Raw genomic sequence first — 55,566 nt, forward strand, 5'->3', positions numbered from 1 at the left:
CGCGCTCGCGAGCGGCTTTCTCGTCTGGGTGCTCGTCTGGCGCACCCGCTTCGGCTACGAGATCCGCACCATCGGCGCCAATCCGACCGCCGCCGCCTATGCCGGCATCCGTTATGGCCGCACCGTCGTCATCACCATGCTGATCTCCGGCGGCCTCGCCGGACTGATGGCGCTCAACGTGCTGCTCGGCGACCATGGCAAGCTGCAGATCGAATTCCCGTCCGGTGCCGGCTTCGTCGGCATCGCCGTCGCACTGATGGGCCGGTCGCATCCGGTCGGCATCGTGCTGGCGGCGATCCTCTTCGGCATTCTCTATCAGGGCGGTGCCGAGCTCGCCTTCTGGGTGCCCAACATCACCCGCGAGATGATCGTGCTGATCCAGGGCCTCGTCATCCTCTTCGCCGGGGCGCTCGAATACATGTTCCGGCCGGCGCTCGTCCGTCTGTTCGCCCCGCGCGGCGCCGCCGTGCTGCGGCCGGCGTGAGGGGCGGACATGGACCTTTTCGACACCCTCCTCATCCCGGTCCTCGCCTCGACGCTCAGGCTCTCCGTGCCGCTGATCTTCACAGCGCTCGCCGGCCTCTATGCCGAACGGTCCGGCGTGTTCGACATCGGCCTCGAGGGCAAGATGCTGTTCGGCGCCTTCGCCGCCGCGACGGCTGCCGCCTATACCGGCTCGGCCTGGGCCGGGCTCGGCGCGGCGATCCTCACCTCGGTCCTGATCAGCCTCTTGCACGGCTTCGCCTCGATCACCCAGCGCGGCAACCAGATCATCTCGGGCGTCGCGATCAATTTCATCGCCTCCGGCCTCACCGTGCTGCTCGGCAATGCCTGGTTCGGCCAAGGCGGCCGCACGCCGCAACTGCCGAACACCGCGCGCTTCACCGAGATCACGCTGCCCTTCGTCGATCAGATCCGGCCGATCCCGGTGATCGGGCCGATCTATGCCTCGGTGATCTCGGGCCACAATCTGCTCGTCTATCTGGCGCTGCTCGCCGTACCCTTCACCTGGTGGGTGCTCTTCCGCACCCGCTTCGGCCTCCGGCTGCGCGCCGTCGGCGAGAATCCCGGCGCGGTCGATACCGCCGGTGTCTCGGTCGCCTGGCTGCGCTATCGTGCGCTGATCTGCGGCGGCATCTTGGGCGGCTTCGCCGGCACCTATCTGTCGATCGCCCAGTCGGCCGCCTTCATCCGCGAGATGTCGGCCGGCAAGGGCTATATCGCGCTCGCCGCGCTCGTCTTTGCGAAATGGAAGCCGGTCAACGTGCTCGGCGCCTGCCTGCTCTTCGGTCTCCTCGACGCGGTGTCGATCCAGATGCAGGGCAAGCGCCTGCCGGTGATCGGCGAGGTTCCGGTGCAGTTCATCCAGGCGCTTCCCTATGTGCTGACGGTGATCCTGCTCGCCGGGTTCATCGGCAAGGCGATTCCGCCGAAGGCCGGCGGCGTGCCCTATGTGAAGGAGCGGTGATGAACGAGCTTCTCTTCGACCGTGCGCTCGTCGCGCGCGAGCGGGCCCATGCCCCCTATTCGGGCTTCAAGGTCGGTGCGGCGCTCCGCACCGAAAGCGGCGAGGTCTATTTCGGCGCCAATGTCGAGAACGTCGCCTTCCCGAACGGCTGGTGCGCCGAGACCTCGGCGATCGCCCAGATGATCGCCGGGGCGAGCAGTGCGCCCGGCCGGCGGATCGCCATGGTCTGCGTCGTCGCCGACCGGGTCGATGGCGGGATCGTCTGCACGCCCTGCGGCGGCTGCCGGCAGCGGCTGAAGGAGTTCGCAGGGCCGGACCTCGTCGTCCACTGCATGGACCCGGAGGGCAAGGGCGAGAGCTTCACCCTCGGCGAATTGCTGCCCGCCGCCTTCGCGGTCGAGCGGTTCTGATGACGCGCGACGACGGCCGCACCGCGGCCGCGCTCGTGCGTTCCCGCAAGGATCTCCCCTTCCGGCTCGGTCTCGTGCTCGGCTCCGGCCTCGGCGGTCTCGCCGATGCGGTGGAGGATGCCGCGGTGCTGCCCTATGAGACGCTGCCCGGCATGCCGGTGTCGCGCGTCTCCTCGCATCGCGGCGCGGTGGTCGCCGGCCGGCTCGAGGGCGTGCCGGTCGTCGTGCTCGCCGGCCGGGCGCATTACTATGAGAGCGGCGACGCCGCCGTGATGCGCGACGCGATCGGCATGCTGAAGGCGCTCGGCTGCGAGGGCGTGGTGCTCACCAATGCGGCGGGGTCGCTGCGCGAGGACCTGCCGCCGGCGACGCCGATGCTCGTCACCGACCACATCGCGCTGTCGGGGCGCAACCCGCTGATCGGCGAGGAGACCGACGCCCGCTTCGTCGGCCTGTCGGCGGCCTATGACGCGGGCTGGCGGAGCGGCCTCGCCGGCGCCGCTGCAGCGGAGGGCGAGCCGCTCGGCGAGGGCGTCTATATGTGGTTCTCCGGCCCCTCCTTCGAGACGCCGGCCGAGATCCGCATGGCGCGGCTGCTCGGGGCCGATGCGGTCGGCATGTCGACCGTCCCGGAGGTGATCCTCGCCCGCTTCTTCGGCCTGAAGGTCGCGGCCGTCTCGATCCTGACGAATTACGGCGCCGGCATGCGGGTGGGCGAGCTGTCGCACGACGAGACGAAGGAGGTCGCGCCGCGCGGCGCGGCGAAGCTCGAGCGCATCCTGCGCCGCTTCCTGCGCGACCGGTTCGCGGCGCCGTCCGCTTCATGACGGCACCGGTCGGCCGCGCCGCCGGCAGGAACCGTGCGGCGCGGGCATCTCACCCCGAAAACGGGCGCACCGGGTGTTCGCGGCTCGGCCCGGCTCAGGCCGCCTTGCCCGGCTGCGGCACGACGCGCAGATAAGGCTTCAGCGTCTTCCAGCCGCCGGGGAATTTCGCCTTCGCCGCCTCGTCGGACACCGAGGGGACGATGATCACGTCCTCGCCGTCCTTCCAGTTCGCCGGCGTCGCCACCGAGAACTTGGCGGTCAGCTGCAGGCTGTCGATCACCCGCAGGATCTCGTCGAAGTTCCGGCCGGTCGAGGCCGGATAGGTGAGCGAGAGCTTGAGCTTCTTGTCCGGCCCGATGACGAAGACCGAGCGCACCGTCGTGGTGTCGGAGGCGTTCGGGTGGATCATGCCGTAGAGATCGGCGACCGTCTTGTCCTGGTCGGCGATCAGCGGGAAGTTGAGCTCCGCGCCCTGCGTCTCGGCGATGTCCGCCGACCAGCGCTCATGCGCCTCGAGCGGGTCGACCGAAAGGCCGATCACCTTGACGTTCCGCTTGTCGAATTCCGGCTTCAGCTTCGCCACCGAGCCGAGCTCGGTGGTGCAGACCGGGGTGAAGTTCTTCGGGTGGGAGAACAGAACGCCCCAGCTGTCGCCGAGCCATTCGTGAAACGACACCTTGCCCTCGGTGGTGTCGGCGGTGAAGTCGGGAACCGTGTCGCCGAGATTGAGCGCCATCGCGAAATCCTCTCGTCCTGATGCGGCCATGCGGCCGTCTCGCGCCGTTTTCCGGCGGTCGGCGGCACTATCGGCACTCGCGGCGGCCGGGTCAATCGCGGCTTTCCGGCCGTTCCGAGCATGGTTTTCCGCTGCAGCGGCGTGGCACGGAACGGAGATTGCGCCGGGTCCGGCGGGCCGGCATCATGGCGTCCGAAGCGGCGCCGGGCGGGGCGGGCGGCGGCCGCGCAGTGTCATCGGGTGTCCTTCATGCCGGCCGTTCGGATCCTCCTCGCCCTCCTCCTCGCCGTCGCTTCCCTGCCGGCCCTGGCGCGCGACGCGCTCGAGGAGACGCCGGCCAAGATCCTGTTCGGCGCGGCGCGGGAGCCCGCGCCGCTCGAGGCGCGGTCGATCGGCTCCTATGCCAAGGGCTGCATGGCCGGCGCGGTCGCCCTCCCCGTCGACGGCCCCTACTGGCAGGCGATGCGCCTGTCGCGCAACCGCAACTGGGGCACGCCCCTCCTCGTCGACTTCCTCGAGAAGCTCGCCGCCGACGGCGCGAAGAAGGACGGCTGGCCCGGCCTTCTCGTCGGCGACATGGCGCAGCCGCGCGGCGGGCCGATGCTGACCGGTCATGCCAGCCACCAGATCGGCCTCGACGCCGACATCTGGCTGACGCCGATGCCCGACCGCCGTTTGTCGGCCAAGGAGCGCGAGGACCTTTCCGCCGTCTCGATGGTCGACGCCAGGCGCCGCCGCGTCGATCCGAGCGTCTGGACGCCGGCCCGCACCCGGATCATCCGCCGCGCCGCGCTCGACCCGCGCGTCAGCCGCATCTTCGTCAATCCGGCGATCAAGAAGCAGCTCTGCGCCGAGGCGGGCGCCGACCGCGCCTGGCTCTCCAAGGTGCGGCCCTGGTGGGGCCACGACTTCCATTTCCACGTCCGGCTCGATTGCCCGCGCGGCTGGACCGGCTGTGTGCCGCAGAAGGCGCCGGAGCCGGGCGACGGCTGCGGCGCCGAGCTCGACAGCTGGCTCGCCCCGCCCAAGCCGCCGAAGCCGGGCGCGAAGCCCCCCGTCGTGCGGCCGCCGCGGCCGGTGACGCTCGCCGATCTGCCGGCCGCCTGCCGCACCGTGCTCCTCGCCGGAGAGGCGGATGCGAGGGCGACCGCGCCCGGCGCGCCGCCGGTCGAGGCCGGGGCCGCAGGCCCGCTGCCGCGCAAGAAGCCGGCCGACTGAGGGGGAAGGCGCGCCCGGCCGGCGGGCGCTGGCGCCCTCAGATCCGCTCGGAGGTGATCGACATCGCCTGTTTCTCGCGCCGGCGCTGCACGGAGGACGGAATGCGCAGCGCCTCGCGATATTTCGCCACCGTCCGGCGGGCGATGTCGACGCCGGAATCGCGCAGCATCTTGACGATCGTGTCGTCGGACAGCACCGCATCGACCGGCTCGGCGTCGATCATCGTCTTGATGCGGTGGCGCACCGCCTCGGCGGAATGCGCCTCGCCGCCCTCGGAGGAGGCGATCGCCGAGGTGAAGAAGTATTTCAGCTCGAAGATGCCGCGCGGCGTCGCCATGTACTTGTTCGAGGTGACGCGCGACACGGTCGATTCGTGCATGCCGATCGCCTCGGCGACGGTCTTCAGGTTGAGCGGCCGCAGATGCTCGACGCCGAGCGCCAGGAAGGCGTCCTGCTGGCGGACGATCTCGGTCGACACCTTGAGGATCGTCTTCGCCCGCTGGTCGAGGCTCTTGACCAGCCAGTTGGCGGTCTGCAGGCATTCGGCGAGATAGGCGCGGTCGCCGTCCCGCTTCGAGCCGCGCGCCACCGAGGCGTAATAGCTCTGGTTGACGAGCACGCGCGGCAGCGTCTCGGAATTGAGCTCGATCAGCCAGCTGCCGTCCGGCGCCGCGCGCACCATCACATCCGGCACCACCGGCTGGACGGGGGCGGAATCGAAGGCGCTGCCGGGCTTGGGGTTGAGCGCCTTCAGCTCGGCGAGCATCTCGGCGAGATCCTCGTCGTCGACGCCGCAGATCCGGCGGAGCTGCGCATAATCGCGCCGCGCGACGAGATCGAGCCGGCCGAGCAGCGCCGCCATCGCCGGATCGTAGCGGTCGCGCTCCTTCAGCTGCAGGGCGAGGCATTCGGCGAGATCGCGGGCGCAGACGCCGGCCGGGTCGAAGCTCTGCAGGAGGTCGAGCACCTCCGCGACGAGGCCGCGCGAGGCGCCGAGCCGGTCGGCGAGCGCATCGAGATCGGCGCGCAGATAGCCCGCCTCGTCGACCTCGTCGATCAGCGCCAGGCCGACGAGCCGGCGGGTCGGATCGTCGACGGCGAGGCCGAGCTGGTCGGTGAGATGGTCGGCGAGCGAGCGCGTCTCGGCGACGAAGGCCTCGAGATTGTAATCCTCGGTGGAGAGCGCCTGCCGGGTCGGCGTGCTGTTCCAGGGGTCGAGCGGCGGGGCGGGCGCCGCTTCGCCGGCCGCCGCGCCGTGATCGTCGGGGAAGACATTGGCGAGATCGGTGTCGAGCCGCGCGGCGATCGCATCGGGGCTCGTCTCGAGCCTGGTCTCCAGCCAGTCCGGCTGGTCGCCCTCGGCCGCGCCGCCGCCCTCCGCCCCCTCGCCGTCCCGGTCGGGCTCCGGCGCGGCGAGCGGCGCGTCGCCGTTCTCGTCACGGTCGTCGCGTTCGAGCAGCGGATTGCGTTCGAGCTCGGCGTCGACATAGGCGACGAGGTCGAGATTGGAGAGCTGGAGCAGCTTGATGGCCTGCATCAGCTGCGGCGTCATCACCAGGGACTGGCTCTGCCGCAGCTCGAGTTTCGGAGAGAGGGCCATGGATGCTCGGCGACGCGGGGAACAGTGGTCTAAAAATTGCTTGACCCTGATTTGGTAGCCGATATGCCGGCCGCGTCAAAGGGTAAACTGTTCTCCCAGATAGATCCGTCGCACATCGGCGCTGGCGACGATGTCCTCCGGCCGGCCTTCCATCAGCACCTCGCCGGCATGGATGATATAGGCGCGGTCGATCAGGCCGAGCGTCTCGCGCACATTGTGGTCGGTGATCAGCACGCCGATGCCGCGCGCCGTCAGGTGGCGGACGAGCATCTGGATGTCGCCGATGGCGATCGGGTCGATGCCGGCGAAGGGCTCGTCGAGCAGCATGAAGGCCGGCCGCGAGGCGAGCGCACGGGCGATCTCGCAGCGCCGCCGCTCGCCGCCCGACAGCGCGATCGCGGGCGATTTGCGCAGATGCTCGATGTGGAATTCGGCGAGCAGCGAATCGAGCTCCGCCTCGCGCTTCCGCCGGCTCGGCTCGACCACTTCGAGCACCGCGCGGATGTTCTGCTCGACGGTCAGGCCGCGGAAGATCGAGGCTTCCTGCGGCAGATAGCCGATGCCGAGCCGCGCCCGCCGATACATCGGCAGGCGGGTGACGTCATGGCCGTCGAGCTCGATCGTGCCCTCGTCGGCGCGAACGAGGCCGGTGATCATGTAGAAGATGGTCGTCTTGCCGGCGCCGTTCGGGCCGAGCAGGCCGATCGCCTCGCCGCGCGCGACCGCGAGGCTCGCCGAGTGGACGACATGGCGCCGTCGATAGGTCTTGCCGAGGCCGCGGGCGACGAGCCAGCCCGGCCCGCCAATGCCGGAGGCCATGCGCGCGACATGTGGACGGGCCGGCCTGGAGCCGGCGCTCGGGCGGGTGCGGGAGAAGAGGGACAAGCGGGTTTCCGGACGGCGGGCGGACGGAGTTACCGGCCGGAGCCGCTGCCGGGCGTGAAGACGCCGCGGATTCGGTTGCCCGCCGCCTGCTCGATCCGCGCCCGGCCGGTGTTCATGTCGTAGACGAGCTGCTGGCCGGTGATGACGTTCTTGCCCTGGCTGAGCGTGACATTGCCGGTCAGCGTGATCAGCCGGGTCTTCAGGTCGACGCTGCCCTCGTCGCCGGTCGCGGTCTGGTCCTTCGAATTGATGTAGACCTTGCCCGACGCCACGATGCGGCTGAAATCGCCGCCGCCCGGCACCGCCGGCGCCGCGGCGGCATTCGCCTCGGCGGGCTTCGCATCACCGGTCGCGGCGTCGGCCGCCGGCTTGGCGTCGCCGGTCGAGTAGATGACGATCTTGCCGGCCTTCAGCACCGTGTCGCCGCGCGTCACCGTCACATTGCCGCTGAAGGTCGAGATCCGCTGGCCGTCCTGCTCGACCACGTCGAGCGCGTCCGCCTCGACATTGACAGGGCCTTCGGAATTCGAGGAGAGCCCGCCGAAAAGCTTCGGTGCGGGCTGCTGTGCCCCGGCGGCCGATGCGGCGCCGATCACGAGGGCGGTGACGAGGACGAAGCGGCGCAGGATCGGGGACATCATTCTCTCACGGCGGGTGCGGCGACGCTGGTTCCGGGATCGTCCGGCAGGACGAAGCTCATCTTTACCCCATTTGTGAACCGGATGCGCTGCCCACCTTCGGCGACGACCATCCGTTTCGCATGGAGCACGCCGTCGGAGGAGCGCAGCTCCACCGGGCTGTTGGTGGAGGCGCCGCCGCCGCGCAGATCGATCATCACCGCCGAGGCCTTGCCGGAATAGCCCATGGTCGTCTCGAGCGTGACGCTGTCGCGCAGATCGAGCGTCTGTTGGTTGCCGTTATAGATGCCGCGCTGCGCGGTGATCATCGCCTGGCCGTCGCCGCCGAGCCCCACCGTCGCCGACAGCTCCTCGAGCGTCACGAGCTTGGTGTCCTTGAGCGACTGGATGGCGCGCGCGGCATGCAGCGAATAGGAGCGGCCGCCGCTCTGGAAGCCGGAGACCTTCGGGTTCTCCATCACGATGGCGTCCGAGCGCACGTCGTAGGAATCGACCGAGATGCCGTTCGGCAGGCCGGGCAGGAGATAGGCATAGGCGACGAACACCGCGGTGCCGACGAGGCCGGCCGCCGGCAGCATCACCTTCAGCAGCCGGACGAAGGTCGAGTGCCGGCGGGCCGCGCGATAGCGCTCCTCGACGCCCGCCCGCCGCTCTCCGACGAAGCGGTGCGCCCCGCTGTCGGCCACCCGGTCGCTCACGGATGCCATCTCGTCTCCAAGTTGCGCCGCACCCGACGCCGCTGCAGAATGAAGAGGCTCACTCTCCTTATCAATATGTAATTTCTGCGGCGCGGCATAGCAGGGCGCGGAATGCCGCGGTGCTCAGGAATGCGCGAAGATATCCTCCTCCGGCCAGCCGGCGAGATCGAGCGCCGCGCGGGTCGGCAGGAAGTCGAAACAGGCGCGGGCGAGCGCGGTGCGCCCCTCGCGCGCCAGCCGCTGCTCGAGCTTCGTCTTCAGCGCATGGAGGTGCAGCACGTCCGACGCCGCATAGGCGAGCTGCGCGTCGGTCAGCGTCTCGGCCGCCCAGTCCGAGCTCTGCTGGTGCTTCGACAGGTCGATGTCGAGCAGATCCTTGACGAGATCCTTGAGCCCGTGCCGGTCGGTATAGGTGCGGGTGAGCCGCGAGGCGATCTTGGTGCAGAAGAGCGGCGCCACCGTGATGCCGAAGGCGTGCCCGAGCACGGCGATGTCGAAGCGGGCGTAGTGGAACACCTTGACGCGCCGGGTATCGGTGAGGAGCCGCACCAGATTGGGCGCCGCCGTCTGCCCCGGCTCGATCTGCACGACATCGGCACTGCCGTCGCCGGGCGAGAGCTGGACGACGCAGAGCCGGTCGCGATGCGGGTTGAGGCCGAGGGTCTCGGTGTCGATCGCCACGACGTCGCCATAGGGCGAGAGATCGGCGAGATCGCCGCGATGCAGGCGGATGGTCATGCTCGGGTCCCCGGACGGCGGAAGCTCCCGGTGGTAGCGGAGCGGAAGCACCGCGGCAACCATGTCGCGGCGGCGGGCGCGGCGGATCCCTTTCGGGCGCCGCCGAAGCGCGCTAGTTTCCCCCTCTCCGCCCCACGTGCCAAACGCACCGGCGGACCGCGGACGAGGCGACGGACGAGCGACAGGTGAAAGAGGACTCGAGCCGGCAGAAGGCGAAGACCGCGGGTCTCGAGGACACGATGAGCCGGCCGGGCCTCGCCGCGCGGCTCGTCCAGCGTCTGGTCGATGCCGCCGAGGCGCTCAATCTGCGCCATTCCGCGGTCGGCAATCCACCCGTCTTCCCGACCGAGGCCTTTCCCTGGGCGAAGGCGATCGAGGCGGAGTGGCGGCTGATCCGCGCCGAGCTCGACCGCGTTCTGGTGCGCAAGGGCGACCTGCCGGCCTTCCACGAGATCGCGTCCGAGGTCCGCTCGATCTCCGCCGACCGCAACTGGAAGACCTTCCTCCTCTATGGCTACGGCATCCGCTCGGAGGAGGCGATCCGCCAGTGCCCGGAGACCTGGCGGATTCTCCAGGGCATTCCCGGCCTCAAATCGGCGATGTTCTCGATCTTCGAGCCGGGCAAGCACCTGCCGCCGCATCGCGGCCCCTATAACGGCGTGCTGCGCTTCCATCTCGGCCTGATCGTGCCGGACGAGCCCGACAAGATCGGCATCCGCGTCGCCGACCGGGTGTGCCACTGGCGCGAGGGCGAGGCGCTGATCTTCGACGACGCCTATGAGCACGAGGCGTGGAACCATTCCGACCGGGTGCGGGTGGTGCTGTTCGTCGATTTCGAGAAGCCGACCCGCTTTCCCGCCCGCCTCGTCAACCGCGCCGTGCTGCGGCTCGCCGTCTTCACGCCCTTCATCCGCGAGGGCTACAAGGCCCAGAAGGCCTGGGAGCGGATGTTCTACGGCGCCGGCCGCCTGCACCGCTGAGACGCCGCCCGCGGCGACGCCCCGGGCGGCACGCCCGTCCTTCCGCCGGCCTCAGCCGCGCTGCGCCCAGCCCGCCATCACCGGCAGGCTGCGGCGGTATTGCGGCACCACCTCGAGCGCGGCGCCGAGTTCGGCCGCGGCGCGCCACGGCCAGCGTGGATCGGCGAGCACGGCGCGCGCGAAGGCGACGAGATCCGCCCGGCCCTCGGCGACGATCGCCTCGGCCTGCTCGGGCCGGTCGATCAGGCCGACGGCGCGGGTGATCATGCCGGTCTCGCGCCTGACCTTCTCGGCAAAGGGCACCTGATAGAGCGGCGCGTTCGGCACCGGCGCCTTCGGCAGGTTGCCGCCCGAGGAGATGCAGGCATAGGCGACGCCGCGCGCCTTCAGCGCCTTCACGACGGCGACCGTCTCGTCCGGATCGAAGCCGCCCTCGACCCATTCGCTCGCCGACAGGCGGACGCCGACCACCATCCGTTCGGGGAGCGCGGCGCGCAGCCGCTCGGCGATCGCGAGGATCAGCCGCATCCGGTTCTCGAGCGGACCGCCCCATTCGTCCGTCCGCCGGTTCGAGAAGGGCGACAGGAACTGGTGCAGCAGATAGCCGTGCGCGCCGTGGATCTCGACGAAGTCGAAGCCCGCCCGCTCGGCCCGCAGGCCCGCCGCGACGAAGGCCTCGACGATGCCCTCGATCTCGTCCGCTTCGAGCGCGTGCGGCACGTGCCAGCCGGGCGCGAAGGGCACGGCCGAGGGCGCCACCGTCTGCCAGGCGCCGTCCGCGGCGGCGAGCGGCCCGCCGCCCTGCCAGGGCACGTTGGTCGAGGCCTTGCGGCCGGCATGGGCGAGCTGGATGCCGAACACCGCGCCCTCGGCCGCGACGGCGCGCGCCGAAGCCAGCCGGTCGCGGATCGCCGCCTCGTTCTCGTCCGAATAGAGGCCGAGGCAGGACGGCGTGATGCGGCCGCGCGCCTCGACGCCGGTCGCCTCGACGGTGATCATCGCGGCGCCGGAAACGGCGAGGCTCGTCCAATGGGCGAGGTGCCAGTCGCCCGGCGTGCCGTCGAGCGCGGAATACATGCACATCGGCGCGATCGCGATGCGGTTCGGCAGGGTGAACGGGCCGAGCGCGAGCGGCGAGAAGAGCGTGGCAGCCATGGAGGACCTCGGGAAAAGAGGGAGAGCGGGCCGGCGGCGGCGTGCGGGAAAAAAGTAAGGCCGCCGAAATATAAGCGGCGGCCCCGTCTTCGCAATCGTGATCCGGCGTGCCGCGCCGGGGCGGCGGCTCAGGCGGCCGCGACGCCGGTGCCGACCGGGCAGGCGACGCCGGTGCCGCCGAGGCCGCAATAGCCGTTCGGCACCTTGGCGAGATATTGCTGGTGATAGTCCTCGGCGAAGTAGAAGGCCGGCCGGTCGACGATCTCCGTGGTGATGCGGCCGAACCCCTTCTCGCTCAGCGCCGCCTGATAGGCGTCGCGCACCGCCTCGGCCGTCGCCCGCTCGGCCGCATCGCCGACATAGATGCCGGAGCGATACTGCGTGCCGACATCATTGCCCTGCCGCATGCCCTGGGTCGGATCGTGGCTCTCGAAGAACAGCCGGACGAGCTCGGCGAAGGAGACCACCGCCGGGTCATAGGCGACGAGCACGACCTCGTTATGGCCGGTCATGCCGGAGCAGACCTCCTCATAGGTCGGGTTGGGCGTCGCCCCGCCGGCATAGCCGACCGCGGTGACGAAGACGCCGTCGCGTCGCCAGAAGGCGCGCTCGGCGCCCCAGAAGCAGCCGAGGCCGAACAGCGCGGTGCGGATGCCCTCCGGATAGGGTCCGGCGAGCGGCCGGCCCGAGACGGCGTGCGTGCCGGGCACGGTGATCGGCATCGGCCGTCCGGGAAGCGCCTCGCCCGCCGCGGGCAGGCGGGTCTTGCGGGCGAGGAGGTCGAGAAGGAACATCGGAAACCCTCCTTGGGTCATACCCCGCAAAGCGGGGGCGGTCGGATCATGCCCCGCAAGGCGGGGCGGTTCGGAGCCGTGCCCCGCAAAGCGGGGTCGAGGACGGGCGGGCGCGGCCTCCCGGAGGACACCCGTCACCCCGGCCTCCGTGCCGGGGTCCATCATCGTGCCGCGGGGCGGCCGGCAGAGCTGCGGCGAAACCCGTGCCATGGTGCCGGGGCGGCCCCGTCGCGCGGGCGTCCTCCTCAGGCGAAGGCGGCGCGCCGGCGGCGGCGCCCGGCGAGGATCAGCAGCGCGCCGAGCGCGGCGAACACCGCGAAGGTCGGCAGGGTCAGAAGAAACTGGACGACCGGGTCCCACACCCAGGCGCCGACATGCGGCTCGACATGGCCCGCGACGAAGCCCTGCGCCGCGGCGAGGCTGTCGCGCGACAGCGAGAACCAGGTCTGGCCGAGCGAGGCGAGCGTCAGGCTCGAGGTTGCGATCGAGCGCGTGCCGTCGACGACGAGGGCGACCACGCCGATCGACAGCGCGAAGAGGCCGAGGAGACGCGACAGGAAGGAGAACATGGACGGCCCGCGCTCGCGACACCGGGCGGCAAGCCCGCGACCGCTCCTAGATAATGCGCCCCGCCCCGCGCGGCAACGCCGCGCCGGACAGGGAGACGGCGGCGCGCCGGGCGCCGCGCCCGACATCCTCGGGCGGCTGGGCCGCGGGCGGCGTGAAGACGCAACGCCGGCACAGCGGGTAGTGTCCTAGTAGGACACTACCGCACAGCGGATCGTCCTCGCCGGCACAGCGGATCGTCTTGCGTCGCGCCCGCTCTTCGTGATAGTGCGCCCGCTCCGGCAGGCGAGGCATCGCCCGAACCGCTGCGGCCCGCCGCAGCAGGGCCTGCACCGGGACGGAGGGGTGGCCGAGTGGTTGAAGGCGCACGCCTGGAAAGTGTGTATACGGGAAACCGTATCGCGGGTTCGAATCCCGCTCCCTCCGCCATTGCGTTCAATTGAAGCGTCTCCCCGAACGCTGCGCGGCAACAGATCGCGCCACCTTTCAAAGGCTTTGCTGGTGCGGCCTCTGCACAGCGCAGCCCGCTAACTCTGGGTCGCATTCTCCGAATCGCCAGTCCCATACGAACAGAAAGCTTCGCCTCTTCATGCGGTTAGACGATCCGACCGGTTCGGAATTTCGAATTTTTTCGGCTAACGAAGCCCCAATCGCTCCCAAATAGGCTGTTCAATCGAAGCAGCATTTTCCTGTTTGAAGACCGCGCGTTCCTTCTATGTTCTGAGATGAGCCTAGGATAGGGTGAAGTCCAATAACGAGGCAGCTCCGTGGCGCAAACGTCGGAAATCGAATGGACTGACGCAACCTGGAACCCGGTGACGGGCTGCATCAAGGTCGGTCCCGGCTGCGACAACTGCTACGCGGAACGCTTTGCCGAACGTTGGCGGGGGGTTGCTGGACACCCCTACGAACAAGGCTTCGACCTGACGCTCTGGCCATCACGGCTGATGCAGCCCGCGCAGTGGAAAAAGCCGCGGATGATCTTCGTGAACTCGATGAGTGACCTCTTCCACAAGGACATAGACCGCACGTTCATCGACAAAGTGTTCGATGCCATGGAGCAGGCGAACTGGCATGTCTATCAGGTGCTGACCAAGCGCAGCTCGCTTATGCGCAACTATGTCCGGAAGCGGTATGATGGCAGACCGGTTCCGCGCCATATATGGCTTGGCGTATCGGTTGAGGACGCCGCTCACACGAGCCGGATCGGGCATCTGAAGCAGATTAACTCCGATGCACGCTTCATTTCGTTCGAGCCACTCCTGGGACCGATCGGCGAAGTCGATCTACGTGGCATCGCATGGGCCATCGTTGGCGGCGAGAGCGGGCCGCGGGCTCGCCCCATGGACGAAAGCTGGGCAAGACAGATCCGGGACATCTGCGACCGTGACGAGGTAGCCTTCTTCTTCAAGCAATGGGGTGGTGCACGTCCGAAGTCGGGCGGGCGGCTGCTCGATGGGGAGGAATGGAACGGCTTTCCGTGGCAGATCGTGCCTGAGCCAATCATGCGCGCTTTGCAGCCCAAGGATGCTTGATGCCGCCTCGGATCGGAGACTACCGGGGACGCGAGCAGTCCTTTATCAAGCATCTGTTTCTTAACAAATATCTTGAGGCCGCGGCCTACAAGCTTTTCCAAGGCAGATCGCCGGTCTTCAACTTCGTCGACGCATTTGCAGGCCCTTGGCGGGTATCGGACACCAACATGTACTCCGATGCCTCGTTTTCACAGGCGATCGAAACACTCGAAACTGTACGCAGCTCGCTCATTGGCATGGGTCGCACCGGTCTCAAGGTGCGGTTCCGCTTCTGTGAGCGGAACCCGGCTTCGGTCGCCAAGCTGAAAACGTTCGCGGCCCAGAAGCCAGAATTCGACATCCAGGTCTTTTCGGGCGCCTTCGAGGACAACCTTGATGGCATCCGGTCAACCTGTCGCGATGGCTTCACGTTCACGTTCATCGACCCGACCGGATGGAATGTTGAGTCCAGCAAGGTTTTCGATTTCCTCAGAGCCTTGAGTGGCGAGTTTCTGTTCAACTTCATGGCCGAGGAAGTGAACCGCCATGCCGGTTGGGATGGTGTTGCCGAGTCTGTCGGCCGGTTCTTGGCCGACCCAGCCTGGAAGACGTCATTTGAGGCGATGACCGAAGGATCAAATGAGACGAAGATCCTGCAGCTTTTGAAAGCAAAGATGAAGGAAGCAAGGGTCGCGACTTATCTCCCGGATATGGCCATCCGGAAACCTCGCGAAGATCGGATCAAGATGCGTCTGATCCTCGGCACCCACAGCGGTTTTGGTGTTGAGGTGTTCCGGACCGTTCAAGAGAAGGTGGAAAAGGAGGCGGTTCGCACCCGTCACAACATTCGGACCGAGGAAAGCGGGCAGCCCCAGCTCTTTCCTGAGGATCAGATCATTGCTTTCGAGACTGATCGCGACGGGGTGGGCTGTTGGGCCCATGTCGACTGGGCCAAGGAACTGTTGCGGCGAGCGGTGTCAGAGAGGCCAGGGATCGCGTTCGGAGCAGTCGCCAGCCAGGTCATGGAGCAGGTTCCGGTGCGCACGACCCATCTGAACAAGATCGCAGCGGCATGCCGGAAGGCTGGCTTGCTGCGTTACGACCTGCCCGACGGGAAACGGACTCCGGTGCCTGAGACAAGGTTCTGGTCTGGCGGGCAATAAGAAGGCTGGGCGTCGCCTCGGCATATGGAAATCATGCACGGCGCTGGCGCGAATGGCATTAATGCTTCGGATCTTGGGCAACTTCGGTTCGTGGTCGCTTTTAGTTAACCTACCTCGGTGTCCCCAAACTGGCACCGGAGGCGGGCCAGCGTCGCGGTCTCCGCGATCGCCTCCCCCGATGTAGCTCGGACGATCCTGCGAACCGCCTTCGGGCAGGCGAAGATCGGAACTCTCTCACTCCAGCCCTACGCCGGCTCTGGCCGCTGGCCGCGTGTCCTGCCCCCGCGTCTGTCACGCAGGCCGTGGCGGCCTTTTCGGCGGCGTCTCTGCTCCCCCGAGCGCCAAAGGGACCGCTTGAAAGGACCTGTTTAGAGTGCCATATTTCGTACTCTCAAGGAGGCTCCACATGGCGCACCGGATTCTCGCGGCGACCACGGCCAGCGTGTCTGAACTGAAGAAGAACCCGATGGGCACTGTCGCGGCGGGCGAGGGGTTCGCCGTTGCGATCCTCAACCGGAACGAGCCGGCCTTCTATTGCGTGCCGGCCAAAGCCTACGAGGCGATGCTGGACCAGATCGAGGATCTGGAACTGAACGCCATCGCGGATGCCCGGGAGGGCCAGGCCGTCCACAAGGTCACGCTGGATGACCTATGAGCTCGCCTTTCTGGATGAGGCCCTGAAGGAATGGCGCAAGCTCGACAGCGCGACGCGCGAGCAGTTCAAGGCCAAGCTCGCGGAGCGTCTGCAGAATCCGAAAGTCCCGTCTGCGCGTCTGCATGGCATCAAGGAACGCTACAAGATCAAGCTGCGTAACGCCGGCTACCGCCTTGTCTATCAGGTGAAGGATCGGGAATTGCTGGTCGTCGTCGTCGCGGTCGGCAGGCGAGAGCGGAACGAAGTCTACAAGGCCGCGGAACGCCGCCGGTCCGATTGACGCCTTGCCCGGCGCGGCCGGGCACCGGACGGAACGCCGCCCGTCCCTCACGCCAGGTCCCGCCCGGCGGCGAGGGCCTGCGCCATCGTGACGAAGGCCCGCAGCGCGGCCGAGGGGTTGCGGCGGCCGGGGTAATAGAGGCAGAGGCCCGGAAAGGGCGGCGTCCAGTCCTCGAGCAGGCGGACGAGACGGCCGGCCGCGATGTCGGCGTCGACCTCCTGCTCGAAGAAATAGCCGATCCCCACCCCGTCGAGCACGGCGGCGCGGGCGACCGTGCCTTCGTCGAGGGTGATCGGCCCGCGCACCTCGATCGAGAGGGTCTCGCCCGCCTTCTCGAAGCGCCAGCGATAGAGCGCGCCGTTCGGCAGCCGCACCGCGACCGCGCGATGGGCGGGGAGATCGGCGGGCACCGCGGGCGCGCCGTGCGCCGCCAGATAGGCGGGCGCCGCGACCACCGCATGGCGCTGCGGCCGGCCGAGCGAGACGGCGATCATGTCGCTCGGCACCAGATGGGCGACCCGCACGCCGAGATCGAAGCCCTCCGCGACGATGTCGACGAGCCGCCCTTCGGTGACGAGATCGACATGCACGTCCGGATAGCGGCGCAGGAAGGGCAGGACGAGCGGTGCCATGATCTCGCGCGCGGCGAAGGGCGCGGCATTGATGCGCAGCCTGCCCGAGGGCGTCGCGCGCTGCGCCGTCACCCGCTCGAGCGCGCCGTGCACGTCGCCGAGCGCCGGGCCGACCTCCGCGACGAACAGCCGGCCCGCCTCGGTGAGCGAGACGCTGCGCGTCGTGCGGTTGAAGAGCCGGACGCCGAGCCCGGTTTCGAGCCGGCCGATCGCCTGGCTGAGCGCGGTCGCCGACAGGCCGAGTTCGATCGCGGCGGCGCGGAACGAGCCGCGCCGCGCGATCGCCATCACCGCGTCGAGATCGGCGAGCGTCGGGCGGATCATTGTCCCGTTTTTCCGGATACCGCATGCCGTGTTGTGCGTCTTATCCGTACAATCCCGCATCGCCAGATGGAAGGGGCGAACGAACCCCTCAGAACGAAACCCTCCTGGAGTGATGGCGATGAACCTTCCTGCCCCTGTTGCGGCCTATTTCGAGGCCGATGGCCGCGCGGACGAGGCGGCGCTGATTGCGGCCTTCGCCGAACGGGCCGTCGTCGCCGACGAAGGCGCGACGATGCACGGCCGCGCGGCGATCGGCGCCTGGTGGCGCGCGGCGAAGGCGAAGTATGGCGCGGTCGCCGTGCCGGTGGCGCAGGCCGCGACGGCCGAAGGCGTGCGCGTCGAGGCCCGCGTCAGTGGCCGCTTTCCCGGCAGCCCGGTGACGCTCGCCTTCTCCTTCCGGCTCGACGGCGCGGCGATCGCGGCGCTCGACATCGGCGCGGCGGAGCCCCGCGCATGACCGGCTTCCTCTCGCTCGAAGGCCGGCGCGCCCTCGTCACATCGGGCACGCGCGGCGCCGGCGCGGCGACGGTGGCGCTGTTCGAGGCGCTCGGCGCCCGCGTGCTGACCACCGCCCGCCACAGGCCGGAGGCGATGGCGGAGGCGATGTTCGTCGCCGCCGATCTGACCACGGAGGAGGGCTGTGCCGCCCTCGCCCGCGCCGTCGGCGAGCGGCTCGGCGGCGTCGACATCCTCGTCCATATGCTCGGCGGCTCGTCGGCCCCGGCCGGCGGCTTCGCCGCGCTCGGCGAGGCGGACTGGCGCCGCGAGCTCGATCTCAACCTCTTCCCGGCTGTGCGGCTCGACCGGGCGCTCGTGCCGGCGATGGTCGCGCAGGGCGGCGGCGTGGTGATCCACGTCACCTCGATCCAGGGCCGGCTGCCGCTGCCGGAGGCGACCACCGCCTATGCCGCAGCGAAGGCGGCGCTTTCGGCCTACAGCAAGAGCCTTTCGAAGGAGGTCTCGGGCAAGGGCGTGCGCGTCGTCCGGGTGGCGCCGGGCTGGATCGAGACCGAGGCCTCCGTCGAACTGGCGCAGCGCCTCGCGCAGCAGGCCGGCACCGATGTCGAGGGCGGCAGGAGGATCATCATGCAGGCGCTCGGCGGCATCCCGCTCGGCCGGCCGGCGCGTCCGGCCGAGGTCGCCGATCTGATCGCCTTCCTCGCCTCGGACCGCGCCGCGGCGATCACCGGCACGGAACATGTGATCGATGGCGGCACGATCCCGACGGTCTGACGGGACGATCCCGATCGCCTGAACGGCAGAAGGGGCCGCGGCGCCGGTGCGCCGCGACCCCTCGCTTTCGACCCGCGCGCAGCCGTCAGCCGGCGCGCAGGTTCTTCACGAAATCCGCCACTTCCCGCTCCAGCTCGCCCGCCTGCGAGGAGAGCTGGGTCGACAGCGAGGAGAGCTGCGTCGAGGCGGCGCCGGTCATCTCCGCCGAGCGGCCGACCCCGGCGATGTTGTCGTTCACCGCGCCGGTGCCGTTCGCCGCCATATGGGTGTTGCTGGCGATCTCCTGCGTCGCCGCGGTCTGCTCCTCGACCGCCGAGGCGATCATCGAGGTGACGTCGCGGATCTGCGTGATGGTGCCGACGATCTTCTCGATCGAGGCGACGGTCCGGCTCGTCGACTGCTGGATGCCCTGCACCTTCACGCCGATCTCCTGCGTCGCGCGCGCCGTCTGTTCGGCGAGCTGCTTGACCTCCTGGGCGACGACCGCGAAGCCCTTGCCCGCCTCGCCGGCGCGCGCCGCCTCGATGGTGGCGTTGAGCGCGAGGAGGTTGGTCTGGCCGGCGATGTCGGTGATCAGGCTGACCACCTCGCCGATCTTGGTCGCCGCCTCGGAGAGTTCGCGGATCTCGCTCGCGGCGCGGGTGACTTCCTGCGAGCCGGCGCTCGCGATCTCCGCGGCCTGGGTGACCTGCGAACCGATCTCGCGGATCGAGGAGCTCATCTCCTCCGTCGCGCCGGCGACGGTCTGCACATTGGTCGAGGCCTCAGAGGCGGCATCGGTGACGGCGACCGCCTGGCGCGAGGTCTCCTCGGCGGTGGCGGAAAGATTGCGGGCCGCGACCGCGACCTCGTTGGAGGAGGACGCGAACTGGCCGACGATCGTCTGCATGTTCTGGACGAAGGTGCGGGCGAGTTCGTCGCGCCGCGCCATCTGCGCGCGCTCGCGCTCCTCGCGGGCGGCGGCTTCCCGGCGCGCCGCCTCGGCGGCAGCGAGATCGTCGCGGAAGGAGAGGAGAGCGGTGCTGATCGCGCCGATCTCGTCCCTGCGCTCGGTATGGGCGACCGGCGTCGCGAAGTCGCCGCCGCGGATGCGGTCCATGCCCGCCGCCGTGGCGCGCAGCGGAACGGCGATCAGCTTGTTGAGCACGAAGGCGGCGATGAGGCCGATCACCAGCACCGAGGCCACCGACAGGGCGACGGCGAACCAGATCATGGCTTCAGCCGATCGCATCGCGGCGTTGCGGACGCCGAGCAGGGAGGCCTCCGCCTCCTTGAGCTCCGCCACATGCGCGCGGATCTTGTCGAAATAGGCCTTGCCCTTGCCGGCGCGCTCGACGTCGCGGGCGAGGTCCTGCGAGCCCGGCTTCGCCATCAGATCGATGGCGTAATGCGACACGTTGCGCTGCCACTCGTCCACCTCCTGGCGGACCGCGGCGAGCCGCGCCTGCTGGGCGGGATTGTCGCTCGTCAGGGACTTCGCCGCCGACCAGTTCTCCTCGAACGCCTTCTCGCCGGCGCGCAGCGGATCGAGGCTGCCCTCCCGCCCTGTGATCAGGAAGCCGCGCAGACCCGTCTCCTGGTCGACGAGCGCCGCCATCAGGCCGTCGACCTTGTCGAGCACCTCATAGGTGTGGACCGTCCAGTCGACATTCTGCGACACGGTGGACTGGGCGAGCATGATGACGCCTCCGGTCACCAGGCTCGCGACGAGCACGAGCCCGAACATGATCATGATCTTCGTTCGGACGAGCAGGTTCTTCATATTCTTTCCGATCCTCGGGATCCCTGGATTCTGCGCGGCGACCGGCAGGATCCGTGACGCCGGCGATCGCAACAGACGGGTGAATTCGCGTTCGATTCGGCCGAATCCCGCCCGCTCCTCATCCCGGGGAGCGATCCCCGAAGGGCCGCGGACTTCTGCCGACAAGACCCGCCGACCTAGGCAGCCGAAGCTTGCATCAGGCTGTGGCCGCACCCGTGGAAGAGACGGTCCTCCGCCGGATCGGGGGCGCCCGGCCCCAAGCTTCGCCCCGCCCGGGTCCGCCCGGAGGCCGCGCGCCGCGCCGGTGCGGCGTTCGGGCGAGACCGACCCGCCCTTCGCCGCCGGCCCGCCGCCGATGGTTAGCCGTTCATCGAACTTTGGCTTGCCGCGCGGCCGTAGCGATGATAGTTAGCCTCATGACTAACCATGATCCCACCCTCTCCCGCCTCTTCCATGCCCTCGCCGACCCGACCCGCCGGTCGATGCTCGGCCGGCTCGCACAGGGGCCGATGCGGGTGACGGACCTGTCGGGCCCGACCGGGCTGCGCCTGCCGACGGTGATGCGGCACCTCGCCGTGCTCGAGGAGGCGGGGCTGATCGCCACCGCCAAGGACGGCCGGGTGCGCACCTGTGCGCTGGTGCCCGAGGCGTTCGATCCGGTCCGGGCCTGGCTCGACGAACAGAGGGCCGTCTGGAACGCCCGGCTCGACCGGCTGGAGGCCTTCGCCATGAGGACGATGAAGGAGCAGGACCGATGATGCCGAACGACGAACGGGATACCTCCGGCGGGCGCGGCGAAGGCCGCTTCGCGACCTTCGTGCTGGAGCGCGCGGTCGCCGCGCCGCTCGCGGTGCTCTGGCAGGTCTGGACGGCACCCGCCGCGCGGGCGGTCTGGCTTCCGGCGGCAGAGAGGGAGGCGGCGCGGGATTCCGGCTGGCTGGTGCTGCAGCCCGGGCTCGGCAGCATCGGCTATGAATGCGTCGCGCCGGACGGCGCGGCCGAGGCGGCGGCTCTGGTGACGGCGGAGTTCGCCGATACAGGAGAAACGAGCCGGCTCGTCGCGACGGTGCAGCGCGCCGCGCTCGCCGGAGGCTCCGGCGCAGCGGCCGCGCGTGAGGATTTCGCGGCGGCGCTCGATCGTCTCGCCGCGGCGGCCGAGCGCACGCTCCTCATCGAGCGCGTCCTGCGCGCGCCCCGCGCCGCCGTGTGGGACGCCTGGATGAACGAGGAGGCGCTGCCGCAATGGTGGGGGCCGGACGGCTATTCCTGCCGCACCCGGCGCATCGCCCTCGAACCGGGTGGCGAATGGGTGTTCGAGATGATCGGCCCCGACGGCACGGTCTATCCGAACCATCATCGCTATGGCGAGATCCAGCCCGGCGAGCGGCTCGCCTATACCCTGCTCTGGGGCGAGAATGGCCCGAAGCACGCCGATGCCTGGGTCGCCTTCGAGGATCATGCGGAGGGCACGCGGGTGACGCTCGGCATGGTGATGAGCAGCCGCGCCGAATATGAGGCGGCGAAGGGATTCGGCGCGCTCGAACTGGGCCTGCAGACGCTCGGCAAGCTGGAGCGCATGGTCGAGGCCCGCCGCGCCGCCGCCGTCTGAACGGCCCCGCCATGGCGGTGGACCCTGCGGCCGGCCGACGCGGCCTCCGTCGCCGACGCCTGACCTTGCGAAAGGCAAGTCCCTTATATAACGATAGATTCGGTGGCTGTGAAAGCCGCAATCGGGGGGTTGCATTGACAGTCGAGAAGTACCGTTCGTCCGCCCGGAATCTCCGGCGCCACTCCCTGATCGTCGGCGTTTCGCTGATCTCGCTGGTGACACCCCACCTCGCCGCCGCGGGCTCTTATGACGAGCCCGGCACAGCGACCGCCACCGGCGCCAATGCGACCGCCGTCGGCGACACCGCGGTTGCGAACGGCGCGGACGCCACCGCGGTCGGCGCCCGGGCGAACGCCACCGGGTCGAGCGCCACGGCGGTCGGCGACGCGGCGATCGCCAACGGCACCTATGCCTCGGCGGTCGGCCAGAACAGCAATGCGAACGGCGAATCGGCGGTCGCGGTCGGCAACCGCTCGGTGGCGAACGGCGCCATCGCCACCGCCGTCGGCGTGCTCTCCAACGCGACGGGCGAGCACGCCACGGCGCTCGGTGGCTCGGCGACCGCGAACGGCGTGAGCGCCACCGCGCTCGGCGACGGCACGGTCGCGAACGGCAGCTGGGCGGCGGCGGTCGGCCAGGGCGCCAACGCCACCGGCGAATCGGCGACCGCGCTCGGCAACAACAGCAAGGCGAACGGCACCATCGCCACCGCGGTCGGCCGCAACGCCAATGCGAACGGCAACAATGCGACCGCGACCGGCGGCAATTCGATCGCCAACGGCACCAGCGCGACGGCCTATGGCACCAGCGCCGTCGCGAACGGCAATCAGGCGACCGCGAGCGGCTATTCCGCGAACGCCACCGGCAATCTCGCGACGGCGACCGGCTCGGCCTCGGTGGCGAGCGGCATCCGCGCTTCGGCCTTCGGCCAGCAGGCCAACGCCACCGGCTCCGACGCCACCGCGCTCGGCCAGGCGTCGCTCGCGAACGGCACGGCGGCCACCGCGGTCGGCCGCGGCGCCAACGCCACCGGCAACTACGCGCTCGCGAGCGGCTTCAACAGCGTCGCCAACGGCGCCAGTGCCTCGGCGATCGGCGCCAACAGCATCGCCAACGGCCAGTATGCCTCGGCTTTCGGCCGGTCGGCCAATGCCACCGGTGCCTCCGCCATGGCGATCGGCGCCGACAGCGTCGCGACCGGCGACACGGCGCTCGCGGTCGGCACCGGCTCGTCCGCGACGGCGAACGGCGCTTCGGCCTTCGGCACCGGTTCATCGGCTGCCTATGCGAACTCGACCGCCATCGGCGCCGGCGCCACGACGACGCGCGCCGACCAGGTCGCGATCGGCACCTCGACGTCGACCTACACCGCGGCCGGCATCACCTCCAATGCGAGCCTCGCGGCGCAGACCGGAACGACCTATTTCGTCACAACGGATGCCAACGGCAATCTCGCCGCGTCGAGCTTGAGCACCCAGGCCATCGAATCGATGGCATCGGATATCTCCGGGCTGCAGAAGCAGATCGACGACAATGCCCGCAGCGCCTCCCAGGGCACGGCGATCGCCATCGCGATGGGTGGAGCCGCTCTGCCGTCGGACAAGAACTTCGCCATCTCGACGAATTTCGGCAATTATGACGGGCAGAGCGCCCTCGCCGTCTCGGCCCAGGCCCGCCTCAACGAGTATGCGGTGCTCAATGGCGGCATCGGCGCCGGCCTGAGCGATGGCGGCACCGGCACACGGCTCGGCCTGACGCTCGCATGGTGACGAGGGGTCGGGAGAGAGAGAGAGCGGCGGCTTCCCGCCGCGTCGCCGGCTGCGCGAGCGGACCCGGCGCGCTTTCTTCCGATCTCGACGGCCCCCTCGCGGGTCTGCATGCCGCGCGCGGTCCGGAGCGGACCTTGCGCCGTTTCGGCCGCGCCGGGCTGCGTCTCGCCGCCGCTGCCGCCCTTCTGCACCTCGCGTCGGGCGTGCTGCCGGCGGCGGTTCCGGCCGCCCTCGCCCAGCAGGCGGAGGCGGTCCCGGCGCAGATCGACCGCAACGGCGTTCTGACGCTCATCCGCACCGCCCTGCTGGCGCTCGACGCCGCCAACAAGACCGGCAATTATACCGTGCTGCGCGATCTCGGCTCGCCCGAGTTCCGCGCCAATACCGCGGCCGACCTCGCCGAGATCTTCGCCGCGCAGCGTAAGGACGGGCTCGATCTCTCCGCCGTCGCGGTGCTCGAGCCGCAGTTGACGGTGCTGCCGCAGATCGAGGCGAGTGGCATGATGCGCATGGCCGGCTTCTTTCCCTCGGTCGGCCGGCAGGTGAACTTCGAGCTCGGCTATGTGCCGGTCAATGGTCAGTGGCGCCTGTTCGGCCTGTCGGTGGCGCTCGGTTCCTCGGCCCCGGTGCCGCCGCCGGCCGTCTCGGACGTCCCCGCGGCGCCGGCCGCCGAGCAGCCGCGGAAGGCGCGGCCGCCCAAGCCGCCGAGACCCCCCGCCGAGCGCTGACGCAGGTTTCCAACAGGACGGCCACATGCTGCCCGATATTGCCCTTCGCTCGATGCGCGTGATGTTCGCGACCCCGTGCTACATCTCGGCGGTCAGCATGAACTACGTGGTCAGCGTCTTCAACCTCACCTTCCATTGCCAGCATTTCGGCCTCGACTGCATCCTGCACATGCATTCGGAGAGCCTGATCACCCGCGCGCGCAACAGGATCGTCATTCCCTTTCTGGAAGACCCCTCGCTCACCCATCTGTTCTGGATCGATTCCGATATCACCTTCACGCCGCAATCGGTGTTCCGGCTGCTGCTCGCCGATCGCGACGTGGTCGCCGGCGTCTACCCGATGAAGGCGTTCAACTGGCCGGCGGAGGGCGCGCCGGCCGGCATGACGCGCGAACAGTTCGAGACCCGATACACCGAGTTTCCGTTCAATCCGTTCCTCGATGCGAAGGGAGACCCCGTCGTCGGCGACGATCCGGATGGCCTGATCCAGGTCGCCGAAGCACCGACCGGCTTCATGTGCATCAAGCGCAACGTCTTCCTCCGCATGATGCAGCATTATCCGAACCTCAACTACGTTCCGGACGGGCCGCCCGACAATCCGAGGGCACCGCTGCACTGGCTGTTCTTCGATTGCATGGTGGATCCCGATTCCGGCCGCTATCTCTCCGAAGACTACGCCTTCTGCCGCCGCTGGCGCGACATGGGCGGGCGAATCTTCGTCGATCCGCACGCGCAGCTCGAGCATCTCGGCCAGTACACCTATCGCGGCAATCTCGCGACCCACCTCACCGCCCGTGCGACATCGGCGAAGCCGCCCGCCACCGCGACCTGATGCGGCCCGGGCTCAGGCGAGCGGCCATTCCCAGTAGTGCCGGGCGACCGGAGCGCTCCGGTCGAAGGTGCGCGCCGATGGCTCGGGCAACCGACGCATCGCTTCCGAGCCGCGCACCCGGCAGTTCGTCGCGGTGATCATCGTGCGGCTATGGTGGTGGCCCCTGTCGAGCTCGTCCTGCGCGAAACGCCGGCCGACATATTTCCGCACGGCATGATCGTCGCTGAGCACGAGATAGTGCCGCAGGACGAGGGATTCCGGACAGCGGCGGACATCGCCGCCGCGCAGGACATGCCCGCCACTCGCCACAGGCGAGAGGCCCGTCCCCCTTTTCCAGCCGCGCATCAGTCGGGGCCACTGCGGCTCGAAGAAGTAATAATCGCGCATCCGGTCCTTGTGGTCTTCCCGATAGCAGTCCCCGGCCAGAGGAAGAAAGCAGAACTCGTCGAAATTGACACAGTTATAGCCGTCGCGATCGGCCGCCGCGATGAAGTCGAGCAGGCTCTCGCCGGCGTCGGGCGTCATCGGCCATTCGTCGGCATCGATGTGCAGCACCCAGTCGTGATCGAGCCCGGCGATCACCTCTTCCTTCAGCCGCAGCAGCGCCTGCATCGAGAACGTGCCCCGCCAGGGCATCGGCACGATGTCGAGCAGGCCGCGGCCGAGAAACTCGCGGGCGATGCGCACCGTCGCATCCTCGGAGCCATGGTCGATCAGCACGACGCCGAGCCCCTCGCCGATCAGGCCGCGAAGGCAGGACCGGATATAGATCTCCTCGTTGCGCGCTCCGACCACCGCTGCCGCCCGCATCGTCTCGCCCTCCCTCCGCCGGGACACCGCCGCTCCCATGCCGCCGGCTGCTCGGATCATCCTCCGCCGGCGACCCGGCGTTGCCCGAGCGCCGCGACGGCGGCGCTCTCCTCGTTCCAGAAGAATGTTCCGCCCCGCGCCAGGAGCCGCCGCTTGAGGGCCGCGATCACCATCAGATCGATCGCCGGATCATGGCCGAACCAGAGCGGGTCGGCCGTGTCGACGAAGAGATCGGTCCCGAACAGGCCGATCTCGCTCACGCCGGACAGTTCGAGCAGGAGCAGGATCCGGGTTCCGGTCATCAGCCGCTCGATCCGCGGCAGGCCGACGAGGTTGCGCCGCGGCGGCGCGATCGCGAAGAGGATCGCGAGGTCCTCCGGCTCGAGCCGCGCGCAGAAGGCGTCGAACAGCGCGAGCGGCGGCAGCGCGACGCGAAGCCGGTCGATGACGCCCGCCCGCTCCATCCAGCGCAGGGCGACCACCGGCGTGCCGAAGGCGAAGGCGGCGACGACATGGTGGTAGCGTCCGGTGACGACGAGGCCCGCCCGCGCGATCAGACGCAGCCAGGCCCGCGCCCGTACGCCGTCGGGACGCGTGCGATCGCCGATGATCGCGGCGCGCTCGATGCCCGTGCCGCCGGCCTCGATCAATTCGGCGAACAGGCGCTCCTGCAAGGGCTCCCGCCGCGGCGCGCCATCGAGGAAGACGATCCGCTTCGAGGGCGGCACGCTGCGCCGGACCGTCTCGGCGAAGCCGCGCAGCCGGTCCGCCGGCCAGTTGACCCCGACGCCGACCACGACGAGGTCCGGATCCCGGACCTCATCCGGGTGGACCGCGCCGATCCGGTCGGCGAATGCCGGCAGCAAGTCGAAGGACGGCACCGCCGAAAGTCCCAGCGCCTCATAGTGTCCGGCCGAGAGCGGCTCGCGCGCCGCGATCCCGTCGAGCCCCTCGAGCGCCGGCCGGTAGGTCGCGATGGGCTCGGCTTCGAGGTCCTGCGCCTTGTCGGCCGGGAAGAGCGAATGATTGACGAGATAGGTGCGCTTGCCGAAAGCCACCTTCGCGGCGTGCATCAGCCCGAGCAGGTTGCGCGGGGCGCGGTTGAGACCGTGCAGCGTTCCCTCGCCATTAACGACCACCAGATCGGCCTGGTCGAGGGCCGCGGCGACGGCCGGAGCCGCGGCCTGCACGGCGTCCCGCATGGCGCCCGGATCGAGCCCGGCAAGGGTCGGTGGCAGAGCGAGGGCATGGGTCAGCGTCACCGGCAGGGTCGCGACGCTGTAGCCGTCATCGAGCAGCAGATTGTGCAGCGCCGACGAGGTCGCGAAACAGCCGAAATGGTATTGCCGCGCGGTGTCGTTGAGGATCAGGACCTCCCCCGCGAGGCCGGCCGTCTGGACGCCGGTCAGCACGGGCGAACCGACGGCAGGAGCGCGCCGCCCTCCGCCGCATACCGCCGGACCGAGGCGCAAGGACACCGCGCGGCCGGACCCGGCCGATGTCGGCCCACGCCGCCCCTCATGGCTGCGACGGCCATTGGCCTTGGAAGGCGATGCCATAGGTGAGCGCGAGATAGGGCTGGCGGTTCTCGTGCGGTTTCGTGCCGCTGGGAGATCCCCCGGCGAAGCCGATGGTCGCCGGATCGAGCGCGCTGTCCGGAAAGCCACCGGACCTCATCATGGGCAGGGCGAGGTTCGTTGCCGCCAGTGCGAGAACACCGATATCGGACGCCTCGGTCGGGTTGGCCGTCTTCGACGTGGGCGCGACCGGGCTCTTGCGGCGCATCTGATGGGTGTGCGCCGGCATCTGCACCTCCGTCAGGACGACGCTCTCCGTTCCGCCCCTGTCGCCGACCCTGAAGACCTCGGCCGAGTCCACGAGCCGGCCTTCCGAGAGGGCGACGCGGCCGTTGAGCATCGGCGTACAGAAAGCCCCCTCACGCCCTCCGAAAATATAGCCGATCAGCGCGAAGAGCGCCTGATAGCTGTTCACCGCAAACTCATTCCCGTTGCAGGGGAGCCAGCCGTAAGGCAGGAAGCTGGTGGCGAACAACCGGATCTCGCCGATATACTGGTCGTCTACCGGGTCCCGGGGACGCGGTTGGCGCGGCGCCGCATCCTCCGCTTCGGGAGGCGCGTCGGGACTGAGGCCGTTCGGACAGAGGATGGCCTTCAGGCAGAGAAACGGCATCATGTTCGGATGTGGCACGTCCCCGCCGGAGGACTTGACCGCGAGCGAGCTGAAGTCGAGGCTCCCGGAGGTCGGTTTGGCGGTATCGATGTAGAAGGAATAGCCGTCCTCCACATCGCCGAAGCCCACATCGGGGTCGGGGAACGAGGACGTCGCCGGCTGGTGGGTGACGTTGAAGGGGTGGCCGTGCCGCGGCATGCCCGACGAGCCCAGCACGATGCTCGGGCTGCCCTCCGCCGCACCGAGAGGATAGTCGTTGAGCCCCTGCCGGCCATGACCGAGGGCGACGCGGGCCGCAAGGTCCGGGATCCTGAAGCTCGTCGTGTCCGGGGCGCTGCCATAGGTGTAGCCGATCAGCGCGAAGAGCTGCGCATAGCGGGCCGTGTCGAGAAGCCGGCCGTCACAGGACAGCCATCCCTGCGGAGCGTAGCCGCGGGCGAACAGGCGGATCTCTCCCGCGAAGCCGATGACCGCCGCCGTGCCGGGCCGATGGCCGCCGCCGGAGACGTCGCGCGCCTCCACGGCACCCGCTTCGCCGCGATCCGGCGACGGATAGTCGCCCGTGAAGGCGATGCAGAAACTGATCGCCAGATAGGGCTGCATATTGGAATGCGGGCCGCCCCCACCGGCCGGGGCGAGCATGTCGGAGTCGATCGGAAAAGGCTTGTCGCCGAACGGGGCGTAGAGCTTGCCCAGCTGGTCCGGCACGGCGGCATAGAGCGTCCCGCGGACGCTCGCCGAATTGCCCAGCCCCATGGAGACCTGCAAGGCATGATCATGCGACGGCAGCTGGTCGATGGCGAGGGTCACATCCGCCGCGCCGCCGACCGCCGCCAAAGAATAGTCGCGGGTCGTCGACGCGCCGACGGGCACGCGCCCGCGCAGATCGGGAAGGCCGAAGGTCGTGACGCCGTCCCCGCCATAGCGATTGCCGAGCAGCGCGAACAGCGCCTTGTAGGGCTCGATGATGCGCAGCACCGCGCCGTCGCAGGCGAGCCATCCGTTCGGGATCGATCCGAACGAGAACGGCCTGATCTCCCCGATATAAGGCTCCATCCCCGCCCCACAAACCGCGTTCCAACCTCTATCCGGACAACCCCTCTGCAACCGGGAAGGTCACCCTGGTGCGCCGCGCATTACGCCTCCGCTGCCCCGGAGGGATCGGCGCATTCGGTCGTCGGCCCCGGCGAGGAGTCCGGGATGATGCCCTCACAGGCGATGAGATGGCGGAGCGCGAGAAACGGCCGGCGGTTCTCGTGGGCGGCCATGCCGTTCGAGGTCAACCCGATGGTGCGCTCGTCGAGCGTCAACACCGCCGCATCGCCCTCCGCCATCATCAGGGGCGTATTGGCCGACGGCTGGGCCAGCACACCGATGTCCGCGGAGGCTGAGGGGAGGTTACTCTTCGACGTCGACGAGGCCGGGCTCTTCCGGCTCATCCCATGGCGATGCCCGGGGAGGTTTCCCGCCGTCAGACCGATCTTCTCCGCGCCGCCGGGCGTGGAGAACAGGAATGTCTGATTGCTTCCGACCGCCGCGCGCCCGGTGAGGTTTGGAAGCGCGAACTCAAAGAGCTTTGCATTGCCTCCATACGTATTCCCGATCACAGCGTAGAGAGCCGGGTAGCTCGTTGTCTGGCGCGTCGTGCCATCGCAGGGGAGTCAACCCGGAGTGTCGTAAGGCCTGGTAAAGAGTCTAATCTCGCCAACGAAGGCTGAATGTTGGAGTGCGCCTCACCTTCGCCGATCTCCCCGATCATCTCGGAATCGATTGCGAACACCGTCGCGCCGAACGCCGCATAGAGCGGATAGCCGGGCGTGGACGCATAGATGTTGTCGGCAACGGTGCTCTTCGACGCCGCGGCCGCCACCTGCAGCGTATGACGATGCGAGGGCATGTTTTCCGGCCCGAGAGCGACCGACGCCGCGCCTCCCTTCTTGCCGAGCACAGAGTCGCCATCCCCGCCGCTGCCGACTGGCACCCGCCCGCGGAGATCGGGCAGGGCAAGGGTCTCCGGCTCCTTCCCCCATAGATGTTACGGATGACCTGGTAGAGACCCTGGTATTCCCGGACCGGTAGACTCTGCCCCTCGCAGGGCAGCCAGCCCGCCGGCACCGCGCCGAACGCGAAGGCTCTGATCTCGCCAATATACGGTTCCAGCGCGCTCCCCGGCGTCGGCCGCAACCGCCTCAGGCGCCGCCACGACCGGGGATCGGGCTCGGGGCATAATTCCGGGATGTCAAATCGGACGGGCAACCGTTCTGCCTGCACCCGCCAGGGTCGTTCCGACTCTGCCGGCGGCGCTCGCGGCCGTTCCCGCCGCACCGTCCGTGCACCGTCTGACCGGCCGCCGCCTCAGAGCCGCCGGATGCTGCGCGGGGCGCCGATCCGGGCGATCGCCCCGGCGAGCGGCTCCCTCACCACCTGCATCTGGAAGCCGCTCGCGTGCAGCAGCGTCTCGTCCGCCGCGACGAGCCCGACATGGCCCGGCCAGAAGACCAGATCGCCCCGCCGCGGCGGCCCCTCCGCCGGGCGGCCCACGGCGCTCTCCTGCAGGTCGCTGTCGCGCGGCGCGGCGATGCCGCAAGCCGCGAGCGACAGCTGCACGAGGGCGGAGCAGTCGAGCCCCAGGCTGGTGCGGCCGCCCCAGAGATAGGGCGCGCCGAGAAACCCTTCCGCCACCGCCACCCAGTCGTCCGCATGCGGCGCGTCGAGCGGCGCGACATGACGGTCGACCACCGCCGCGGCGCCGTCCGCGGTCATCCGGTAGAGCGTGCCGCGGGTCTCGACCGCCTCGCCGAGCGCCAGCGTCGCGCCGAGCGACAGCGCCTCGCGCGGCGGGCGCCTCAAGTCCGGCGCCGGATAGAGGAAGGTGCGCGGCACGATCACCCGGTGCGTCGGCTCGGGCGCGAGGGGCCCGAGTGCATCAGCGGAGAAATAGCCGACATAGCCGTCGGTCTCGATCTGGCCCCAGGCCCAGCCCTCGATCGTCTCCTCGAACACCCGCACCACCTCGCCGCGGAGCGCTTCGGTCTCGAAGGGAAGGTCCGGCCGCGGCGCGGCGCGCAGCGGCACGGAGGCGAGCGCGATCCGCCACCGTTCGCCCTCGACGAACTGCCCGGCGGCGACGAGACCCTCGAGCCGGCGGTCGGCGAGATCGGGGCGATGGGCGGCGATGCGGCGGTCGGGCGGCGCGGTCAAAGCGGCAGCTCCCGGGTGCGGGCGACGATCATGTCGCCGAGCCGCTCGACGGCGAGCGCGCCCTCGACCGTGCGCTGCACGACGACATTGCGCCGGTCGGCGGCGTCGCGGCGGCGATCGAGCAGTTTCAGCTTGCCCATCGTGTCGAGCGCCCTTGTGATCGCCGGCTTCGTCACCTTGAGCTTCGCCGCGAGCCCGCGCACGGTGTGGGGCGGCGGCTCGAGATAGACGGTGAGGAGCACCGCCATCTGGCGGGCCGAGAGGTCCGGCTCGCCGTCCCGCACGATGTCGAACATCACGTCGTGCCACAGGCGCAGCGCCTGGCTCGGCCTCAGCTCAACCGGCATGGCTCGACCTCGCGACCCGCTCCGATCGTTTCGGAGGCGTTCCGTTTAGCCGGGCGCGCGCCGTCCTTCAAGCCGGCCGGCCGTAGCGCGCCTCGATGAGGGAAAAGAGCGCGCGGATCGCCTGCGCCTCGCCGCCCTCCGGCCGGGCCGGCCGCGAGGACGGGTTCCAGGCATAGATGTCGGCATGGATCCAGGGGATCGCCTCGGGCACGAAGCGGGCGAGGAAGAGTGCCGCGGTGATCGAGCCGGCCATGCCGCCCGAGCCGGCATTGTTGATGTCGGCCATCTTCGAATCGAGCATCGCCGCATAGGGCCGCCAGAGCGGCAGCCGCCACAGCGGGTCGCCGACCCGCTCGGCGTGCCCGGAAAGCGCGGCGGCGAGGGCGTCGTCGCGGGTGAAGAAGGGCGGCACCTCCGGCCCGAGCGCCACCCGCGCCGCGCCGGTCAGCGTCGCGAGGTCGATCAGCAAATCGGGCGTCTCTTCCGCGGCAAGGGCGAGCGCGTCGGCGAGCACGAGCCGGCCCTCGGCGTCGGTGTTGCCGATCTCGACCGAAAGCCCGGCGCGCGAGCGCAGGATGTCGCCGGGGCGGAAGGCATCGCCCGAGATCGCGTTCTCGACCGCCGGCACGATCAGCCGCAGCCGCACCGGCAGGTTCATCGCCATGATCATCTCGGCGAGGCCGAGCGCGTTCGCCGCGCCGCCCATGTCCTTCTTCATCAGGAGCATGCCGGAGGAGGGCTTGATATCGAGCCCGCCGGTGTCGAACACCACACCCTTGCCGACCAGCGTCACTTTCGGATGATCGGCCTCGCCCCAGGTGAGATCGACGAGGCGCGGCGCGCGAGCCGGCGATGCCGCGCGGCCGACCGCGTGCACCATCGGGAAGCCGGCGGCGAGCAGACGGTCGCCGACCACCTCCTCGACGGCCGCGCCATGGCGAAGCGCCGCGGCGCGGATCGCCTCGGCGAGTTCGGCCGGGCCGAGATCGTTCGCCGGCGTATTGACGAGGTCGCGCACCAGCGCGACGGCGCGTGCGATGGTGCGGGCGCGGTGCGGCGCGACGCCCTTCGGCAGCAGGAGCCGCGGCACCGGTCCGCTGGCGGCCCGATAGCGAGAGAAGCGGTAATTGCCGAGCGCCCAGCCGATCGCGGCATGGAGCGGATCGGGCAGCGCACCGACGAAATCATAGTCGCCCTGCGGCAGCAGGCCGGGCAGGCTGCCCGCCATCAGGGGGTTCCGCGCCGCGCCGTTGCCGCCGACGCCGAACAGCACCTTGCCGAGCGTGCCGAGCGCGGTCGGCAGCAGCGCCACCATGCCGGCGCCGGCGTCGAACCGGCTCGCCCTGGCCCAGGCCGCCTCGGATTCGGAGAGCGTCTCGAAGAGGGCGCCGAGCCCGTCCGGATCGACGACATGGATCGGCGTCGGCTGGTCGCACGCCTCGATCAGGCTGTCGCTCACATCGCGCTCCGGACTGCGGAAAAGGGCAAGGGCAAGGGCAAGGGCAAGGGCAAGGGCAAGGATCATGCCGCCCCGCCCGGCCCGGAGCAAGGCGCGAACGGCCGCAGCCCCGCCAGCCGGTCGGCCCCCTCCCTCCCCCCGTGTCGGGGAGGGCCGGGGTTGAGGTGATTGCGCCGAAGACGGAGGCTCGCCACCGCCCCCGAGAGCACCCGTCACCCCGGCCTCCGTGCCGGGGTCCATACTCGTGACGCCGGGCGAGGGGGTACCGCCACCCGCTGCGCCGCCCGCGCGCCACCTCCACCCCCGGCATCCCGGGCGAGGCGAAGCCGAGACGCGGGACCCATCGCGCGGAGCTCGGGCCGGGTCCGATCGGGGCGACCGTCGCGCGGCCTGATGGGTCCCGGCTTTCGCCGGGATGACGGATGGGGACGACCCTCACACCGCCCACCCGCACGATTGGGGATGCCGGCGCGGAGGCCGGCATGACGGATGGTGAGGGCTGTTCGAAAACCTCTCACGGATGCGAGAAGGCGCCATCGGGCCGCTGAACGCCGAGACCGTCGGGGCCGCCGAGCCCCCTCACCACCCGAGAGCACCCGAAGCACCCGTCACCCCGGCCTCCGTGCCGGGGTCCATACTCGTGACGCCGAGCCGCCCGCGCGCCACCTCCACCCCCGGCATCCTGGACGAGGCGAAGCCAGCCCCGGGATTCATCAAGCCGAGCAATGCATCAGGGGCGGCACGACAACGCCTTGCCGCACGATTATGGAGGCCGGCACGGAGGCCGGCATGACGGATAGTGAGGGCCGTTCGAAAACCGTTCACGGATGCGAGAAGGCGCCATCGAGCCGCTGAAGGCCGAGACCGTCGGGGCCGCCGAGCCCCCTCACCACCCGAAGCACCCGAAGCACCCGTCACCCCGGCCTCCGTGCCGGGGTCCATACTCGTGACGCCGGGCGAGGGGACACCGCCACCCGCCGGGCCGCCCGTGCGCCCCCTCCACCCCCGGCATCCGGAACGAGGCGAAGCCAGCCCCGGGACCCATCGCGCAGAGCTCGGGCCGGGTCCGATCGGGGCGACCGTCGCGCGGCGTGATGGGTCCCGGCTTTCGCCCGGATGACGGATGGGGACGACCCTCACACCACCCACCCTCACGATTATGGAGGCCGGCACGGAGGCCGGCATGACGGATGGTGAGGGCTGTTCGAAAACCGTTCACGGATGCGAGAAGGCGCCATCGAGCCGCTGAAGGCCGAGACCGTCGGGACCGGAGAGCCCCCTCACCGGCCCGAAGCACCCGTCACCCCGGCCTCCGTGCCGGGAGTCCATACTCGTGACGCCGCGCCGCCCGCGCGCCCCCTCCACCCCCGGCATCCCGGGCGAGGCGAAGCCGGGACCCGGGATTCATCGCGCAGAGTTCGGGCCGGGTCCGATCGGGGCGACCGTCGCGCGGCGTGATGGGTCCCGGCTTTCGCGGGGATGACACATGGGGACGACCCTCACACCACCCGGCCGGACGATTATGGATGCCGGCACGGAGGCCGGCATGACGGATGGTGAGGGCTGTTCGAAAACCGTTCACGGATGCGAGAAGGCGCCATCGAGCCGCTGAAGCCGGAGACCGTCGGGACCGGAGAACCCCCTCACCACCCGAGAGCACCCGTCACCCCGGCCTCCGTGCCGGGAGTCCATACTCGTGACGCCGGGCCACCCGTGCGCCACCGCCACCCCCGGCATCTCGAGGCGAAGCCAACCCCGGGATTCATCAAGCCGAGCAATGCCTCAGGGGCGGCACGACAACGCCTTGCCGCACGATTATGGATGCCGGCACGGAGGCCGGCATGACGGATGGTGAGGGCTGTTCGAAAACCGTTCACGGATGCGAGAAGGCGCCATCGGGCCGCTGAACGCCGAGACCGTCGGGGCCGCCGAGCCCCCTCACCACCCGAGAGCACCCGAAGCACCCGTCACCCCGGCCTCCGTGCCGGGGTCCATACTCGTGACGCCGGGCGAGGGGACACCGCCACCCGCCGCGCCGCCCGGGCGCGGCGCAGCCGAGGTCCATGATCGTGGCGCGGCAAAAACGTACGCCGCCACAGGCCGTCATCCCCGGCGAGGCGAGACCCGAGGATCCCGGACCCGTCTCATCGGGCAACGGGCGTGGCGGGAGCGCCCCCGTTCCTCTCCCGAGAGGAGAGAACCGAGGCCGCCCTCACGTCGGCATGCCAGACCGGACCCGAGACCCGCTCGGGCCACCGCCTCAGAAATGATGCGCCAGCGAGAATTGCGCGCCGGTCGCCCAGCCGCCGGAATAGGCGCGCACCAGGCCCTTGCCGGTCAGGTCGAGGAAGCCCTCGATGTCGCGCAGGGTCAGGCCGAGATCGGCCTCGACGATGTCGGCCGGAGAGGACAGACCCTCGACCATCCAGCGGAACCCGGGCGCGGCGAGCGAATAGGCGGTCAGCGACCGATCCGTGTCGAACTGATGCGCATAGGCGACCCGCCCCGTCGCGCCGAACAGGAGGTTCTCGCCGACCGGGCCGAGCAGGTCGAAGCGGGCGCCGGCCGAGACAATTCGGGAATAGACATCCGAGCCGTCATAGTGGTTGCCATAGATCGGTTCGTCCTCCGACCAGCTCGGTTGCTTCAGCCAGTCGAGCTGAGCGAGCACGAAGGGCGAGATCGCGAGCCCGCCGAACTGGTGGCGCACGCCGACCTCCGCCGCCATGCCGAGCGCGGCGGCGTCGAAACTGCCGGTCACCAGGCGGCCGAGCGCCAGCCGGCTGATGCCGTTTTCGGTCCGCCCGCCGGTGACGAGGCCCTTCACATAGGGTCCCGCGTCGGACCAGGCGGCGGCATAGAGACCGAGCGTCTGGCTCACCACCGATCCGCTCGACCAGCGGTCCGGCACGGAGAAGGGCGCATCGCCCATCGAGAAGGCGACGCCGACGAGCGCGTTCGGAGACAGACGCCGCTGATAGCCGCCCGACAGGTCGTTGACCGTCTGCTCGGTGGTCGCCGTGTTCGGATTGCCGTCGCGGTCGCCCTCGAGCCGGGTCGCCCCGAACCAGGCCTCGCTCTCCTCGGCGCACTCGGGCAGCGGCCGCTGCGGATCGAAACGGCAGCCGATGGCGCCGTCGGCCTGGCCGAGCATCGCCGAGGCGAAGGCGGCGCGCGCCGCGAAGGTCGCCCCCGGCACGGCGTTGAGCGCCTCGCCGTCGAGTGAATCATAGGCCGCCTGCAATTCCGGCAGGGTCGGAATCTGCAAGAGCTCGTCAGCGATCACCTGATAGGCCGGCACGCCGAAGGACTGGATGGCGTTGACCGCCTCGCCATAGCGGTTGGCGTTGGGGGTCAGCCCGTCCGGGGCGTAGTCGACGTCGTAGTCGAGATAGAGCGTGTCGGGCGAACCGTCCTCGAAATCGAGCGACGCCTGGAACACCGCGGTGGTCGAGGGCGTGCCGGTGCTGAAGGTCGGATAGATGGAGAGCCCGTCATCGGTGAGGCCGCCGGCGGCCGACAGGATCGGGATGTGGAAAGTGCCCGGTTTGCCGGCGCCGGTCGCCGGGTTGAGCGTCACATAGCCGTCGAGCTGCGCCGTGCCGGTCACCGCGACGAAGTCGGTGTAGTCGAGCGCCGGCGCGCCGGTCTGGAAGGCGATGTCGACGACGAGTTGCGCGTCGGCGTTCTGCAGATAATTGCCGGTGATCGTGGTGAGCCCGTTCGCATTGCTCGCGGACATCACCGAATCGACCCCGCCCGGCGAAAAATAGCCGTTGTTGGTGAAGAGATTGCCGCTGCCGAGATAGACTGTCTTACCCGAATCATAGGTCGATCCGGCGCCGTTCAGCAGCGCGTTGGTGCCGCTGCCGAGCCAGATACTGCCGACGATCAGGCCGCCATTGCGGTTCTCGATCGAATCATTGCCGCTGGTGCCGGAGATGACCGTGTCGGCGATGCCGCCGAGCGTGACGAGCGTGGCCGGGTCCTCGAGATCGCCCTCCGCGTCGTTGACCACGGAATTGGTGGCGCCGCCGACGAGGGCGATCGCCTGGCCGCCCGTGCCGCCGGAGATCAGCCCCTTATTGGTGACGGTGAGATCGCCCAAGGTGCCCGCTCCGGTGCTCTCGACTTCGAGCGCGATGCAGCCGGCGCCGGCGCAGGCGATGCTGCCGCTGCTCGTCGCCGTGACGTCGCCGGCGTCGCCGCTCGCCGCCGAGGAGACCAGACGGACGGCGCGGAACGTGCCGTTCCAGTCGACGACGCCGTCCGTGTTGTCGAACGACACCGGGCCGGAATCGCCGGTCGCCGAGAGGCTCTCGCCGAGCACGGCGGAGTTGGTCCCCGCCGCCGTACTCGCCACCCGGCCTCCGGTATTGTCGATCGAGACCGTGCCCGAATCGCCGATCTCGCTCTCGCTCGAGGCATAGAGCCCGATCGCGGTGAACCCTTCGATCACACCGCCGGCATTGCTGACCGAGACGTCGCCGGACTGACCGACGCCGACCGGATCATAGACCATCGACCGCGCGACGACACCGTAGCTCGAGGCGCCGCCGAGCCGGACCGTGCCGGCATTCGAGACGGTGACGTCGCCGGAATCCGCATCCGTCGCGATGCTCAGCGCCATGATGCCGGCGGATTCGTCGCCGGCGACCGTCAGCGCCGCATCATTGGTCACCGTCACGGCGCCCGCGGCGCCCGCCTGCGCGCCGACCGGCGTGCCGTCCCAGAAGAGATTCTGCGCGACATAGAAGCCGTCGCCGTTGACGCCGCCGACGCTCAGCGCCGTGATGCCGTCCGAGCGTGTGCCGACCGTGCCGACCGCACCGTGATTGGTGACGGTGACGGTGCCGCCGCTGCCGCCGACATCGCTCGGCGCGCCGGCCGTGCCGGCGAGGCCAAGGGTGCCGTCGGCACCGGCCGTCCAGGTCGCGGTCTTGCAGAGCGGCACGACGTCGGTGTTACAGGATTCCTCCGAACCGCCTTCCCCGCCCAGACCGGCCGCGCCCGCAGCGCCCGCAGCGCCGGCGCCGCCGGCGATGCCGCCGAGGCTCTGTGCGAGGATCGCCGAGGCATGGTCCGCCCCGGTCGTCGCGAGCGTCGCGACATTGGTGACCACCACCGCGCCGCCATTGCCGCCGCCGCCGCCGACGCCGCCCGTGCCGCCCTGGCCTCCGGCACCACCATCGCCGCTCACCCCCGCCGATTCGGTGAGGGGTGTGGCGACATGGCCGGCTTCGCCGCCCGTGCCGCCCTGGCCGCCCGTGCCGCCGACGCCGCCCGCGCCGCCGACGCCACCGAGGCTCTCGGCGAGAATGGCGGTCTTGCCGGCGACGATCAGGGCGAGCGGATCGGTCGTGGTGACGGTCGCCGTGCCGCCGGTGCCGCCCGTGCCGCCTTTGCCGCCCGTCCCGCCTTCGCCGCCCATGCCGGCCGAGCCGCCGTCGCCGGCGATGCTCTGATACTCGATCTGCGCCCCGATGCCGGCGCCGCCCGTGCCGCCCTGGCCGCCGGTGCCGCCCTCGCCGCCGACGCCGCCGGTCCCGCCGGCACTCCGCGCCGCGATGCCGATCTGCGTCGCCGTCAGCGTGCCGGCATCGAAGGTCGCGGTGGCCGCGCCGCCCGCGCCGCCGGTGCCGCCCGTCGCGCCGTCGCCGCCGAGACCGCCCGTGCCGCCGGTGCCGCCCGCCCGCTCCGCCGTGCCGAGCAGGCTCGCCGTGAACGCGGTGCCGGCGCCGCCGGTGCCGCCCTGGCCGCCCGTGCCGCCCTCTCCGCCGGTGCCGCCGACGCCGCCTGTGCTCTCGGCGATAAAGCCGTTCGTCACCGTCGCCGCGCCGAACGTGGCCGACAGGTCGACCGTGCCGCCGACACCGCCCGTGCCGCCGGCCCCCGCCGCGCCGCCGACGCCGCCCGTGCCGCCGGAATTCGCCGCCGCGGAGACGAGCGTCGGCAGCGCGCCGGACGACTCGACCGCCGAGACCGCGTCGGCGCCCGTGCCGCCCTGGCCGCCGGTGCCGCCCTCTCCGCCCGCGCCGCCCTGACCGCCGGTCGAGGCGAGGTCGGCGAGCATGCCCGCCGTCGCCGTCGCCGGTCCGTCGAGCGAGAAATCGATATCGCCGCCGATGCCGCCCGTGCCGCCCGTGCCGCCATTGCCGCCCGTGCCGCCGACACCGCCGACGCCGCCGGAAACCGCATAGGCCGAGGTGTTCGGAACGACGAGCGGCGGGAAGATGATCGCCATCAGAACCGGCACCGTGCCGGTGTCGCCGACGCCGCCCGCGCCGCCCATGCCGCCCGTGCCGCCGATCTGCGCCGCGCCGCCCGCGCCGCCGGTCGTCGACAGCGTGAACGCGGTGGCGCCGCCGACGGTGATCGCCGAGGCTTCGGCCGCATAGGCGAGCGGCGCCGAGGCCCCGCCCGTCGCCCCGTCCGAACCGGCGGGCACGTTGTCGAGGATCGAGGCGACGGTCAGAACCGTGTCGCCGGTATCGACGAGCTGATAGGTGAAACCGCCCTCGGTCGGGCTGTTCGTCGGCGAGGTATAGGGCACGCTGTTGATCGTGTAGATCGCGTCCTGCGACTGCGCGCCGAGCGGCGTCACCGTCACTTCGTTCGGCGGGTCGCCGAAGGTGACCGCAGCAGGCGGGTTGAGCGCGAGTTCGCTCACCGGCGTGGGGTCGGAACCGGTGAGGATCAGCGTGCCGCCCGCATTGCGCGCCTGCGTCGAGACGGTGAAATCATGGCCGTCGCCGATCTCGCCCGAAACGGTCAGCACCGTCACGGTGGTCGGCGGCGTGCCCGGAATGGTGACGTCCGCCGTCTCGGCGGCGAAGGTCGCGCCCGTCCAGCTGTGGCCGTTGATCGCCGTCTCGACATCGGCCAGCGTCGAGCCGGCCGGCATGGCGATCGTCACCGCGGATTCCCCCTCCGGGGTGATCACGATGTCGAAAGCGTTGCCGCTGTTGAGCGGCGTCGAGGCGGTGAGGGCCGTGCCCGTCCCTGTGCTCAGCGTCATCGCGCTGGCGAGCTGCGAGACGGAGACGGTATAGGTGCCGGCGTCCGGCGTGCCGCTCGGGCTCGCGGTGACGCTCGTGCCGCTCGCGCTGATCGTGGTCGACGACGCCCCGCTCGGCGCGTCGATGCCGGTGCCGCCGGCATGCGTCGTGTAGCTGCCGAAGCTGTAGAAAGCGGCGCAGGCGATGCCCCAGCTCATCTGATCGCAGGAATAGCTCGCCGCGCTGCCGGTCGTGCCGGAAAGGCCGGTGCCGGGAATGCCCGTGACCGGATCGGCCGCCGTTCCCGTGTCGCTCTGGCTGGTCGGTGTGGTGTAGTCGACCGGATCCGCGGAGGCGGCCCCGCCTCCCAGAACCAGCGACAACAGAACGAACGCGCAACTCGAGCGCGCAGAGAAAGAAGATTGCCGCATTTCAGCCCCCGGACGCCTAGAGGACGCCCCACTCTCAGGGAGCACGCATCGGACGCCTATCGCAAGGGCACTTGCCGCCGACGAAGGCGGGCGCGACGAAAATCCGATCCATTTTGGAGTTAATCTGCCTGATGATAAGGCATAAATATATCTCCGTTAGACATGTCTAGACTCCCGCATCGGTTGTGGCGGGATGAAATTCGGCGGCCAGGGAACTTTATCGTTCCCTCTCTGTTCTAGCCATGCGAGACTGCTCGTCGGGGAGCCGCGGGCGCCCTATGTCCGAACGTACGCTCCGGTCGTGCGAAGGCCGGCCGATCACAGGGGGTAAGGCCATGATCCGTTGGAAATCCGCGGCCGCCGGGCTCGCGCTGCTGCTCTCCGCCGGGCTCGGCGCGGCGCAGGCGGTGACCGTCTCGTCGAAGATCGACACCGAGGGCACGCTCCTCGGCACGATGATCGCGCTGGCGCTCGAGGCGAAGGGAATCGGCGTCGAGAACCGCGTCGCGCTCGGGGCGACGCCGGTCGTCCGGCAGGCGCTGCTCGCCGGGGAAATCGACATTTATCCGGAGTATACCGGTAACGCCGCCTTCTTCTTCAACAAGGCGGACGATCCGCTCTGGAAGGATGCCGCGAAGGCCTATGAGACGGCGAAGACCCTCGACGGCGCGGCGAACGGCATCGTCTGGTTGACGCCGGCGCCCGCCAACAACACCTGGGCGATCGCGATTCGGGGCGATGTGGCGAAGGAGAACGGCCTCGCCACCCTCAGCGATTTCGGCAAGTGGGTGACGGAAGGCGGCACGGTGAAGCTCGCCGGCTCGGCCGAATTCGTCAATTCCGCCGCCGCCCTGCCGGCCTTCCAGTCGACCTATGGTTTCACCCTGAAGCCCGATCAGCTGCTCGTGCTTTCGGGAGGCGACACCGCGGCGACGATCAAGGCGGCGGCCGAGCGGACCGACGGCGTCAACGCCGCCATGGTCTATGGCACGGATGGCGGCATCTCGGCCGTCGGCCTCGTCGTGCTCGAGGACGACAAGAGCGTGCAGCCGGTCTATCAGCCGACGCCGATCATCCGCAAAGCCGTGCTCGACGCCGATCCGCAGATCGCCGGGATCCTGAAGCCGGTGTTCGAGAGCCTCGATCTCGCGACGCTGCAGGACCTCAACGCCCGCGTCCAGGTCGGTGGCGAGTCCGCTTCCGAGGTCGCGAGGGATTATCTGCGCGCGCGGGGCCTCGTCGAATAGCGGCCCGCGCGGGCAGGGCTCCCCGTGTCCTCCGCCACCGTGGAACCGGCCGCGCGAGGCGGCCGGCTCGATCCGCTCGGCGTCGTGCTCGCGGTGACCGGTCTCGCCGGTCTCCTCCTGCCCTTCGCGCTGGCGCGCGCCAACCGGCTCGTCGCGGGCACGGCGGAAAGCCTCGTCGCGGCGCTGCCGCCCGGCGCGGCGGCGGCCACCCTCGCGGTGCTCGCCGCGGCGCTCGGGCTCGCGCTGCCGCGGACCGGCCCGTGGCTGCGGCTCGCCGCCGGCGTCGCCGGCCTCGCCGCGCTGGCGCTCGCCATCGGCCTCGTCCCGCAGCACCTCGTCGCCGAGGGCGACCGGCTCGCCCGGGTCGGCCCGGGCGCCGGCTTCTGGCTGCTCGTCCTCGTCTTCGCCATGCTCCTCGCCGACGCGACCGCGCGGCTTTCGCTTTCCCCGGCAGCCCGGCTCGGCCTCCTCGCCGCCGCAATCCTCGCCGTCGCCGGCCTGTTCGCCTCGGGCCATTTCGACGGCCTGTCGATCCTGCGGGAATACGCGAACCGGGCGCCCGCCTTCTGGCGCGAGGGGGCACAGCACATCCGCCTCGCGGTCGGCTCGCTCGCCGCCGCCGCGATCGTCGGCCTGCCGCTCGGCATCGCCTGTGCGCGCCGGCCCGGCCTGCGCGCCGCCGTGCTGCCGGTCCTCAACATCGTCCAGACCGTGCCGTCGATGGCGATGTACGGCCTGATGATGGTGCCGCTCGCGCTCCTCGCCGCCCATGTGCCGCTCGCCGCCGCGCTCGGCATCCGCGGCATCGGCGCGGCGCCCGCCCTGATCGCGCTCTTCCTCTATTCCCTGCTGCCGATCGCGGCGAACACGGCGATCGGCATAGCCGGCGTGCCGACGAGCGTGCTCGAGGCCGCCGACGGCATGGGCATGACGCCCCGCCAGCGGCTGTTTCGGGTCGAGCTGCCGCTCGCTCTGCCGGTCATCCTCGCCGGCATCCGCATCGTGCTGGTCCAGAATATCGGCCTCGTCACCATCGCCGCGCTGATCGGCGGTGGCGGCTTCGGCACCTTCGTCTTCCAGGGCATCGGCCAGGCGGCGACCGATCTCGTCCTCCTCGGCGCCCTGCCGACCATCGCTCTCGCCTTCGTCGGCGCGGTTCTCCTCGACGCCCTGATCGACGCGCTCGAAAGGACGCCCCCGCCATGATCGAGATCGACGGCCTCTCCCGCCGCTTCGGCGACGTGCTCGCCGTCGACGACGTATCGATGACGATCGAGAGGGGCAGCATCACCGCGCTGGTCGGCGCCTCCGGCAGCGGCAAGTCGACGCTTCTGCGGATGATCAACCGGCTGATCGAGCCGACCGCCGGCACGGTGCGGATCGACGGGCGCGACACCGCCACGGTGCCGCACGAGACGCTGCGGCGCGGCATGGGCTATGTCATCCAAGGCAACGGCCTCTTCCCGCACTGGACGGTGGCGCAGAACATCGCCACCGTGCCGCGCCTCGTCGGCTGGCCGAAGGCGCGCATCGCGGCGCGCGTCGATGCCCTTCTCGATCTGTTCGGCCTCGATCCGGCGGCCTACCGCGACAAATATCCGGCGCAGCTCTCGGGCGGCCAGCAGCAGCGTGTCGGCGTCGCCCGCGCGCTCGCCGCGGAACCCGCCGTGATGCTGATGGACGAGCCCTTCGGCGCGCTCGATCCGATCATCCGCGCCCAGGCGCAGCGCGATCTCGGCGCCATCCAGCGCCGCCTCGGCACGACGATCGTCCTCGTCACGCACGATATGGAGGAGGCGATCCGCCTCGCCGACCGGATCGCCGTGATGCGCGCCGGCCGGCTGCTCCAGGATGCGACGCCGGCCGCCCTCCTCGCCGACCCGGCGCCCGGCTATGTCGCCGAGCTCGTCGGCGCGTCGGACCGCGCCTTCCGCCTGCTCTCGCTGCGGCCGGCCGCCGAGCTCGCCGAGCCGGGCACCGCCGACGGCCCGCCGCTCGATGCCGATGTGAGCCAGCGCGAGGCGCTCGGCGCGCTGCTGTCGCGCGGCGCCGACGCCGTGCCGCTCGCCGGGCCGGAGCCGCGCATCGTCACGCTCGCCGCGCTCCGCCGCCGGGCGGAGGTCCCGTCGTGAGGATCGCGGTCGACAGACGGCGGGTCGATCCGCTCCGCCCTTCGCGCGTGCCGGCCGGCGCGGCGTCGGACGCCCGGCCGGCCGATCCCGCCGCGGCCCGCCCGGCCGGGCTGCTCCGGCGCGCCCTGCCCGCCGTTCTCCGCCTCGCCGCGCTGGCGCTCCTCCTCGCCTTCCTCTTCATGCCCGAGCGTTTCGCGCCCCTCTTCGCGCCGCTGACGCAGAATGGCGCGCCGGCGATCTATGCCCGCACCAGCCTCGTCGACCTGACGCTCGGCCATCTCGGCCTCGTCTTCGGCGCGACGCTCGCCGGCGGGCTCGTCGCGCTCGCCCTCGGCATCCTCGTCACCCGGCCGCGCGGCGCCGCCTTCCTGCCGCTGTCGCGCACCCTCGTGCAGATCGGCCAGACCTTTCCGCCCGTCGCCGTGCTCGCCCTCGCCGTGCCGGCGGTGGGCTTCGGCGCCGAGCCGACGCTGATCGCGCTCTTCCTCTACGGCCTGCTGCCGATCTTCGAAAACACGCTCGCCGGGCTGCGCGACGTGCCGGCGGCGGCGATCGAGGCTGCCCGCGGCATGGGCATGACGCCGCGCCAGCGGCTGTTGCGCGTCGAGCTGCCGCTCGCCCTTCCCGTCATCCTCGCCGGGCTCCGCCTCTCGGTGACGATCAATATGGGCACCGCGACGATCGGCTCGACCGTCGCGGCGACGAGCCTCGGCGAGGTCATCCTCGCCGGCCTGCAATCGGGCAACACCGCCTTCATCCTCGAAGGCGCGCTCGTCGTGGCGACGATCGCCGTGCTCGTCCACGACGCGCTGCTGATCCTCGAGCGCCGGGTCGGCCGCCGGGCGGCCGGCGCCGCGGCCTGAGCCTCAGCGCGCCGAGAGCAGCGCCGAGAGGTCGGTGTAGCGCGCCGCATCGGCGCGCACGAAGCCGCCCGCGAAGCGCCGCTCGATCGCGTCATAGGCCTCGGGCTGCCAGGCCGCCATGCCGGTGAGCGTGCTCGAAAGCGTCCGCTTCGCCTCCTCCGGCAGGTCGCGCCGCACGACATGCGGCCCGAAGGGAACGCCCGGCGCCTCGAACAGGACGACGAGATCGTCCGGCGCGACGAGCCCTTCCGCCGCGAGGTCGGCGACCGGCCCGGAGCCGGGCGCCGTGCCGAAGCCGGACGGCGCGGTCGTCCAGACGGTGGCGAGGTCGGCCCGGCCGGAGAGGAGGTCGAGCACCGGCGCCTCGTCGTCCTCGCGCGCCACGATCCGTCCGAAGAATTCCTCGGGCGCCGTGCCCGCAGCGCCGAGCGCACCGAAGGGGACGAGCCGGCCGGCGAGCGAGGTCTCGGGTCCGACCGCGATCGTCCGGCCCGCCGCCTCGGAGAGCAAATGCGGCCCGTCCCGCCGGCCGACGATCATCGACCGGAAGCCGGTCGACCCATCGGCCGTCGTGGGCTGGACGAGCGGCTCGACGCAGGCGCAGCGCGCATCGGCCGCGACATAGGCGGCCGCCGACAGCACGGCATAGTCGACCGCGCCGGACGCCGTCGCCGCGACGAGCGCGCCGGTGTCCTTTGCCGGCACGAGCTGGACGTCGATGCCGAGGGCGCGGGCGAGCGCGCTGCGGAAGGGCTCGGCCTGCGCCTGCCGGTAGGCGGGGTTCGCGCCGGCGAGAAGGCCGACCCGCAGCACCGGCAGCGCCGCCCGCCAGTCGGCCGGCGGCACGACCGGATCGGCGGGCGTCGACCCCGTCGTCTCCGGCCCCGAAGTCTCCGGTCCCAAGGTCTCCGGCCCGAAGGTCCCCGGCCCGCTGCCCTCGGCCCCGAAGGTCGCCGAGACGCGCGCCGGATCCTGCTCTTCTTCCCCGCCGAGGTCCGCCCCGGCCTCGTCCGCCGAGACCGCCTGCTCCGGCGCCCCGTCCTGCGCGAAGCCGTGCGGCGCGCCGGCGAGGGTCGCGGCGAGAAGAAGGGCGGCGAGACGCGGCGCGGTGCGGATCACAGAAAACTCCTGCCATGGCGGCCGGGGGAAAGGCCGAGATGGGCGGCGACACTCTCGCCGATCGCCGCGAAGGTCGGCAGCACCCCGGCGTCGCGGCCGGCGATGCCGGGGCCGAAGGCGAGCACGGGCACCTGTTCGCGGGTGTGGTCGGTGCCGCGCCAGGTCGGGTCGCAGCCATGGTCGGCGGTGATCACCGCGAGATCGCCCGGCCGTAGCGCGGCCTCGATCTCCGGCAGCCGCGCATCGAAGGCCTCGAGCGCCGCGGCATAGCCGGCGACATCGCGGCGGTGGCCGTAGAGGCTGTCGAAATCGACGAGGTTCGCGAAGACGAGATCGCCCGCGCCGGCCTCGCCGAGCGCGGCGAGGGTCGCGTCGACGAGCGCCATGTTGCCGCTCGCCTTGTAGAGCTTCGAGGTGCCGCGATGGGCGAAGATGTCGCCGATCTTGCCGACGGCGCGGGTCGTGCCGCCGGCCGCGACGACGCGGTCGAGCAAGGTCGGCTCGGGCGGCGGCACGGCATAGTCGCGCCGGTTCGCCGTGCGCTCGAACTGGCCGGCCCGTTCGCCGGTGAAGGGCCGCGCGATCACCCGGCCGATGCCGAGCGGATCGACGAGGCGGCGCGCCGTCTGGCACAGCCGATAGAGCCGGTCGAGCCCGAAATGCGTCTCGTGGGCGGCGATCTGCAGCACGGAATCGGCGGAGGTGTAGAGGATCGGCTTGCCGGTCCGGATGTGCGCCTCGCCGAGCGCCTCGATGATCTCGGTGCCGGAGGCGTGGCGGTCGCCGAGAATGCCGGGCAGCCCGCCCTCTTCCACGATCGCCGCGGTGAGCGCGGCAGGAAAGGTCGGCTGCGTCGCGGGAAAATAGCCCCAGTCGAAGAGAACCGGCACGCCGGCGATCTCCCAGTGGCCGGACGGCGTGTCCTTGCCCTTCGAGCGTTCCGCGGCATGGGCGGCGATGCCGGCCGGCGGCGGCGCGGCAAGGCCGGCCGGCAGAATTCCGGTCGCGCCGCGCGCGGCATGGCCGAGGCCGAGCCGGTCGAGATGCGGCAGGCGGAGCGGCCCGGCGCGGCAGCCCGCCCGGTCGGCGGCCCCGGCGGCGGCGGCCGCAGCGATATGGCCGATCGTGTCGGCGCCCTCGTCGCCATAGGCGGCGGCGTCCGGCGCACCGCCGATGCCGACGGAATCGAGCACGATCAACACGGCACGCGGCATCGGACCTCACCCCTCACGGACGGATCGGCGAGGATAGGCCGCAGGCCCGGACGGGGACAAGCGCGGCGCACGCTTGCAGCGCGGCGGAACGGCGCTAACGTGGACGCGAAACGAGCGAGCGATGAGGAACACGCGTTGGCAAAGCCGGTCTTCGAGGGCGTCACGGTCATCGACCATCCGCTGGTGCAGCACAAGCTGACGATCATGCGCGACAAGCGCACGCCGACCGCGGAGTTCCGCCAGTTGCTGCGCGAGATCGCGACGCTGCTCTGCTACGAGGTGACGCGCGATCTCGAGATGACGACGACGCCGATCGAGACGCCGCTCGCCGAGATGCGGGCGCCCACCCTCGCCGGCAAGAAGCTCGTCTTCGCCTCGGTGCTGCGCGCCGGCAACGGCCTGCTCGAGGGCATGCTCGATCTCGTGCCGGCCGCCCGCGTCGCCCATATCGGCCTCTATCGCGACCCGAAGACGCTCGTCGCGGTCGAATATTACTTCAAGGCGCCGGAGGATCTCGCCGACCGGCTCACCATCGTCGTCGACCCGATGCTCGCGACGGCGAATTCCGCCGTCGCCGCGGTCGACCGGCTGAAGGAGCGCGGCGCGAAGGATATCCGCTTCGTCTGCCTGCTCGCCGTGCCCGAAGGCATCGAGCGCTTCCGCGGCGCCCATCCGGACGTGCCGATCTACACCGCCTCGATCGACGAGAAGCTCAACGAGAAGGGCTATATCGTGCCCGGCCTCGGCGATGCCGGCGACCGGATGTACGGCACGAAATAGCGCCGCCGCGCCTCAGAACTTCTCGAGCGGCCGGCCGACGGTGCGGGCGAGGTCCTCGGCGGTGGGCGCGATCGGCGTGAAATAGCCGGCCGCCTTCTTCGCCTCGATCTCGACCCGCGCATCGGGCGGGATCAGGTCTTCGGGGATCGGCACGCGCTCGCCGATCGCGATGCCCGAGCGCACGATCGAATCGTGCTTCATGTCGGACATCGAGACGAAGCGGTCGATGCGGGTGATGCCGAGCCAGTGCAGCACGTCCGGCATCAACTCCTGGAAGCGGGCGTCCTGGACGCCGGCGACGCATTCGGTGCGCTCGAAATAGGTCGCCGCCTGGTCGCCGCCCTCCTGCCGCTTGCGGGCATTGTAGACGAGGAACTTCGTCACCTCGCCGAGCGCCCGGCCTTCCTTGCGGTTGTAGACGATCAGCCCGGCGCCGCCCTTCTGCGCCTCCTTCACGCATTCCTCGATGCCGTGCACCAGATAGGGCCGGCAGGTGCAGATGTCGGAGCCGAACACGTCCGAGCCGTTGCATTCGTCGTGCACCCGGCAGGCGAGGCTGCGGCGCGGGTCGGAGAGCGCCGCGACATCGCCGAAGACATAGAGCGTGATACCGCCGATCGGCGGCAGGAAGAGGTCGAGATCGGGCCGGGTGACGAGCTCGGGATACATGCCCGCGGTCTGCTCGAAGAGCGTGCGGCGGAGCGCATCCTCGGCGACGCCGAAGCGCTCGGCGATGCCGGGCAGGTGCCAGACCGGATCGACCGCCGCCTTGGTGACGGTGACATCGCCGTTCTCGCGCACGATCTCGCCGTCGATCGCGAGCCGCCTCAGCCGGATCGCCTCGTGCAGCTCGGCCATGGTGAGCCGCGCCCTCGTGATCGCGATGGTCGGCCGGATATCGACGCCCTCGGCGATCAGGTCGGCGAAGACCTCGGCGGCGAGATGGCCGAACGGGTCGAGCGAGACGATCTTCTTTCCGTCCGCCCATTGCGGATGCGGCCCGATCGGCACGACGGGCGCGGTGTTGCGCAGGTCCGGCCGCTGGATCGGGTTGAGCGCGCCCGACGAGACGGCGAGCGCCCGGTAGAGCGAATAGGAGCCGCCATGGGTGCCGATCGTGTTGCGGTCGCCGGGCTGCGCCACCGTGCCGACGACCGGCCCGCGCGCCCGCGGATCGGCGGCGCCCCAGCGGACGGGAAAGCGGATCGGCGCGCCGGCGCCCGGATGCGAGGTGAGGCGGATATGGGTCGAACGATTGGCCGTCATGATCGGGTCGCTTCCACCGGCTGCGCCGGCATCTCCTGCGCGGAAGCGCCCGAGAATGGCGGGTTTCGTTCAAAGAAGGAAGGAAATTGTTGTGGCTTTCGCCGGGAGCGAAAGGGCTCCGTCAGCAGGGCACGGCGGCGATGAAACCGGCCTCGGCATAGGCGAGGATGTTGCGGTCGCGCGTGACGATCGGCAGCCCGTGATGGCGGGCCGTGGCAATCAACATGCGGTCGGCCGGATCGCCGTGCAGGTCGCCCGGCAGGCTGCTCGCCTCGATCGCCACGTCGCCGGTGAGCGGCAGTTCGCGCACCCCCGGCGATGCCGCGAAGCGCCGGAACCAGCTCTGCGGGTCGGGCAGGAAGCGCAGCGCTCCGCTCTTCTTCGGCCGGGCGAGTAGGCCGATCTCCCAGGCGGAGACGGCCGACACGACAATGCCGCCCGCGCCGCCGGCATGGGCAATGACGGCGTGCGCCTGCTCGGAGAGCTCCAGGCCCTCCGCGAGCCAGATCACCGCGCACGTGTCGAGCAGGACCGCGTCGAGCCGGACGGTCTCGTGCGCCGTCATCGGCTCTCCACGTCCCGCTCGGCGTCGAACACCTGATCGAGGATCGGCGCGGTCAGATCGATGCCGTCGGGAATGAACACCGTCCCCCGCATCGTGCCGAAGGGGTCGCGCACCGGCTTTTCGGCCGCGGCGGGCGGCGTCAGCACGGCGACCGGCTTGCCGCGCTTCGTCACCACGACCTCGCGCAGCCGCCGGTCGCTCAGCCGGTCGAGAATGTCGAGGCACTTCGCCTTGAATTCGGTCGCGCTGATCGTCAGCGTATCGGCCTTCGCGTCCATGGTCAGCTCCTCTGACCGGTCCGATCGGGACGACCATATGGTGCCGCGCCGCGCCCGCGCAAGGGTGGCCTCGAAGCGGCGGCACGAGAACGGGCGCGGGCGTCCTCACCCCCGCGACAGGACGAACCGCGTCTCCTGGCGGTAGGTCTCGCCCGGCCGCAGCACGGCGCTCGGGAAGCCCGGATGGTTCGGCGCATCGGGCCAGACCTGCGGTTCGAGGCAGAGGCCGGAATAGCCGCCATAGGTCTCGCCGTTGAGGCCGGGGCCGACCGTGACGGTGCGGGCGCCGTCATAGAATTGCAGGCCCGGCTCGGTCGTGACGATTTCCATCGCGACACCCGAGCGGCCGCCTTCGAGCCGGGCGACCGGCTTCGGCGCCGCGGCGCGCGCCGTGCCGACGCAGAAATTGTGATCGTAGCCGAACAGCCCGCCCTCGACCGGGAAGCGGACCGGCCGGGCGATGCGGAAGTCGAAGGGCGTGCCGGCGACCGGCGCGACCGCGCCCGTCGGCACACGCAGCGCATCGACCGGCAGATAGGAGTCCGCCGCGATCCTCAGCCGGTGGTCGAGGATGTCGCCGCGTCCGTCGAGGTTGAAATAGCTGTGCTGCGCGATGTTGACGAGGGTCGGCGCGTCGGTCGTCGCGGTCACCGTCATGGCGAGCGTCGCCGGTTCTTCGACGCGGTAGACGATCCGCACCACGGCGCGGCCGGGAAAGCCCTCCTCGCCGTCCTCGGCGACGATCGACAGCGCGACGCTGGTGTCGTCATGGCCCTCGAGCGTCCAGTTGCGATAGGCGAAGCCGATCGTGCCGCCGTGCAGATGGGTGACGCCGTCCTCGTTGCGGGTCAATTGCACGGCCCGCCCGTCGAGCGTGAAGCGGCCGCCGGCGATCCGGTTGGCATAACGCCCGGCGACCGCGCCGAAGAAGCCGCGATTGACGAGATAGGCGCCGAAATCGGCGAAGCCGAGCACCAGCGGATGGTCGGCCCCGGCGAGCCGCAGATCGCGGATCGAGGCGCCATAGGTGATGATCTCGGTCTCGATGCCGCCGACCCGGAGCGGCACGGCATAGACGATCGACCCATCCGGCATGGTGCCGAAGGCGCGTGCGGGCATCGGACGTCTCCCCCATTTTTCATAGGATGATAGAGACCCCGGCGACAAACGCCAAGCACCGAGCCGACACCTCGGGCCGCCCCGCCGCGGAACCGGCGGTCGCCGGCTCCGCCATCGAGACAAGCGACGCAGCCACCCCCTCTCCCGCGAGCGGGAGAGGGAGGCGGCGCCGGCTGCGCGGAAATTCCCGGCAGACGAGGGGCCGGATCGGCGATCGGAAACTGACGAGCGCACCGCCCGGCTCCCCCTCTCCCGCTCCGCGGGAGAGGGCAGGGTGAGGGCCTTTCCTTCCTTCGCGGTGCGAGAAGAGCCACCCTCACCCTTCGCATCTAAGCTCGCTTCGCTCGCCAGATTTTCAGTCCCGTCATTTGATGGATCGGATCGAGCTTGAATTTTTCGGGCTCGATGGTCCATCGCTCGACCCGGATTCATCTGGCCGCGACGGCGGTCGTCGCCGCTGCGCTCCGACCTGCCGGACTGGCGCTGGCTGATCAGGGCTGCGGGGCTGGTCTGGCGGGCAGAAGTGATCGACACTGCGGTCGAAGATCTGTGCCGCCACGTCCGCCTCGCCTTCGATGCCATGATCGGTCGGGAGAAGGACATGATTCCGGAACCCGTCCTCGTTGCAGCGATCGCCACCGCGCCGATCGGCGCGTTCACTTTCCTGCCACACCTGCTGGAGTGCTGATCGTGAAGGTGAAGATGATCCTGCCCGCGCTCACCGAAGCGAAGAGCCCATTCTGGCGCCCGATCAAATATTCTCTGTTCCCGCCGCTTGGGCTGGCGACGCTGGCGGCGTTTCTTTCACCGGAAGACGAAGTTGAGCTCGTCGACGATCATGTCGAGCGTCTCACCACTTGCGACACGCCCGATATAGTGGTGATTCAAGTGTATATCACAAACGCGTACCGCGCCTATGCGCTGGCCGACCAGTATCGCGCCAAAGGCTGTTACGTCGTGCTCGGCGGGCTGCATGTCACCGCCCTTCCCGACGAGGGCGCGCCGCACGCAGACAGCATCTTCATCGGCCCGGGCGAGCAGACCTTCCCGCAGTTCCTCCTCGATTTCCGCGCCGGCCGCCCGCGCCCGCGCTACTCTTCGACGAATGGCCGCACGATCCACGGCTTGCCGCCCGTACGCCGCGATCTCATCAAGCGCGAACGCTATCTCGTCCCCAACTCGATCGTCGTGACGCGCGGCTGCCCTCAGCATTGCGACTTCTGCTACAAGGATGCCTTCTTCGCCGGCGGCCGCTCCTTCTATACCCAGCGTGTGGACGAGGCCCTCGCGGAGATCGAGCGGCTGCCCGGCCGCCACCTCTATTTCCTCGACGACCATCTGCTCGGCGACCGACGTTTCGCCGAGGGGCTGTTCGAGGGAATGCGCGGCATGGGGCGCCTTTTCCAGGGCGCAGCGACGGTAGACAGCATCCTGCGGGGCGATCTCATCGAGCGCGCGGCGGAGGCCGGACTGCGCAGCCTGTTCGTCGGCTTCGAGACATTCGACCCGGAAAATCTTCGCACCAGCAACAAGAAGCAAAACCTGGCGCGAGATTATGCCGAGGTCGCCCGTCGACTCTCCAGTCTCGGCATCATGATCAACGGGTCATTCGTGTTCGGGATGGATGAAGACGGAACCGATGTGTTCAGCCGCACGGTCGACTGGGCGGTAGACCACGGAATCACGACCTCGACCTTCCACATCCAGACACCCTATCCAGGCACCCGCCTCTATCAGCGGCTCGCGGCCGCGGGGCGCATTACAAGCCATGACTGGGACCGCTACGACACACGCCACGTCGTCTATCGCCCCGCGCGCCTCAGTCCCGAGGCGCTGAAGGCCGGATATGACCGCGCCTATCGCGACTTCTACGGCTGGCCGAACATCGCGCGCGCCGCGGCGGTACACAGCAGCGCGAAGCACCGGGCCAAGCACTTCTTCTACGCTGCCGGATGGAAGAAGTTTGAACCGCTCTGGGACCTGTGTATCAAGGCGCGCCAGCTGGGGGCTATGACGCCGCTGCTAGAGGCCGTCCTCTCCCGCGTCACGCAGCAACGGCCGTCGACCACAGCGCCCTCTGGGATGATCAACTCGGCATGAGGCACAGCGCTCTTCGGCCGGGTCGCCGCCGTCGGGTTGGGGGCATCACGCGCGGCGATGTGTTCGTGGTGCTTTTCCCATGACGCGCGGCACGGATCGAGCGCGCCTCCTCGCCCCAACGACGAGATGCCGGGGTCGGACGTGGAGGCTCGGGCCGACACGGAGGGCGAAAGCTGCAATTCGGACCGGGCATGGCGAGATCACCGAGGACCGTGACGAGGGCCCCGCTTCCGCGCCTCCCATGAGCGGCGGCCCGCAACGACCGCAGCCACGCCGCACCCTCGCCCCTACCGCCCCTCCGCATACCTTTCGAAGAACCGCACGTCGTCGATGAGGATATCGCGCAGACGGGCGAGGAGGCGGGGGTCGGCCTCGACCGCGGCGCGGTCCGGATCGGGCGGGGTCTCGTTGACCCGGATCTGCGCGTCGAGCGGGCGGCCGATCGCCGCCGAAAGGCGGCCGATCGCCGCGACGCGGTTGCGATGGTCGGCGATCTGGTCGAACCGCTCCATCGGGAAGCCGCCGAAATAGGACCGGCTGTAGAGGGTCCGCAGCAATGGCAGGCGCGCCATGGCGAGGACGTCGAGGCCGGCGTCGAGGACATAGTCGTGCAGCGGATTGCCGTGCCCCGGGCATCGCTTCCAGAAGAAATAGATCGAGATCATATTCTCGACCGGCGGGCGCAGCATCGTGAAGAGGTAATCGCCCGGCGCAAGGGCATAGCGCCCGGGATGGTAGTGGCCGTGGATGCAGAGCTTGCCCTCGGGCGGTTCGATCCGGCCGGCGACGGCGGTGGCGGGATCGAGATTGCGGCGGGAGACCGGATTGGCGGGGCCGTCGTCATATTGCCCATGGAAGGCTTCGCCATAGGCGGCGGCGAGCGCGGTGGCGAGCGAGGTTCCGCCCGCCTTGGCGACATGAACGGAATAGAGCCGGGACATGCTTGTCTCTCGAGGGATGGCGGCCACTTGGCCTTCGGACCATTGGATTTCGGTCGCGCCGATCAGGGCGCGCGTGTTCGGGGCGGGGGTGAGCAGGAAGGCGGACCGATCCGTGCGACGAGCGCCCGTGGATCGCCGGGGGGTGAGACCGGGGGGGCTGCGCGGTCGCCCTGCGCGGAAAAGCGAGCGATCGCCAGGGGGCCGGCAAAGGGGATCGTCCAGGCGGCGCCGTCCACGCTGAGTTCGGCCGGCGCGCCGTCGCGGGGCGTGACGCGCAGCCGCGCCGGCGGCCATCCGGGCGGCCGCGTGACGGCGACCTCGAGCGCCGGCGCGCCGGGCGGACAGGCGATCAGCACGTCGCGGCCGGCGACGAGCCAGCCATCGGCGGTCAGCCCCTCCACCAGGACCGGATGACCGCGGAAGCGCCAGAGCCCGGCCCGATAGAGGAACTCGACGCCCGGCTTCGACACCTCTGCCGGCCACAACAGGGTCTCGCTTCGTTCGGCCGAATCCGGACCCGGCGGACGGCTGATCAGGTCGAGCGCATGGCCGGCGATCGCGGCCTTCCAGTCCCGGACGTAAGGCGCCTTGATCCAGTCGCCGCGAAGGCCGGCGGCGGCGAAGAGCAGGACGGCGGCAAGAGCAAGTCCGGCCCAAGCGGCTCGCACGGGTCGGCTGGCGGGGCGCTCGAGCCGTTGCCAGAGCCAGATGACGAGCCCGGCGGGCAGCAGCTTGGTGTGCGCGACATACCAGTTGCCGGTCGCACCCTCCGGGCCGTTGGCGACGCGGAACACCGAGACGACAGCGATGGTCGACAGCGCATAGACGAGGAGGAGGAGCACGAAGAGATCGAGCGGCTCGGCCGTGCCGCGCCGAAACCGGGAGACCGTCGCCCCGAGCGCGAGCGCGGCGAGCGCGAAGAGCAGAAGGCCGGCGGCGCGGTAGGCGAGGAAGGACGGGTGGAGGGCGTGGAAGCCGGTTCCGAGGAGGCTCGCCCCGCCGAGGACGAGCCCGAAGTCGAGCATGGCGGGAAGCGCCGCCGCTCCGCCCCGGGGGGCATTCGCGAACAGCGGCACGGCCGCGGAGACGATCGCGACATAGAGTGCGGCCGACAGGGCGAGCGTGGCGGCGAGAATCGCGGGTCGCCGCCACGTCCGGTGATTGAGCCCCCAGAGCAGCGCGCCGCTGAGCATCGCCGCGATGAAGCCGACCGCATAGCCGCCGAGGAAGAGGAGGATCGCAGGTGGCGCGAGCGCCGCCGGCGACAGGCTCATGCGGCCGGCTCCGAAGC

52 protein-coding genes, 1 tRNA gene and 1 pseudogene (2 of these 54 cut by a window edge) are annotated in these 55,566 nt (G+C 70.3%); 25 read left to right on the forward strand and 29 right to left on the reverse strand.

Annotated elements, in window-relative coordinates:
* The 4 genes in view from GGQ63_RS14670 to GGQ63_RS14685 are tightly spaced (at most 9 nt apart) and all read left to right on the forward strand, a layout consistent with a single transcriptional unit that may run on beyond the window.
* On the forward strand, window positions 1-484 hold the end of the coding sequence (locus tag GGQ63_RS14670; protein ID WP_183857112.1) for an ABC transporter permease. Its footprint begins 635 nt before the window's first position; 484 of the gene's 1,119 nt are visible here — the last part of the coding sequence; its start codon lies beyond the left edge, outside the window; it ends in the stop codon at window positions 482-484.
* Between the two features lie 9 nt (window positions 485-493).
* Window positions 494-1,468: an ABC transporter permease gene (locus tag GGQ63_RS14675; protein ID WP_183857114.1), complete on the forward strand. Its 975-nt coding sequence runs from the start codon at window positions 494-496 to the stop codon at window positions 1,466-1,468.
* Entirely contained in the window at window positions 1,468-1,878 is a 411-nt protein-coding gene (gene cdd / locus GGQ63_RS14680) for a cytidine deaminase (RefSeq protein ID WP_183857116.1), read from the forward strand. The genes GGQ63_RS14675 and cdd overlap by 1 nt, the downstream gene beginning before the upstream one ends.
* Window positions 1,878-2,705, forward strand: a complete 828-nt coding sequence (locus GGQ63_RS14685; RefSeq protein WP_183857118.1) for a purine-nucleoside phosphorylase — start codon at window positions 1,878-1,880, stop codon at window positions 2,703-2,705. Before cdd ends, GGQ63_RS14685 begins: the two co-directional genes overlap by 1 nt.
* Before the next feature lie 94 nt (window positions 2,706-2,799).
* Here GGQ63_RS14685 and GGQ63_RS14690 read toward each other — a convergent pair whose 3' ends face one another.
* Window positions 2,800-3,441 (reverse strand): peroxiredoxin, encoded by a 642-nt coding sequence (locus tag GGQ63_RS14690; RefSeq protein ID WP_183857120.1) that lies wholly within the window; start codon window positions 3,439-3,441, stop codon window positions 2,800-2,802.
* 249 nt (window positions 3,442-3,690) lie between these two features.
* Here GGQ63_RS14690 and mepA point away from each other — a divergent pair, with 249 nt between their 5' ends.
* On the forward strand, window positions 3,691-4,659 hold the full coding sequence (gene mepA, locus GGQ63_RS14695) for a penicillin-insensitive murein endopeptidase (protein ID WP_183857122.1): 969 nt from the start codon (window positions 3,691-3,693) through the stop codon (window positions 4,657-4,659).
* A gap of 37 nt (window positions 4,660-4,696) precedes the next feature.
* Here the strand turns inward: mepA and rpoN are convergent, their stop codons facing one another.
* The 5 genes from rpoN to GGQ63_RS14720 form a co-directional block, all read right to left on the reverse strand.
* A complete protein-coding gene (rpoN, locus tag GGQ63_RS14700; protein WP_183857124.1) occupies window positions 4,697-6,259 on the reverse strand; it encodes an RNA polymerase factor sigma-54 in 1,563 nt (520 codons plus the stop codon).
* 75 nt (window positions 6,260-6,334) lie between these two features.
* The gene (lptB, locus tag GGQ63_RS14705) at window positions 6,335-7,144 is read right to left on the reverse strand and encodes an LPS export ABC transporter ATP-binding protein (protein ID WP_183857126.1); all 810 of its coding nucleotides are present in this window, start codon (window positions 7,142-7,144) and stop codon (window positions 6,335-6,337) included.
* Window positions 7,145-7,173: 29 nt separating this feature from the next.
* Window positions 7,174-7,785, reverse strand: a complete 612-nt coding sequence (locus tag GGQ63_RS14710) for an LptA/OstA family protein (RefSeq protein WP_183857128.1) — start codon at window positions 7,783-7,785, stop codon at window positions 7,174-7,176.
* Window positions 7,782-8,489, reverse strand: a complete 708-nt coding sequence (gene lptC, locus GGQ63_RS14715) for an LPS export ABC transporter periplasmic protein LptC (protein ID WP_183857129.1) — start codon at window positions 8,487-8,489, stop codon at window positions 7,782-7,784. Before lptC ends, GGQ63_RS14710 begins: the two co-directional genes overlap by 4 nt.
* Before the next feature lie 114 nt (window positions 8,490-8,603).
* The gene (locus GGQ63_RS14720) at window positions 8,604-9,218 is read right to left on the reverse strand and encodes a ribonuclease D (RefSeq protein ID WP_183857131.1); all 615 of its coding nucleotides are present in this window, start codon (window positions 9,216-9,218) and stop codon (window positions 8,604-8,606) included.
* A 239-nt stretch (window positions 9,219-9,457) separates the two neighbouring features.
* On the opposite strand from GGQ63_RS14720, the gene GGQ63_RS14725 reads away from it, so the two are divergent.
* Entirely contained in the window at window positions 9,458-10,198 is a 741-nt protein-coding gene (locus tag GGQ63_RS14725; RefSeq protein ID WP_183857579.1) for an aspartyl/asparaginyl beta-hydroxylase domain-containing protein, read from the forward strand.
* A 51-nt stretch (window positions 10,199-10,249) separates the two neighbouring features.
* Here the strand turns inward: GGQ63_RS14725 and GGQ63_RS14730 are convergent, their stop codons facing one another.
* From GGQ63_RS14730 to GGQ63_RS14740, 3 genes are all read right to left on the reverse strand, one after another.
* A complete protein-coding gene (locus tag GGQ63_RS14730) occupies window positions 10,250-11,353 on the reverse strand; it encodes an NADH:flavin oxidoreductase/NADH oxidase (RefSeq protein WP_183857133.1) in 1,104 nt (367 codons plus the stop codon).
* A gap of 128 nt (window positions 11,354-11,481) precedes the next feature.
* On the reverse strand, window positions 11,482-12,147 hold the full coding sequence (gene msrA, locus GGQ63_RS14735) for a peptide-methionine (S)-S-oxide reductase MsrA (RefSeq protein WP_183857135.1): 666 nt from the start codon (window positions 12,145-12,147) through the stop codon (window positions 11,482-11,484).
* 245 nt (window positions 12,148-12,392) lie between these two features.
* Window positions 12,393-12,716, reverse strand: coding sequence for a hypothetical protein (locus tag GGQ63_RS14740; RefSeq protein ID WP_183857137.1), 324 nt, complete (start codon window positions 12,714-12,716; stop codon window positions 12,393-12,395).
* A gap of 337 nt (window positions 12,717-13,053) precedes the next feature.
* Between GGQ63_RS14740 and GGQ63_RS14745 the strand changes: the two genes are divergently transcribed.
* From GGQ63_RS14745 to GGQ63_RS14765, 5 genes are all read left to right on the forward strand, one after another.
* Window positions 13,054-13,143 (forward strand) — tRNA-Ser (locus GGQ63_RS14745).
* 338 nt (window positions 13,144-13,481) lie between these two features.
* Window positions 13,482-14,249 (forward strand): DUF5131 family protein, encoded by a 768-nt coding sequence (locus GGQ63_RS14750; RefSeq protein ID WP_183857139.1) that lies wholly within the window; start codon window positions 13,482-13,484, stop codon window positions 14,247-14,249.
* Window positions 14,249-15,391, forward strand: coding sequence for a three-Cys-motif partner protein TcmP (gene tcmP / locus GGQ63_RS14755; protein ID WP_183857140.1), 1,143 nt, complete (start codon window positions 14,249-14,251; stop codon window positions 15,389-15,391). Before GGQ63_RS14750 ends, tcmP begins: the two co-directional genes overlap by 1 nt.
* Before the next feature lie 406 nt (window positions 15,392-15,797).
* Window positions 15,798-16,046 (forward strand): type II toxin-antitoxin system Phd/YefM family antitoxin, encoded by a 249-nt coding sequence (locus GGQ63_RS14760; protein ID WP_183857142.1) that lies wholly within the window; start codon window positions 15,798-15,800, stop codon window positions 16,044-16,046.
* A complete protein-coding gene (locus tag GGQ63_RS14765) occupies window positions 16,036-16,326 on the forward strand; it encodes a type II toxin-antitoxin system RelE family toxin (protein ID WP_183857144.1) in 291 nt (96 codons plus the stop codon). Before GGQ63_RS14760 ends, GGQ63_RS14765 begins: the two co-directional genes overlap by 11 nt.
* A 47-nt stretch (window positions 16,327-16,373) precedes the next feature.
* Here the strand turns inward: GGQ63_RS14765 and GGQ63_RS14770 are convergent, their stop codons facing one another.
* A complete protein-coding gene (locus GGQ63_RS14770; RefSeq protein WP_183857146.1) occupies window positions 16,374-17,282 on the reverse strand; it encodes a LysR family transcriptional regulator in 909 nt (302 codons plus the stop codon).
* Window positions 17,283-17,400: 118 nt separating this feature from the next.
* Between GGQ63_RS14770 and GGQ63_RS14775 the strand changes: the two genes are divergently transcribed.
* Together GGQ63_RS14775 and GGQ63_RS14780 are read left to right on the forward strand one after the other, a co-directional pair.
* Complete coding sequence (locus GGQ63_RS14775) at window positions 17,401-17,739, forward strand: nuclear transport factor 2 family protein (RefSeq protein WP_183857149.1); 339 nt, start codon at window positions 17,401-17,403, stop codon at window positions 17,737-17,739.
* On the forward strand, window positions 17,736-18,515 hold the full coding sequence (locus GGQ63_RS14780) for an SDR family oxidoreductase (RefSeq protein WP_183857151.1): 780 nt from the start codon (window positions 17,736-17,738) through the stop codon (window positions 18,513-18,515). The genes GGQ63_RS14775 and GGQ63_RS14780 overlap by 4 nt, the downstream gene beginning before the upstream one ends.
* 85 nt (window positions 18,516-18,600) lie before the next feature.
* On the opposite strand, the gene GGQ63_RS14785 is transcribed toward GGQ63_RS14780, so the two are convergent.
* A complete protein-coding gene (locus tag GGQ63_RS14785; protein ID WP_183857153.1) occupies window positions 18,601-20,277 on the reverse strand; it encodes a methyl-accepting chemotaxis protein in 1,677 nt (558 codons plus the stop codon).
* 416 nt (window positions 20,278-20,693) lie between these two features.
* Between GGQ63_RS14785 and GGQ63_RS14790 the strand changes: the two genes are divergently transcribed.
* The 5 genes from GGQ63_RS14790 (at window position 20,694) to GGQ63_RS14810 (ending at window position 25,215) form a co-directional block, all read left to right on the forward strand.
* Window positions 20,694-21,035, forward strand: a complete 342-nt coding sequence (locus GGQ63_RS14790) for an ArsR/SmtB family transcription factor (protein WP_183857155.1) — start codon at window positions 20,694-20,696, stop codon at window positions 21,033-21,035.
* Complete coding sequence (locus GGQ63_RS14795; RefSeq protein ID WP_183857157.1) at window positions 21,032-21,886, forward strand: SRPBCC domain-containing protein; 855 nt, start codon at window positions 21,032-21,034, stop codon at window positions 21,884-21,886. The genes GGQ63_RS14790 and GGQ63_RS14795 overlap by 4 nt, the downstream gene beginning before the upstream one ends.
* Window positions 21,887-22,020: 134 nt before the next feature.
* Window positions 22,021-23,655, forward strand: coding sequence for a YadA-like family protein (locus GGQ63_RS14800; RefSeq protein ID WP_183857159.1), 1,635 nt, complete (start codon window positions 22,021-22,023; stop codon window positions 23,653-23,655).
* A 134-nt stretch (window positions 23,656-23,789) separates the two neighbouring features.
* Window positions 23,790-24,383, forward strand: a complete 594-nt coding sequence (locus tag GGQ63_RS14805; RefSeq protein ID WP_183857162.1) for a hypothetical protein — start codon at window positions 23,790-23,792, stop codon at window positions 24,381-24,383.
* A gap of 25 nt (window positions 24,384-24,408) precedes the next feature.
* Entirely contained in the window at window positions 24,409-25,215 is an 807-nt protein-coding gene (locus GGQ63_RS14810; protein WP_183857164.1) for a glycosyltransferase family 2 protein, read from the forward strand.
* A 12-nt stretch (window positions 25,216-25,227) separates the two neighbouring features.
* Here GGQ63_RS14810 and GGQ63_RS14815 read toward each other — a convergent pair whose 3' ends face one another.
* From GGQ63_RS14815 to GGQ63_RS14855, 10 genes and pseudogenes are all read right to left on the reverse strand, one after another.
* Complete coding sequence (locus GGQ63_RS14815) at window positions 25,228-26,052, reverse strand: glycosyltransferase (RefSeq protein WP_183857166.1); 825 nt, start codon at window positions 26,050-26,052, stop codon at window positions 25,228-25,230.
* A 29-nt stretch (window positions 26,053-26,081) separates the two neighbouring features.
* The gene (locus tag GGQ63_RS14820; RefSeq protein ID WP_183857168.1) at window positions 26,082-27,437 is read right to left on the reverse strand and encodes a polysaccharide pyruvyl transferase family protein; all 1,356 of its coding nucleotides are present in this window, start codon (window positions 27,435-27,437) and stop codon (window positions 26,082-26,084) included.
* Window positions 27,438-27,543: 106 nt separating this feature from the next.
* Window positions 27,544-29,271 (reverse strand): phage tail protein, encoded by a 1,728-nt coding sequence (locus tag GGQ63_RS14825; protein ID WP_183857170.1) that lies wholly within the window; start codon window positions 29,269-29,271, stop codon window positions 27,544-27,546.
* Window positions 29,272-29,351: 80 nt separating this feature from the next.
* Window positions 29,352-29,822, reverse strand: a complete 471-nt coding sequence (locus GGQ63_RS14830) for a phage tail protein (protein ID WP_343061159.1) — start codon at window positions 29,820-29,822, stop codon at window positions 29,352-29,354.
* The gene (locus tag GGQ63_RS22075) at window positions 29,819-30,163 is read right to left on the reverse strand and encodes a hypothetical protein (RefSeq protein WP_246429799.1); all 345 of its coding nucleotides are present in this window, start codon (window positions 30,161-30,163) and stop codon (window positions 29,819-29,821) included. Before GGQ63_RS22075 ends, GGQ63_RS14830 begins: the two co-directional genes overlap by 4 nt.
* 83 nt (window positions 30,164-30,246) lie before the next feature.
* Window positions 30,247-30,540 (reverse strand): annotated as a pseudogene (locus GGQ63_RS22425) (tail fiber protein); the annotation flags it as partial.
* A gap of 30 nt (window positions 30,541-30,570) precedes the next feature.
* Window positions 30,571-31,416, reverse strand: coding sequence for a C40 family peptidase (locus tag GGQ63_RS14840; protein ID WP_183857174.1), 846 nt, complete (start codon window positions 31,414-31,416; stop codon window positions 30,571-30,573).
* Entirely contained in the window at window positions 31,413-31,763 is a 351-nt protein-coding gene (locus GGQ63_RS14845) for a MarR family winged helix-turn-helix transcriptional regulator (RefSeq protein ID WP_183857176.1), read from the reverse strand. The genes GGQ63_RS14840 and GGQ63_RS14845 overlap by 4 nt, the downstream gene beginning before the upstream one ends.
* A 67-nt stretch (window positions 31,764-31,830) precedes the next feature.
* Window positions 31,831-33,222: a leucyl aminopeptidase family protein gene (locus GGQ63_RS14850; protein ID WP_425502080.1), complete on the reverse strand. Its 1,392-nt coding sequence runs from the start codon at window positions 33,220-33,222 to the stop codon at window positions 31,831-31,833.
* 2,260 nt (window positions 33,223-35,482) lie between these two features.
* Complete coding sequence (locus tag GGQ63_RS14855; protein ID WP_183857180.1) at window positions 35,483-40,603, reverse strand: hypothetical protein; 5,121 nt, start codon at window positions 40,601-40,603, stop codon at window positions 35,483-35,485.
* 383 nt (window positions 40,604-40,986) lie between these two features.
* On the opposite strand from GGQ63_RS14855, the gene osmF reads away from it, so the two are divergent.
* From osmF to GGQ63_RS14875, 4 genes are all read left to right on the forward strand, one after another.
* Window positions 40,987-41,898 (forward strand): glycine betaine ABC transporter substrate-binding protein OsmF, encoded by a 912-nt coding sequence (gene osmF, locus GGQ63_RS14860; RefSeq protein WP_183857182.1) that lies wholly within the window; start codon window positions 40,987-40,989, stop codon window positions 41,896-41,898.
* A 24-nt stretch (window positions 41,899-41,922) separates the two neighbouring features.
* Window positions 41,923-43,104, forward strand: a complete 1,182-nt coding sequence (locus GGQ63_RS14865) for an ABC transporter permease (RefSeq protein ID WP_343061160.1) — start codon at window positions 41,923-41,925, stop codon at window positions 43,102-43,104.
* Window positions 43,101-44,030, forward strand: a complete 930-nt coding sequence (locus GGQ63_RS14870) for an ABC transporter ATP-binding protein (protein WP_183857184.1) — start codon at window positions 43,101-43,103, stop codon at window positions 44,028-44,030. The genes GGQ63_RS14865 and GGQ63_RS14870 overlap by 4 nt, the downstream gene beginning before the upstream one ends.
* A gap of 179 nt (window positions 44,031-44,209) precedes the next feature.
* Window positions 44,210-44,893, forward strand: coding sequence for an ABC transporter permease (locus GGQ63_RS14875; RefSeq protein WP_183857583.1), 684 nt, complete (start codon window positions 44,210-44,212; stop codon window positions 44,891-44,893).
* Window positions 44,894-44,896: 3 nt separating this feature from the next.
* Here the strand turns inward: GGQ63_RS14875 and GGQ63_RS14880 are convergent, their stop codons facing one another.
* Both GGQ63_RS14880 and GGQ63_RS14885 read right to left on the reverse strand, forming a co-directional pair.
* Complete coding sequence (locus GGQ63_RS14880) at window positions 44,897-46,012, reverse strand: PhnD/SsuA/transferrin family substrate-binding protein (RefSeq protein ID WP_183857186.1); 1,116 nt, start codon at window positions 46,010-46,012, stop codon at window positions 44,897-44,899.
* Window positions 46,009-47,226: a phosphopentomutase gene (locus GGQ63_RS14885; RefSeq protein WP_183857188.1), complete on the reverse strand. Its 1,218-nt coding sequence runs from the start codon at window positions 47,224-47,226 to the stop codon at window positions 46,009-46,011. Before GGQ63_RS14885 ends, GGQ63_RS14880 begins: the two co-directional genes overlap by 4 nt.
* 135 nt (window positions 47,227-47,361) lie before the next feature.
* Here GGQ63_RS14885 and upp point away from each other — a divergent pair, with 135 nt between their 5' ends.
* A complete protein-coding gene (gene upp, locus GGQ63_RS14890) occupies window positions 47,362-48,006 on the forward strand; it encodes a uracil phosphoribosyltransferase (RefSeq protein ID WP_183857191.1) in 645 nt (214 codons plus the stop codon).
* A 12-nt stretch (window positions 48,007-48,018) separates the two neighbouring features.
* On the opposite strand, the gene GGQ63_RS14895 is transcribed toward upp, so the two are convergent.
* From GGQ63_RS14895 to GGQ63_RS14910, 4 genes are all read right to left on the reverse strand, one after another.
* Window positions 48,019-49,275 (reverse strand): GTP cyclohydrolase II, encoded by a 1,257-nt coding sequence (locus GGQ63_RS14895; RefSeq protein ID WP_183857584.1) that lies wholly within the window; start codon window positions 49,273-49,275, stop codon window positions 48,019-48,021.
* 118 nt (window positions 49,276-49,393) lie between these two features.
* A complete protein-coding gene (locus GGQ63_RS14900; RefSeq protein ID WP_183857193.1) occupies window positions 49,394-49,837 on the reverse strand; it encodes a type II toxin-antitoxin system VapC family toxin in 444 nt (147 codons plus the stop codon).
* Entirely contained in the window at window positions 49,834-50,115 is a 282-nt protein-coding gene (locus GGQ63_RS14905) for a type II toxin-antitoxin system Phd/YefM family antitoxin (RefSeq protein WP_183857195.1), read from the reverse strand. The genes GGQ63_RS14900 and GGQ63_RS14905 overlap by 4 nt, the downstream gene beginning before the upstream one ends.
* Window positions 50,116-50,220: 105 nt before the next feature.
* Window positions 50,221-51,234, reverse strand: a complete 1,014-nt coding sequence (locus tag GGQ63_RS14910; RefSeq protein ID WP_183857197.1) for an aldose epimerase family protein — start codon at window positions 51,232-51,234, stop codon at window positions 50,221-50,223.
* Between the two features lie 469 nt (window positions 51,235-51,703).
* Between GGQ63_RS14910 and GGQ63_RS14915 the strand changes: the two genes are divergently transcribed.
* Window positions 51,704-51,922, forward strand: a complete 219-nt coding sequence (locus GGQ63_RS14915; RefSeq protein WP_281380212.1) for a diacylglycerol kinase — start codon at window positions 51,704-51,706, stop codon at window positions 51,920-51,922.
* 2 nt (window positions 51,923-51,924) lie between these two features.
* Window positions 51,925-53,334, forward strand: coding sequence for a B12-binding domain-containing radical SAM protein (locus tag GGQ63_RS14920; protein WP_183857199.1), 1,410 nt, complete (start codon window positions 51,925-51,927; stop codon window positions 53,332-53,334).
* A gap of 287 nt (window positions 53,335-53,621) precedes the next feature.
* On the opposite strand, the gene GGQ63_RS14925 is transcribed toward GGQ63_RS14920, so the two are convergent.
* Window positions 53,622-54,275 carry a hypothetical protein gene (locus GGQ63_RS14925; protein WP_183857201.1) on the reverse strand — a complete coding sequence of 218 codons (654 nt, stop codon included), beginning with the start codon at window positions 54,273-54,275 and terminating at the stop codon, window positions 53,622-53,624.
* Window positions 54,276-54,337: 62 nt separating this feature from the next.
* Window positions 54,338-55,566, reverse strand: partial view of a hypothetical protein gene (locus tag GGQ63_RS14930; protein ID WP_183857203.1) — the 3' portion only. It continues 538 nt past the right edge of the window; the window shows 1,229 of its 1,767 coding nt (coding positions 539-1,767); the start codon falls outside the window, past its right edge; its stop codon occupies window positions 54,338-54,340.

Origin of the sequence: Prosthecomicrobium pneumaticum (assembly GCF_014199915.1) — a bacterium.
GTDB lineage: Bacteria > Pseudomonadota > Alphaproteobacteria > Rhizobiales > Kaistiaceae > Prosthecomicrobium > Prosthecomicrobium pneumaticum.

What these genes read in the sequence shown, in the direction of transcription:
- GGQ63_RS14775 (WP_183857149.1), top strand. Translation starts at nt 17,401, where the DNA reads ATGAACCTTCCTGCCCCTGTTGCGGCCTATTTCGAGGCCGATGGCCGC.
- GGQ63_RS14690 (WP_183857120.1), bottom strand. Translation starts at nt 3,441, where the DNA reads ATGGCGCTCAATCTCGGCGACACGGTTCCCGACTTCACCGCCGACACC.
- GGQ63_RS14905 (WP_183857195.1), bottom strand. Translation starts at nt 50,115, where the DNA reads ATGGACGCGAAGGCCGATACGCTGACGATCAGCGCGACCGAATTCAAG.
- GGQ63_RS14885 (WP_183857188.1), bottom strand. Translation starts at nt 47,226, where the DNA reads ATGCCGCGTGCCGTGTTGATCGTGCTCGATTCCGTCGGCATCGGCGGT.
- GGQ63_RS14710 (WP_183857128.1), bottom strand. Translation starts at nt 7,785, where the DNA reads ATGATGTCCCCGATCCTGCGCCGCTTCGTCCTCGTCACCGCCCTCGTG.
- GGQ63_RS14685 (WP_183857118.1), top strand. Translation starts at nt 1,878, where the DNA reads ATGACGCGCGACGACGGCCGCACCGCGGCCGCGCTCGTGCGTTCCCGC.
- GGQ63_RS14875 (WP_183857583.1), top strand. Translation starts at nt 44,210, where the DNA reads ATGCCCGAGCGTTTCGCGCCCCTCTTCGCGCCGCTGACGCAGAATGGC.
- GGQ63_RS14780 (WP_183857151.1), top strand. Translation starts at nt 17,736, where the DNA reads ATGACCGGCTTCCTCTCGCTCGAAGGCCGGCGCGCCCTCGTCACATCG.
- GGQ63_RS14925 (WP_183857201.1), bottom strand. Translation starts at nt 54,275, where the DNA reads ATGTCCCGGCTCTATTCCGTTCATGTCGCCAAGGCGGGCGGAACCTCG.
- GGQ63_RS14795 (WP_183857157.1), top strand. Translation starts at nt 21,032, where the DNA reads ATGATGCCGAACGACGAACGGGATACCTCCGGCGGGCGCGGCGAAGGC.
- lptC (WP_183857129.1), bottom strand. Translation starts at nt 8,489, where the DNA reads ATGGCATCCGTGAGCGACCGGGTGGCCGACAGCGGGGCGCACCGCTTC.
- GGQ63_RS14870 (WP_183857184.1), top strand. Translation starts at nt 43,101, where the DNA reads ATGATCGAGATCGACGGCCTCTCCCGCCGCTTCGGCGACGTGCTCGCC.
- GGQ63_RS14900 (WP_183857193.1), bottom strand. Translation starts at nt 49,837, where the DNA reads ATGACGGCGCACGAGACCGTCCGGCTCGACGCGGTCCTGCTCGACACG.
- GGQ63_RS14910 (WP_183857197.1), bottom strand. Translation starts at nt 51,234, where the DNA reads ATGCCCGCACGCGCCTTCGGCACCATGCCGGATGGGTCGATCGTCTAT.
- GGQ63_RS14675 (WP_183857114.1), top strand. Translation starts at nt 494, where the DNA reads ATGGACCTTTTCGACACCCTCCTCATCCCGGTCCTCGCCTCGACGCTC.
- GGQ63_RS14760 (WP_183857142.1), top strand. Translation starts at nt 15,798, where the DNA reads ATGGCGCACCGGATTCTCGCGGCGACCACGGCCAGCGTGTCTGAACTG.
- GGQ63_RS14770 (WP_183857146.1), bottom strand. Translation starts at nt 17,282, where the DNA reads ATGATCCGCCCGACGCTCGCCGATCTCGACGCGGTGATGGCGATCGCG.
- tcmP (WP_183857140.1), top strand. Translation starts at nt 14,249, where the DNA reads ATGCCGCCTCGGATCGGAGACTACCGGGGACGCGAGCAGTCCTTTATC.
- GGQ63_RS14730 (WP_183857133.1), bottom strand. Translation starts at nt 11,353, where the DNA reads ATGGCTGCCACGCTCTTCTCGCCGCTCGCGCTCGGCCCGTTCACCCTG.
- GGQ63_RS14810 (WP_183857164.1), top strand. Translation starts at nt 24,409, where the DNA reads ATGCTGCCCGATATTGCCCTTCGCTCGATGCGCGTGATGTTCGCGACC.
- GGQ63_RS14845 (WP_183857176.1), bottom strand. Translation starts at nt 31,763, where the DNA reads ATGCCGGTTGAGCTGAGGCCGAGCCAGGCGCTGCGCCTGTGGCACGAC.
- GGQ63_RS14785 (WP_183857153.1), bottom strand. Translation starts at nt 20,277, where the DNA reads ATGAAGAACCTGCTCGTCCGAACGAAGATCATGATCATGTTCGGGCTC.
- msrA (WP_183857135.1), bottom strand. Translation starts at nt 12,147, where the DNA reads ATGTTCCTTCTCGACCTCCTCGCCCGCAAGACCCGCCTGCCCGCGGCG.
- GGQ63_RS14740 (WP_183857137.1), bottom strand. Translation starts at nt 12,716, where the DNA reads ATGTTCTCCTTCCTGTCGCGTCTCCTCGGCCTCTTCGCGCTGTCGATC.
- rpoN (WP_183857124.1), bottom strand. Translation starts at nt 6,259, where the DNA reads ATGGCCCTCTCTCCGAAACTCGAGCTGCGGCAGAGCCAGTCCCTGGTG.
- osmF (WP_183857182.1), top strand. Translation starts at nt 40,987, where the DNA reads ATGATCCGTTGGAAATCCGCGGCCGCCGGGCTCGCGCTGCTGCTCTCC.
- cdd (WP_183857116.1), top strand. Translation starts at nt 1,468, where the DNA reads ATGAACGAGCTTCTCTTCGACCGTGCGCTCGTCGCGCGCGAGCGGGCC.
- GGQ63_RS14825 (WP_183857170.1), bottom strand. Translation starts at nt 29,271, where the DNA reads ATGGAGCCTTATATCGGGGAGATCAGGCCGTTCTCGTTCGGATCGATC.
- GGQ63_RS14790 (WP_183857155.1), top strand. Translation starts at nt 20,694, where the DNA reads ATGACTAACCATGATCCCACCCTCTCCCGCCTCTTCCATGCCCTCGCC.
- GGQ63_RS14725 (WP_183857579.1), top strand. Translation starts at nt 9,458, where the DNA reads ATGAGCCGGCCGGGCCTCGCCGCGCGGCTCGTCCAGCGTCTGGTCGAT.
- GGQ63_RS14720 (WP_183857131.1), bottom strand. Translation starts at nt 9,218, where the DNA reads ATGACCATCCGCCTGCATCGCGGCGATCTCGCCGATCTCTCGCCCTAT.
- mepA (WP_183857122.1), top strand. Translation starts at nt 3,691, where the DNA reads ATGCCGGCCGTTCGGATCCTCCTCGCCCTCCTCCTCGCCGTCGCTTCC.
- GGQ63_RS14765 (WP_183857144.1), top strand. Translation starts at nt 16,036, where the DNA reads ATGACCTATGAGCTCGCCTTTCTGGATGAGGCCCTGAAGGAATGGCGC.